This window comes from Paenarthrobacter sp. TE4293 (genome assembly GCF_050435325.1).
Classification (GTDB): Bacteria; Actinomycetota; Actinomycetes; order Actinomycetales; family Micrococcaceae; genus Arthrobacter; species Arthrobacter nitroguajacolicus_C.
On sequence record NZ_JBNJRY010000008.1, the window covers coordinates 169052 to 224314 of the forward strand.

Below are 55263 nucleotides of genomic sequence, written 5' to 3' on the forward strand. Positions count from 1 at the left end.
GACTGGATTGCTCACTGTGAAGTCAAGGGATTCCCACGAAACGGGCAACTTGTAAGGTCCCGTGAAGTTCCGGGAGTAAGTCCATGTCTCCGAGCCGTAGGTTAGACGCACCTGTTGGAGCTTGTGTGGTCCGTCGAAGAACGCATCTCCAGTGACTGTCACCGAACCGGTTGCGTCCAAAGTTCCGGCGGCCGGCGTTCCGGACCACTCGACGTCGTGTTTTGTCACCAACGACTCGTCCGAATAGGTGAAAACCACTCTTTGAGCCCGCTGCGACAGGGTGAAGTTGATCTGCACTTTGGCTCCTGGAACTACGGAGGCCGGAGACAGACGCTTGATCGACGTAAATTGCGGCACTGGCTCCTCGGCTGCGGCCGCCGGAGCAGCCGTCAGTGCAGCTGTGGGTGCAAGCATGGCTGCTGACATCGTCAATCCCATCAGCAGGGCAAGTAGCCGACGAACTGTGCGCTTTCGTCCAGGCATGGCTGCTTTGGTTGTGATCAATTGGTCCCCCGGGGATGTGAAGTGAATACCAGCATGATGTTGATGCCTAGAAGACAGCAGTGAATGCGTTCCAGCCCCAGCCAATGGTGGCCTGACGCTTCAAGGCGATGTGGCCTAAACCATAGAACATGGTCAATCGCCCATCCGGGTGAATCCCGTACACCTCCGGGACCCCATCGCTGTCAAAATCCCCAGGTGCTCCGATGCGGCTGAAAGTCTCCCAGCCGTGGCCCGCATAGGCACTGAAGGCATTTGGAGTCCAACTGTTGTCGTAGAAGTATCCGTTTCCGGATCCGCCGTAGGCCCTGAGCTCTCCGCGGCTGTCACGGGCAAAAATTGACCGTGACGCCGGTGAGACGAAAGTATCAAATTCGCCCCAGCCGCCGCTCAGCACGTGCGGAGTTAGGAAGCCGCCGCGACCGTTCCCGGGATAGAAGACCATGGTATTGGACGAGTCCCTCGCAATAAGGTCCGCGGTGCCATCGCCGTTGAAGTCGCCCGGCGCCACGATGTCCTTCATGGAACCCCAGCCCTGACCGATCTGGAACGAGCGCAGCCAACCACCCTGGCCGTTGCCTTGGTAGAGGTAGAGCCGCCCTGCTCCATCGCGGGCAATGACGTCCACGTTCCCATCCCCGTCGAAGTCGCCCGGTGAAAGAAGGGAGTTGAACCCGTTCCAGCCCTGACCTATTTTCTGCGCCGTCAGCCAGCCACCTTGTCCATTGCTGGGGTACAGCCAGAGATTCCCGCCACCATCCCTGGCGAAGATGTCCCCTGTGCCGTCCCCGTTAAAACCCTTTCCCCGTGTTTTGTTGGCGAGTGTGCCAACCAGGTCCACCACCGACGTGCCTGTTGAGCCAGCGTCGAACCTCGCCGTGACTCCGGCTGTGATGATGGTGCCCTTGTCGGCAAGGCTCGGTCGGTAATCGCGGGACGTTGCGCCAGGAATTGGGGTGCCGTTGCGCTTCCAGACATAGGTGTAGCTCGCTTGCCCTCCGACAGGGTCCACGCTGGCGGGGCCATGGTCCAGCCAAAGATGGCCTCCCACGGACGCATCACCGTTGATGTGCAGGTTCAATATCGAGACGCTTCGGGGCATCGGCCCGAAAGCGTGGGTCGCGGCAGTCGTAGGCAGGTAGCCCGGGGCCCGTACTAACATCTTCGCCCAGATCATGTTTGCGGGGTCGGAATACATATTGGACTGGTATTGATCTTCGATTTCGTAATCGATGGGCGAACCGTTCCGATACCACTGAAAGTTCGAAAAGGTTGGTTCTGCCGGCCATGTTCCACGCTGGATACTGAGGACGGTATTGGGAACCAGCTCCCCGGAAATACTCGGCGCCACCGTTGGGACCAGCTTCTGCAGCACTTTGGCAGGGTTGCTCACCGCAAAGTCGCCCGTAGCAAGTCCTGCCCGCACAGCGGTTCCCAACGGAACAGGCGACGTCCGTTCCAGCGTGCCATCGCGGAGGTAGGAGTCCTTGGCCAGCCCATCGAAGTAGGAAACCTCCACGCGCTCCAGCGTGTACTTACCGGATGCCTGGGCAGCAGTGACCGCTCCGGTAGCGGTGACGGTCTGCGGGCCCGGGGCGGGGTTGCCTGCCCAGACCAACTCGAAAGTAGTCACCTCGGAGGCGTCACGGTAAACCAGCCTGACATTCTGAGCCAGTTGGGAGAGCTTCACCTGCACGCTGGCCGTCTGGCCCGGCGCAACGGTGGCCTTTGTCGGAACCAACGAGACAGGAACAGGTGCCACATAGGTCAGCGACGGGTTCTTGACCTTGAAGTCCTGTGCTGCTGGATCACCGAAGGGGGAGGTTCCTGTGCCAGGTGGGTACACGCTTCCGCCGCGGTAATAGACCTGGGAGGCACCGGCAAGGCTAATCACTTGCACGTAGCTGACTTCCATCGCGCCGTTTGGCCAGGAAGAAGCCGAGGCAACGCCCGCCACGGTCCCGGCCTTGGCCCCCGCGGGAGCGGCCCACGCCAACGTGTGTGTCCCGGCGGCACTTCGCAATGAAACTTCAACCCGCTTGACCGCCACGGAAGTCGTGAAGTTGAACGTGACTGGCGCGCCGGCGTCGACCGTTGCAGGTGAGACCCGCACGAAAGTCGAGAGGACCGGCGCGGCGGCTACCGCGGGTGAAACGGGCGTCAACACCACAGCCGCCACAACAACGGCAAGCGTCATCAGAAGCGCGCGAACCACCGCGGATGCAGCACGAAAGCGCAGAGCAGGATGAGACCCCAAGATTCCCCCAAATGGTGCAGACCAGAGCGGCCTGTCGAGGCCAATTGAGATGAGAATACAGCCCGTCCTCCGCGAGGACAGCTATTGGTATGGGATTATCTTTATTCGCCGGATTGTGTCGTGCGTCAAACCCAAAACTCAACCGAAATCGGCTTAGAACACTGCGGTGAACCCGCCCCAGCCCCAGCCAACCACGCCGGCGCCTTTCCATCCGCCGCTGCCATTGCCGTAGTACATGGTCAGCTGTCCGGCGGAGTCGATGGCCCACACGTCGTTATAGCCGTCACCGTTGAAATCTCCTGCGCCGCCGATGCGCGTCATGACATTCCAGCCAATACCGACGGCCCGGGAAGTCGTCCACCCGCCGCTGCCGTTGCCGCCGTAGAGCCGGAGGTTCCCGGCACTGTCGCGGCCCATGACGTCGGGGTTGCCGTCTCCGTCGAAGTCGCCGGGCGAAAAGACCTGGCTGAGGGCATCCCAGCCCTGGCCAACGGCGCCGGGGGAGCGGAAACCGCCGGCACCGTTACCGGGATAGAGCACCAGCGCACCCGCAGGAGTCTTGGCCAGGAGATCGTTGTTGCCATCCCCCGAGAAATCACCGGCCGCGACGACGGAGTCAAAGATGTCCCAGCCCCATCCGACTTCCCTGCGCGGCAGCCAGCCGCCGGTCCCGTTGCCCGGATAGAGGAACAGGGTGCCGGCATCATCCCGTGCCAGTACGTCGTTGAAGCCATCGCCGTTGAAATCGCCGGCGTTGAACACGAGATCAAAGCCGTCCCAGCCGTATCCGATCGTCTTCGCTGCTTGCCAGCGTCCGGCGCCGTCCGTCGGGTAGAGGAGCAGGTTCGCCGCTGTGTTCCGGGCGAACAGATCCAAGGAGGCACCGGCGTCGAAACCTGCTGTGTGGGCTTTGTTCCGCACCACCGTGCGGCTGAAGACCGTAAACGGCCGCGTTGCCGTGGCTGGATTGCCGGCCTGGACTACCGCACGGAAGCCGACGACGGCGCCACGGTCCGCGGCGGTCAGCGTATAGGTTTTGGTGGTGGCACCGTTGATCGGGGTACCGTTCCGCACCCATTCGTACTTGACGCTGACGGAGCCGCCGGCTGTTCCGGTGGAGACGCTGCCCTCGGTGAAAACCCCTGTGAGTTTCTCGCCCACCGTCAGCTTGCCTTGGAGCGTCGGAGCGGTCGCGGTGATGGGGGACGTGGGCGTGAGCGGCAGCGAGGACGCCGGCACAGCCCGGTATCCTGCCTTCGTGGCCGTGACCCTCACTGACAGCGTCTGGTCGAGATCGGCCTCAGCTACCCGGTAGTTGTTGACGGTCGCGCCGGGGATGGGCTGGCCGTTCCGCAGCCACTGATAAGCGAATCCGGTGGGCGGGTAGGTCCACGTGCCGTTGTCCGTGGTGAGCACTTGGTCGTAGCGGGCCACACCCGATACGACGGGGGGCTTGGTATTGGGATTGTCTATCAGCGGGAAGTTGGGGTTGTTGACGGAGAAGTCGACGGCGTCGAGGGCGCCGGGCCGTTGGGTCGGCGCTTCGAGGCCCTGGCTGAGGAAGAGGATATTACCGTCGCGGCCATAGCGGACGGATCCCTGCCCGGAGGGTAGGACGATGTTGACGCTCAGGAGTTTGTACCTCCCCGTTCGCTTGAACGCGCTGCCATTCACCGGCACTTTGGCTTGGGCGCTGTAGGGCCCCGGAGCTTGGCTGGCGGGTCCGTAAAGAATGGCCTGCTCCAACGTGTCCTCGTTGACGTAGGCGAAGCCCACTTCCTGGGCGGGACCGCTCAGTGTGAAAGAGAGGGAGATGGTATTGCCGGGGACCACTGTTGCGGGGGACGTCCGCGTCACCACGGTGGGCAGTGGCGCAGGTCCTGCCGCAGTGGCGCGGGGAGAAGGAACAGCGATGGTGAGGGCGGCGCATAAAAGGGCGGCCAGGAGGAGATGAAAACCCAGCCGCACCGGGCGTGCGGAAGAACGACGTGTCATGCTTTCCCCCATTCCTTAGAAGACCGCGTTGAATCCGCCCCAGCCCCAACCGATGGCACCTGCGCCATTCCAGCCGCCGTCGCCGTCACCGTAGTAGGCAAGCAGTTGGCCTGAGCCGTCCACTGCGTAGACGTCCACGTTGCCGTCAATGTCTCCAGCAGAGCCGATGGTGGACATGCCGCCCCAACCCTGGCCTACCACCGCCATACCTGCCCAACCGCCGGACCCATTGCCCTTGTACAGGCGCAAGGCTCCTGCGGTGTCTCTGGCCAGGACATCGACGTTGTGATCGCCGTTGAAATCGCCGGGCGTGACAATCTTGTTGACGACGTTCCAGCCGCTGCCCACCACGGAACGGGTGAGCCAGCCGCCGTTGCCGTTGCCGGGGTAGAGATAGAGGAGACCGCCGGCGTCGCGGGCCAGGAGGTCGTTGCTGCCGTCTCCGTTGAAGTCGCCGGGGGAAACGATCGACGTGAAGGCGTTCCAGCCGCTGCCCACCTGGCGTCCGGCGAGGAAGCCGCCATTGCCGGTGCCCGCGTAGAGGAAGAGGTTGCCGGCGGAATCCTTGGCCAGGATGTCATTGGCGCCATCACCGTTGAAGTCGCCGGGGGAGACGATGGTTCCGAAGCCGTTCCAGCCCGGTCCCACTGTCCTGGCCGCTTCCCAGGTGTTGTCTACACGCGGATACAGCATGAGGGTGCCGTCGGCGCGGCGGGCGAGCAGTTCATGGGCGCCGCGCCCGGTGAAGCCGTTCGCCCTGTTGGAAGCGGAAACCGGGGCAGTCTCATCGCTGGAGACTTCCAGCGGCTCGCAACCGTTCTGGCTGGCGACGACGTGGGCGGCGATGGTCGTGCCGCGATCTGATTCATCGAGCGTGTAGGTCCACCAGGCCGGGTGGTCCTGGGCTCGAACGCCGTCGCGGGTCCAATAGATCTGGTAGTCCGGACCTGCAGCAGCGCCGCAGCCACGGTAGGAAGCCGGATCGATCTCAAGGGTGAGCGTTGAGCCAACGAACGGTGCACCGTGAATTACCGGATCCGAGGGGTCCATGGTTGCCATGGCCGGTGCCGGCGCTAAGGCCAGTGCGGCCACGACAGCCGCTGCAATACCAGCCACCACTCGGCGCACACCTGACGTAGGGCGCTTTGGTGCGTTCATGATGTCCTCCCCAGACTTTATGCGGCTAATTCTACCGCGGCTGGGATTTCTCTAGAAGATCGCTGTGAAACCGCCCCAACCATTACCTGCGACGTCGGACCCCCGCCATCCGGTACGACCATTGCCGTAATAGATCACCAAGCGGCCCTGTTGATCGACGCCGTACACGTCGTTGAAGCCGTCGTTGTCGAAATCTCCGGCCGCGCCCGCTGCTTTCAACGCGTTCCATCCGACCCCGATCAGCCATGACCTGGTCCAACCGCCGGCTCCGTTGCCCCCGTAGAAGTACAGGTAGCCGCTGCGGTCCCGTGCCAGCACATCCACGTTGCCGTCACCGTTGAAGTCCCCAGGCGTCAGCAGCGCGTCCATCACCTGCCAGCCCTGCCCGACGACGGTCCTTGCCAACCAGCCTCCGGAACCGTTGCCCGGGTACAGGTAGAGGGTGCCGCCGGGATCGCGGGCAAGGACATCGTTGTGGCCGTCGCCGTTGAAGTCACCGGGCCCGACGATGGTGTCAAAGATGTTCCAGCCCTTGCCAATGGTCTGTGCCGGTTTCCATCCACCGGTTCCATCCCCTGCGTAGAGGTACAGGGTTCCAGCGGCATCCCGTGCGATGACATCGCCCTTGCCATCGCCGTTGAAGTCTCCGGGGGAGAAGGTCAGATTGAAAATGTTCCAGCCCCACCCCACAGTCCGGGCGGCGTCCCAGGCGTTGCCTTGACGGCGGTAGAGGTTCAACGCGCCGTCGCTGGCGCGGGCCAGCAGCTCGAAGCTCCGGCCGGTGAAGCCCGCCGCGCGGTTGGCCGCCCCCACGGGTTTGGTTTCGTTGCTGTGCAACGACTCCCCGCCGCAGGCTGTTTTGCTGGCAGTGACGTGGACGGCCATCCTGGCCCCGGTGTCGTCAGACTGCAGGGCGTAGGTCCGTGCCGTTTCGCCGGCCACCAGGAATCCGTCCCGGGTCCAGTAGATGGTGAAGTCCGGGCCCTTGCCGCCTCCGCAGCCGTAGAACGTGTACGGCCCGATGTCCGCAGACAGCTTCTGGCCGACGAACGCTTCTCCGCTGAGGACGGGGTCGGGTCCACTGCTTGTAGCGGCCGACGCCGGCAAGGGGCTCAGTGCCATGGCCGCCACAGCGGCGGTCAGCAGCGCCGCTGCCATCCGGCGTCGAAATGTCCCCATGTATACGTTCCTTCCGTGAGCAGCAAACCTGCATGCAGTGTATGTGCGCGGAACGCCAATGACAGGGAGCGCCGTGCGCTCTTCATGTCAGGCGGGCTCTCAGGAAACGGTCATTTAGCTCCCGTATCATTGATGCGATCGGCCAGCCACGGGTCTTTGACCCCAGCCGGCCGCTTCCTTGTCAGCCTGCCAAGAGATCGCCGGAAATGCCCGTATCAAACTCACTGGAACCGTACTCCCTTGACCTGACCACGGGGTTGCCCCGTATGGCTGCCGCGCCGACAACCCCGCGGCAGCAGCTGCGCTATGCCCGCATCCTGAAAACGGCGGCCGGCTTCGCCCAGCGGCAATTCGATACCTTGAGCCTCTCCGACGTCGCCGCCCGGGCAGACATCCCTCTCGGCACGCTGTACCGTTACTTCCCCTCCACCGCGCACCTGATGCTCGCCGTCTACAGGCAGCAGTTGAGGGAGCTCCGCGACGGTGTCCGTCGCCGGGAAGGCAAGGGGCACGCGTTGGCGGGTCTGATGATGGAGATCTTCCACCTGAGGGTCATGCAACCTGGCGTGGAGCACTGCCTCATTCGTCCTGCCGGGAAAGACGATGACACCGCGCAGCTGCTACGGGAGATTGATGCGCTGTCCGAGGAGGTGGTGGGCTCGCTGAGCAAGGACACCGGCAAGGATTCGGTGCGGGCAAGAATTCTGCTGCATTTGGTGAGCGGCCTTGTCCAGGCGGTTCGGTGCCGCCGCTTGTCGCTGTTCGAAGCGGAGAAAGACCTGAAGAAGGCCTGTTCTCTGCTGACTGGTGAGTAATGAACACGGGCGTTGGTCTAGACCGGTGCGGTCCATGAACGCGGTTTTTCGCATGACGTAGATCACATTTGGGACTGGTTGAACGTTTTACTCTCGAATCGTCTCTTTTGGTATTGAATCTTGTACCTCCCTGCACTCCCTAGGCTGGAAACACCGAAGCGGCTAGCAGCCCCTACCTGCAGAAGCAACGCCGGACCAGCCACCCTTGGTCCGCCAGCAGTTCTGTTCCTGCCCGAACCATGCCGTGGGTCCACGGCTAGCCTGAGGAGACAAAGACGTGTCCATCGAGACAATTGCTACAGACAACGACGCCCTGGTACTGACCGAAGAAGAGATCTTCGCAGCCCATGAAGGCGGCAAGCTGACCATTTCCAGCACCGTTCCACTGAACAACAAGCGGGACCTCTCCATCGCCTACACCCCGGGTGTAGCGCAGGTCAGCCGCGCGATCCACGCCGACCCCAAGCTGGCACGCACGCACACATGGGCCGAGCGCCTGGTTGTCGTCGTGAGCGACGGCACCGCCGTCCTGGGCCTGGGTAACATCGGGCCGAGCGCCTCCCTGCCTGTCATGGAGGGCAAGTCGGCTCTTTTCAAGTCCTTCGGGGACCTCGACTCCATCCCGCTGGTGCTCAACACCACTGACGTTGACGAAATCATCGAGACCCTGGTTCGTCTCCGTCCCAGCTTCGGCGCCGTCAACCTCGAGGACATTTCGGCCCCCCGCTGCTTCGAACTCGAAGAGCGCCTCATCGAAGCCCTCGATTGCCCGGTCATGCACGACGACCAGCACGGCACCGCCGTCGTTGTTCTCGCAGCCCTGACCAACGCCGCCAAGGTGACCAAGCGCGAACTCGCCGGCCTCAAGGTTGTCGTCTCCGGCGCCGGTGCCGCAGGCATCGCCATCGCCGAGATCCTCCTCGCCGTGGGCATCAAGGACGTCATCCTGCTCGACTCCAAGGGCGTGGTCAATGCCGACCGTGCAGACCTCGTGGCCGACCCCGGCAGTGTCAAGGCCCGCATGGCCCAGCGCACCAACCCCCGCGGCATCTCCGGCGGTCCGGGCGAAGGACTGACGGGTGCTGATGTCTTCGTGGGCGTCTCTTCCTCCAAGCTGGACGAAGAGCACCTGAAACTCATGAATGACCAGTCCATCGTGTTCGCGCTGTCCAACCCGGACCCGGAAGTCCTTCCCGAGGTTGCCCAGAAGTACGCAGCCGTTGTTGCCACCGGCCGCAGCGACTTCCCGAACCAGATCAACAACGTCCTGGCGTTCCCGGGCATCTTCCGCGGCGCACTCGATGCCAAGGCCCGCAGGATCACGCCCGCCATGAAGATCGCGGCTGCCAACGCCATCGCTGAGCTGGCCGCAGAGGACCTCTCGGCCGATTACATCGTGCCGAGCCCGTTGGATGCCCGCGTGGCACCGGCCGTCACCGCGGCAGTTGCGGCTGCCGTAGCCGAGTAGCGGCAAGCTACGAAAGACCGACGACGGCGACGCCTCCCGTGCTGGGGAGCGTCGCCGTCGTTCTCCTTTTAAGGACGCCGCGGCTCAGGATCCCGCTACCCGCTGGATGGCGGAAGCGAGGGAGCGCAACTGGGGCTTGCGGTCGAGGTCGCCGGTGCGGGTAGCCAGGTACACAGTGTTAAGGGGCGCGAACCCGGGTGTGTGCAGGATGGTGAGGGCCCCGGAGGTGAGGTCGTCTTCCACCAGGTACCGCGGCAAGGCGGACATTCCCGCGCCGGCCATGACGGCAGCGCGAACGCCGCGAAGATCGGGGACGATGCAGATGGTCCGGAGATCATCCGGGCGTCGATCGAAGACGGTCCTCCAGTACCGCCGAACGATGGGCAGGTTCTCGGCGTAGGCCACTACCGGGATGCCGGACAACTCCACGTCGGCCGGTGCGGCGCCGGTGATGCGTTCGTTCCAAGCCGGCGCGGCCACCAGGACGAATTCCTCGTCGAAGAGCGGAATGCCGCTGACGCCCTGCACCCTCGGCCTGACGGCGCTTACCACGATGTCCAAATCGCCGGACCGCAAGTCCTCAAGCAAGTCGTCCACCAAACCAAACCTGATCCGCAGCCCGGTCCCTATGGTTTCAATGAGCTCCGGGGTATGGGGCAGAAGCCTGGCCGTGATGAACTCCGCCGGACCACCGACGTGGATTGACTCGTGAACGCCGGACAGGGAAGACATAAAGGCTAGGTCGTCCAGTGCATCAATGTGCGGGCCGACATCGCGGGCAAGGCCGTCAGCCCTGGGTGTCGGGGTGACGCCCGACGGGTTCCGTTCAAAGAGGCGCATGCCCAGGGTCTGCTCCAGGGAATGAACATGGGTGGATGCCGTGGGCTGTGAAATGCCGAGCATTCTTGCGCCCTCGGTCAGGGACCCCACGCGGTAAACCGTGAGGAACGTGCGCAGGTGCTCCAGGTTGTGAGTGGCCATCGGTGCAATCTTCGCATGGGGAGGTCCAAGGATTTCCAATGGGGGCCACAGCTTTTTCCATGCAGGACCGGATGGTGGCTGGGGCAGTATCGGGGGACTACCCGACGAAAGGAAACCTCATGTCCAGCATTCTTATGGTCGTATCAGCCGCCGATTCCCTCGAACTTGCCGATGGTACCCAGCACCCCACGGGCGTCTGGGCCGAGGAACTGGTGGTGGCCCATCAGGCCCTCAAAACCTCCGGTGCCGAGATCACCATCGCCAGCCCGGGTGGAAAGAAGCCCACTGTGGACCCCGGTTCATTGAACCCGGACATCGTGGGGGACGCGGAGAAGGTCCAGGAGTTCAAGCAGTACCTTGCGGACATCGAGGGCGAACTTGAGGCACCCGAGTCTTTGGATTCAGTGAACGTAGCCGACTTTGATGCCGTGGTTCTCCCCGGTGGCCATGGACCGATGGCAGACCTGGCCACGGACGCCGATCTGGGTGCCCTGCTGATTCAGGCCAATGACTCCGGCACGATCATCGCTCCCTTCTGCCACGGACCGGCCGGCCTGCTCAGTGCCACCGCCCCGGACGGGAGCTTTGCCTTCGCCGGCCGCCGGCTGACGGTGTTCACGGATGAAGAAGAACTGACGGGCGGCACAGGTGAGAACACTCCGTGGCTGGTGGCCACCACCCTTGCAGAGCGCGGCGCCGTAGTGAAGTCCGGCCCGGCGTGGGGCAGTTACGTGGTCCGCGACCGCAACCTCATCAGCGGCCAAAACCCGCAGTCCAGCGAAGCCGTGGCAGCTGCCGTTGTCGCGGCGCTCGCCGAGTAGGCACCGCTTACGGTGACCCACGACCACCACGAGGTGGACCCTTGCCGATGACAAACCGCACCTAGACTGAGGATCATGAACGCCGAACTCATCGTGACCATCCTGTGTGGCCTGGCCATTGCAGTGGGGGTGGCCGGAACCATCATTCCCGTCCTTCCAGGCAGCATCCTCATTGGCGCAAGCCTCTTGGCCTGGGCCATCTGGGGAGGTGCTGGTCCGCTCGGTTGGGTGATTTTCGCCGTCGGCATGCTGTTTGTGGTGGCCGGCATGGCCGCCAGCGCTGTGCTCACCGGACGCAAGCTGAAACAGCACGGTATCCCCAACCGGTCGGTACTGATTGGTGTGGTCCTGGGAGTCGTGGGCATGTTCGTGATTCCCGTGGTGGGGCTGTTTGTGGGGTTCGCCGTCGGGCTGCTTCTCAGCGAGGTGCAGCGAACGCGCGACTTCCGCACGGCCGTCCGTTCCAGCGGAGCTGCTCTCAAGGCCACCGGCATCGGGATCCTGGTGGAGTTCGGACTGGCGTGTGCCGCGGCAAGTACGTGGATCATCGGAGTGTGGATCAACGCCGTCAACGGCTAGGCCCCTCAGGACGGGCGTCCTTAAACAGCCAATTCGACGGCTCGCTGCGCATTCGACGGCTCAAACCGTCTATAGCGCAGCAAGCCGTCGAATCGGGTAAGCAATGCCCTACTTCAACACGATCGTCCTGTTCCCATTCAGGATGATCCGCCCCTCGCAGTGCCAGCGAACGGCGTTGCTGAGGGCCTTGCATTCGGTGTCCCGGCCGGCGGCTACGAGATCGTCCGGCCCGAACGTGTGGTCCACTTCCACTACCTGCTGGGCGATGATGGGACCTTCATCCAACTCGCCGTTCACGTAGTGGGCAGTGGCGCCCACAGTTTTCACCCCACGCGCGTACGCCTGGTGGTAGGGCTTGGCACCCTTGAAACTGGGCAGGAACGAATGGTGGATGTTGATCGCGCGCCCGTCCAGCTTGCGGGCGAGGTCGTCGCTGAGGACCTGCATATAGCGGGCCAGGACAATGAGTTCCACGTCCAGTTCATCGATGATCTTCAGCAAGCGGCCCTCGGCTGCCGGTTTGGTGGCTGCCGTGACAGGGATGTGGAAGAACGGGATCCCGTGCCACTCCGCCAAACCCTGGTGGTCGGTGTGGTTGGAAACGACGCCCACCACATCGATGGGGAGCTCTCCGATCCGTGCGCGGAACAGGAGGTCGTTCAGGCAGTGCCCGAACTTGGAGACCATGATCAGCACACGACGCTTGTAGCCCTGCTGCTCCAGCTGCCAGTTCATGCCGTACTTCTCGCCAACGGGAGAGAACGCAGAACGCAACTCATCAACAGTGGAGGCATCGCCGTCGGACGCGAAGTGGACCCGCATGAAGAAGTGGCCCTCGGCACGGTCGCCGAACTGCTTGTTGTCGATAATGTCGCAGCCGTGGTCCAGCAGGAAGCCGGAGACGGCGTGCACGATCCCGGGGCCCTCGGGGCAGTCCAGGGTGAGGACGTGTTCCACGGTCGTTTCCGAAGAAGAACCGGTAACAGTTTCAGTTTGGATGGCAGTCATGGCTAGCACTCCACTACGTTGACGGCGAGGCCCCCACGGGAGGTCTCCTTGTACTTGGATTTCATGTCGGCGCCGGTCTCGCGCATGGTCTTGATGGCTTTGTCCAGGGAAACTTTGTGGCTGCCATCGCCGTGCAGGGCAAGGCGGGCAGCGTTGATGGCTTTGACGCTGGCGATCGCGTTGCGTTCGATGCACGGGATCTGCACCAGGCCGCCCACGGGATCGCAGGTGAGGCCCAGGTTGTGTTCGATGCCCACTTCCGCGGCGTTTTCCACTTGTTCCGGCGTTCCGCCCAGGACTTCGCAGAGGCCGGCAGCGGCCATCGAACAGGCAGAACCGACCTCGCCTTGGCAGCCGACCTCGGCGCCGGAGATGGACGCGTTGATCTTGAACAGGATTCCGACGGCGGCCGCCGCCAGCAGGAAGCGCACGACACCGTCGTCGTTGGCTCCCGGAACAAACTTGGTGTAGTAGTGCAGCACCGCCGGGACGATTCCGGCAGCACCATTGGTAGGTGCGGTGACGATCCTGCCACCCGCGGCGTTCTCCTCGTTCACGGCCAGGGCGAACAGGTTCACCCATTCCATGGCGAGGAGTGGGTCGGCCGAGTTCGCACCTTTCAGGTCTGCGTTCGTTTCGGAAAGCTTCTTGAACAACGACGGCGCCCGTCGCCTGACCTTCAAACCTCCGGGCAGGATTCCCTCGGCTGAGCAGCCGTTGTCCACGCATTCCTGCATGACGGCCCAAATGCCCAGCAGTTTTTCCCGGAGCTCCTCTTCAGAGCGCCACACGAGCTCGTTGGCCAGCATGATGTCCGAGATCGACTTGCCCTCGCGCTCGCAGATGGCCAGCAACTCGTCCGCAGTGGTGAAGGGGTAGGGGAGGACGGTCTCGTCTGCGACAACCTTGTCGGCACCGGAGACGTCTCCATCCACGACGAAGCCGCCACCGATGGAGTAGTAACTGCGTTCCCGTAGCACGCTGCCCGTGTGGTCCAAGGCTCGGAACGTCATGCCATTGGGGTGGGCCGGCAGCGACTTGCGGCGGTGGAGGACCACGTCCTCGTCCCAGTTGAAGTCCACCCGGTGGTTTCCGCCCAGGCGCAGTTCGGCATCAAGTGCCGCGGCCGCCACCTGGTCATCGGCCGTGTGGGTGTTCACAGTTTCGGGAGAGTGGCCTTGCAGCCCCAGCACCACGGCCTTGTCTGAGCCGTGGCCCCGGCCGGTGGCGCCCAGGGAGCCGAAGAGCTCAGCCTGGACGCGCACCGTAGCCGGAAGCTGGCCGGACGATTCAAGACCGTCCGTGAACTGCTTTGCCGCGCGCATCGGGCCCACCGTGTGGGAAGACGACGGCCCGATGCCAACAGAAAACAGATCAAGCACGCTCAGTGCCATCAGGGGACCTCAGGGGAGGCGTATTCCCGCATGGCGTCGAGGAGCCAGCGACCCAGGAAGTCGGCAAAGGAGGCCCGGGGAAAGATCCGGTAGCTGTCCTCCGAGGTCTTCCAGAGCATGACGGGGATGTGTGCGAGCTCCGTGGAGACCGCCGTGCCGGCTTTGAAAACGCGCGGGTGCAGGTCCAACGAGCAGGTCTTTTCCAGCACGGCGCGGGCGTGGCTGCCGGAGAGCTCGAACGTGGTGCGGTTGGCGGACAAGTCCACCACCTGGCCCGCGTCGCTGCCCAGCGCTGTCGTCAGATCGCTGACCAGGGATCCGCCCAGGGAATCGTGGGCTTCCTCCGGTGCGACCACCAGGAACTCGGTGGGGCCGAGCCACAGCGTGTTCACGGAACCCTTGTCTGAAACGGCGGCGCCCGTTACCTCACCGCACGTGGCAGGCAAGCCGCCGGTTACGGACGCAACCCGGGCACCGGCGTCGGACGTTCTGTTAACCCGGACGCCCACCATGGCCTGGTAGGGAATTTCGGTGAGTGTCACCGTTCCCGGCACGGAGCCGGAGGTGAAGGCGTCAGCCAGGTGCTCGGCCGGGCTGCGGCGGGCACCCCGGACGCGGTCGACGTGTGCGGTTTCTGCTGGTGTTGCTGTTTCAGCCATCTTTGCGGGTCCCTTCAGCATCGAAAAGTACGGTTTCGCCAACAACCACGTCCACCAGTTGGTCTCCCAGTGAGGCCACCAGGGTCTCGCCGATGCGGTTGCGGCCGTTGTGAATGAGTGCCAGGGCGAAGGAACGGCCCAGCGCGGCGCTGTGGTAACTGGAGGTCACGAAGCCCTCCATGGGGACGGGTCCGTTGGCCGGATTGACCGGGATGCCCTTTTCCACGAGCTGCGTGCCTTCCGGCAAGCGCAGCGAGTGGTCCACGGGAAGGACACTGACCAGGTGCTTGCGGTCCTCGCGGCTGGCGTCTTCCCGGAGGTAGGAACGCTTGCCGATGAAGTCCTTGGCCTTGGAAACGATCCAGTCCATGCCCGCGTCCTGCGGGGTGACCGTGCCGTCGGTGTCCTGCCCGACGATCGGGTAGCCCTTCTCGGCGCGGAGCACGTGCATGGTTTCCGTGCCGTAGGGGGTGATGTTGAACTCGGCACCTGCGGCGGCAACGGCTTCCCAGGTGTTGAGGCCGTACCAGGAAGGGACGTTGATTTCGTAGGCCAGCTCGCCGGAGAAGGAGATGCGGCAAACGCGTGCCTGCACTCCGGAGGCGAGCGTGGTCTCGCGGAAGGTCATGAACGGGAAGGCTTCAGCGTCCAGTCCGCCGTTTTCGGCGAGCTGGGGTGCGACCTTTGCGATCACGGCGCGGGACTTCGGCCCGACGACGGCGATGGTGCTCCACTGTTCGGTCACTGAGGTGAAGACCACATCGAGGTCCGGCCACTCCGTCTGGTGCCACTCTTCCAGCCAGTCCAACACCTTGGCAGCGCCGCCGGTGGTGGTGGTCATGAAGTAGCGGTCATCGTCCAGGCGCAGGGTCACGCCGTCGTCGAAGATCATGCCGTCGAGGGTGCACATGACGCCGTAGCGGGCGGATCCCGGAGCAAGCTTCTTGAACGCGTTGGTGTACACCCGGTTCAGGAATTCGCCCGCGTCCTTGCCTCGGATTTCGATCTTGCCCAGCGTGGTGGCGTCCATGAAGCCCACGGAATCGCGGACGGCTGCGCATTCACGCAGGACCGCGGTGTCCATGTCTTCTCCGGCCTGCGGGTAGTACCAGGGCCGCTTCCACTGTCCAACGTCTTCGAACAGTGCGCCCTGGGCAACGTGCCACGGGTGGATGGAGGTGACGCGGGCGGGGTCGAACAACTCACCACGCTGGCGACCGGCCAGGGCCGCAAAGGCCACCGGAGTGAACGGGGCACGGTAAGCGGTGGTTCCAATCTCGCCGACGCCGGGGATGCTTTCAGCGCCACCGAACTTCAGCGCCGCGGCAATGACGCCGATTGCGTTGACGCCCGATGTCTTGCCCTGGTCGTTGGCCGTGCTGATGGAGGTGTACCGCTTGACGTGTTCCACGGAGCGCATGCCCGCCCCGGTGGAGCGGAGGACGTCGGCCACGGACTGGTCGCGCTGGAAGTCGACGAAGTGGTGGTGCCACTCGCCGGGCTCGCCGCTCTGCCCGGGGACCAGCCAGAGCTGGCGGCTCGGAGCGCTCGCCACGGGAGCCTGCAGTTCTACCGGCGTGGTCGCGGACTCGAAGCCGGCAGCGATGGATGCTGCAGCTCCCGCCGAGATGCCCTCGGCCAGGCAGTCCTTGAGTTCGTAGCTGCCGCGGCCTGCGCCGGCAACCTGCTGGTCGCGGACGGGCTTGACGGGAATGAACGCTGCGAGCTCGTCGTCCCAACGCAGCTTGCCTTGGCGCTGGCTGTGGAGGTGGACCACCGGGCTCCAGCCACCGGAAACTGCCAGCAGATCGGCAGCCAGCTGTTCGACTCCTGAGGTGAGTTCGCCGTCGTCGTTAATGCTGCGGACGGTGACGCCATTCAGGCGGCCGGCCTCATCCGCGGACGTGTCTGCCACGGCGCTGCCGATGAGGACCCGGATACCGGACTCGACGGCGGCAGCGGCCTTGGCGCTGATCTGCGGACGGGCGTCGACGACGGCGGCAACCGCCACGCCTGCTGCCTTCAGGTCCGCGGCAAGTGCGTAAGCGGAGTCGTTGGTGGTGCTGATGACGACGCGGGAACCGGCTGCGACTGCATAGCGGTTCAGGTAGGTGCGGGCGGCCGAGGCGAGCATGATGCCTGGGCGGTCGTTGTTCTCGAACACCAACGGACGTTCGTGGGCGCCGGGAGCCAGGACAACCTGCTTGGCACGGATGTGCCAAATACGCTGGCGCGAGACACCCGATGCTGCCGGAACGCTGAGGTGGTCCGTGCGGTTCTGGGCTGCGATGAAGTAATTGGAGTCGTAGGAACCGAAGGCAGTGGTGCGGTTCAGGACCGTGCATTCAGCCGCGGAAACCAGTTCGGCTTCGACGTCTGCGACCCACTCGAGGGCCGGCTGGCCTTCGATCTGCTCGGCGAGCTCCGGCGCGGTGGAGCCGGAGAGCAACGAACCGCCGAGTTCGGGCTGGTCGTCGATCAGGATGACGCGGGCACCGGTGCGGACGGCTTCGCGGGCGGCAGCCAAACCGGCGATACCGCCGCCGACCACCAGGACGTCGGTGTGGACGTACTTCTTGTCGTACTCGGCCTTGTCCTCGTTGGCATCTAGCTTGCCCAAGCCGGAAAGGAGCTCAATGTTCATGCCATCCACCAGCGAAACCGCGGTGGCGGGAAGCATGGACTCGGCAACATGCCCTCGGAAGCGGGGGGCGATCTTGACCAGGGCGTTGGACTCTTCCACGCCGGCGGCCATGATGCCGCGGGGGCGGTCCTCATAGAGCGAGTTACCGGCGTTGATGTGGCCGTTCGCCAGCAACGCCGAAGCGATGGTGTCGCCCGGGTGGCCGGTGAATTCCTGGCCGTCCACGGTGAAGCGCCAAGAGATGCTGCGATCGATGCGTCCGCCGGTGGCGAGACGTGCGTTCTTGCTGGTCACTTCCAGACTCCTTCCGAGGAGGTGGGGGCGGTGGCGCCGGTGGTTGCGGCTCCGGGGGCGAGGCCTGGTTCGCCGGCCTGGCCGAAGTCACCGGCTTGGGTGAACTCGCCTGGCTGGTTCGGTTGGCTGTTGGGGCTGGTTCCGGCCGCCGCGCTGGCAGCGCTTGCCTGGAGGTCCGGGCGGGGCTGACCCATCGCGTAGATGGAGTGGATGTCATAACTCACGGTGTCGCGGAGCATGTTGAACCACTGCCGGCAGCCGGTGCTGTGGACCCAACGCTCAGCGAAGGTGCCCTTGGTGTTCTCTCGGTAGAACAGGTATTCAGCCCATTCGCGGTCCGTGAGGTCGTTCGGGTTCTCCGGGTAGGCGATGTGGGCCTGGCCGCCGTAGTGGAATTCGGTTTCGTCGCGTGGCCCGCAGTTGGGGCATGAAATGAGGAGCATGTCTTTCCTGTCCTGTGCTGGCTAGTGGGCTACGGCTGCGGCGCCGTGTTCGTCGATCAGGGCGCCGGTCTCGAAGCGTTCCAGTGCAAACGGCTTGTTCAGCTCGTGCGGAGCGCCGGTAGCAATGGTGTGCGCGAAGGTCAGGCCCGCCGCGGGAGTGCCCTTGAAGCCGCCGGTTCCCCAACCACAGTTGACGAACATGTTCTCCACGGGGCTCAGTCCCACGATCGGCGAGGCGTCCAGTGTGGTGTCCACAATGCCGCCCCAGGTCCGGAGCACGTGTGCCCGGGCGAAGATCGGGAAGAGCTCAACAGCTGCTGCCATCTGCTCCTCAATCACGTGGAAGGAACCGCGCTGGCCGTAGCCGTTGTAGGAGTCGACGCCGGCGCCCATCACCAGTTCGCCCTTGTGGGCCTGGGAGACGTAGACGTGGACGTGGTTGGACATGACGACTGTGGGGTGGACCGGCTCGTGCAGTTCGGACACCAGTGCCTGGAGCGGGTGCGACTGGATCGGCAGGCGGAAGCCGGCCATCTCGGCCAGGACCGAGCTGTGGCCGGCGGCGCAGAGGCCCACTTTTTCGGTGTTGATGGTTCCGCGGGTGGTCTGGACTCCAGTGACGCGGTTGCCGTCCTTGATGAAGCCGGTGACTTCGCAGTTCTGGATGATGTCAACGCCGAGTTCATCGCACTTGCGTGCGAAGGCCCACGCCACGTGGTCGTGCTTGGCGATGCCTGCGCGTGGCTGGTACGTAGCGCCCATGACGGGGTAGCGGATGTTGTCGCTGATGTTCAGGATGGGGCACAGTTCCTTGACCTGCTGCGGGTCCAGCCATTCGGCGTCGACACCGTTGAGGCGGTTGGCGCCCACGCGGCGAACGCTTTCGCGGACATCGCCCAGGGTGTGGGCGAGGTTCATGACGCCGCGCTGGCTGAACAGGAAGTCGTACTCAAGCTCCTCCGGGAGGATTTCCCAGAGCTTGAGGGCGTGCTCATAAATGGCCGCGCTCTCATCCCAGAGGTAGTTGGAGCGGATGATGGTGGTGTTGCGGGCCATGTTGCCACCGGCCAGCCAGCCCTTTTCCAGGATGGCGATGTTGGTCATGCCGTGGTTCTTGGCCAGGAAGTACGCGGTGGCCAGGCCGTGCCCGCCGCCGCCCACGATCACGGCGTCATAGCTCTTCTTCGGATCCGGGTTGCGCCAGAGGAAGTCCGGGTGCTCGGGGAGGTGGTCTGCACTCACTTGGCTGCTCCAATCAGTTCTGCTGCGGGCTCGGTTGCGGCGCCATTGCCAGTTCCGAGGTGCGGGTAAAGGGGGAACTTTTCCGCGAGTGCTGTGACGCGGTTGCGAAGTTCGACGGCGGTGGCCTCGTCCAGGGAGACGTCACCTTCGGTGCCTGTCTCTGAGCCCGTGGCTTTGGTGCCGCTGTTCGCTGCGGCGATCAACGCCGTCGCGATGATGTCCGAGACTTCGGTGAAGTCCTCAGCTTTGAAGCCGCGGGCGGCGAGGGCGGGAGTGCCGATGCGCAGGCCCGAGGAAACCATCGGCGGGCGGGGATCGAAGGGAACGGCGTTGCGGTTGACCGTGATGCCGATGCGGTGCAGCGTGTCTTCTGCCTGCTGGCCGTTAAGGACGGAGTGGCGAAGGTCGGCGAGGACCAGGTGGACGTCGGTTCCACCGCTGACCACGGAAATGCCGGCCGCGGCTACGTCGTCCTGCAGGAGGCGAGCGGCCAGTATCTTGGAACCCTCCAGCACGCGGACCTGGCGTTCCTGGAACTCCGGCTCGGCGGCCATCTTGAAAGCCACAGCCTTGGCTGCGATGACGTGCTCCAGCGGGCCGCCCTGCTGGCCGGGGAAGACAGCGGAGTTCACTTTCTTGGCGATGTCGGCGTCGTTGGTCAGGATCACGCCACCACGTGGGCCGCCAAGGGTCTTGTGGGTGGTGCTGGTGACGATGTGGGCGTGCGGGACCGGGCTGGGGTGCAAGCCGGCCGCGACCAGACCGGCGAAGTGGGCCATGTCCACCATGAGGTAGGCGCCCACCAGGTCCGCGATGCGGCGGAACTCAGCGAAGTCCAACTGCCGGGAGTACGCGGACCAGCCGGCGACGATCAGCTGCGGCTTGCTCTCGAGAGCGAGGCGCTCGACTTCGGCCATGTCTACGGTGTGGGTGTCCTCGCGGACGCCGTACGGCACAACCTTGTAGAGCTTGCCGGAGAAGTTGATGCGCATACCGTGGGTCAGGTGGCCGCCGTGGGCGAGGTTCAACCCCATGATCGTATCGCCAGGGGTGATCAGTGCGTGCATCGCCGAAGCGTTGGCCTGGGCGCCGGAGTGGGGCTGGACATTGGCGTATTCTGCGCCAAACAGGGCCTTCAAACGGTCGATGGCCAGCTGTTCGATCACATCAACGTGTTCGCAGCCGCCGTAGTAGCGCTTGCCCGGGTAGCCCTCAGCGTACTTGTTGGTCAGCACCGAGCCCTGGGCTTCCATGACGGCCGTGGGGGCGAAGTTCTCAGAGGCGATCATTTCCAGCGTGGACTGCTGGCGGATGAGTTCCTGGGCGATCGCCTGATCAACCTCCGGGTCCGCCTGTGCGAGCGGGCGGATCAGCGGTTCAACCATGGTGTTCTCCTTCGACGAATTGTCTAGTGGCCGACTGTTAGTCAACTGATATATTAGATCTATTGCCATAGTATGTTGGAGATCACATAGTCGTCAACAGGTCTTCGGTAACTCATCCAACAGACTGGTAAGACGACAACGGGGAGAGAGCCATGAACGCAGCTTTGGAAGCACTGGAATCACCTCCGCAGGGCACCTCCCTGGCGGAGAATGCCTACCTCCTGCTGCGCGACAGGCTCATCATGCTGGATATCAAACCCGGCGACCCCATCAACGACGGCCAGATCGCCGCCGAACTCGGCATTGGACGCACCCCTGTCCGGGAAGCCATCAAGAGACTCGAAAGCGACCATCTGGTGGTCTCCTATCCCCGACGCGGGACGTTCGCCACCGGCGTGGACATCACGCAGCTCGCGGAGGTCTCCGAGATCCGTGAGCTGTTGGAGCCGTTGGCCTCCCGTAAGGCCGCGCGCATGGCCAGTCCTGCGATGCGCTCGGAGCTCCGGGCCGTCGCAGCCGCAATCCGTGATCTTGAAGGCCAGGATGCCTCCTCCCAGGAACTCATGCGGTACGACATCCAGGTCCACCGGCTCATCTACAAGGCTTCGTCCAACGCGCACCTCGAAGACGTCCTGATCCGATACGACAACCTTGCCACCCGCATCTGGTGCCACATGCTCGAGAAGATGCCCTCCGTCTCCGGCCACATCTCCGAACACACCGATCTCCTCACGGCCATCGCCGACGGCGACGAAGACCGCGCCGCCGAGCTCGCCCTGCACCACGTGGTCAGCTTCGAAGAGACCATCCGCAAGGTGCTCTAGGCTTCGCTTTCTGGGTCCGTGGGCCTGACCCGAGCCCAGCCGCCTTCCGGCGTGGGCCTGACCCGAGGCCGGCCGCCTTCCGGCGTGGGCCTGACCCGAGCCCGGCCGCCTTCCGGCGTGGGCCTGGCCCCAGCCCGGCCGCCTTCCGGCGTGGGCCTGACCCCAGCCCGGCCGCCTTCCGGCGGCGGGGCCATCCTCTGCGCGCTCGCTCGTTCCTCGCTTAGACGCGCGCTGCCGGATGACCCCGCCCCCTCCCGACGCTCTCTCACCTTTCGCTGGTATTGGGCGGATGCTCTCTCACCTTTGGCGGGTTTGGGGCGGATGCTCTCTCACCTTTGGCGGTTGCGGGATGGCGGGGAAGGGCGCGTGGCACGAAAACGGCGGCCGTCCCCTCAAAGGGAGCGGTCGCCGTCGTTGTTCACATGAGTCGCGTGAAGGCTTACATCTTCCTCCGCGCTGTGGTCTCGTCCATGGCATCCCTGCCGAGCCAGGCGCCCAAACCGATCATGGCAACGCCGAGGATCAGGTGCAGCCAGTTGTCAGCCGTGTTGAACGGGACAAAGTTGGCGCCTGTTCCCTGGTTGATGACCAGGCCGTAGATCCAAAGAACGATGTACACGGCGCCGCCGCCCAGGAGGAACAGGCGGGCCATGCGTGCGTTCCTTGCCATGGCCAAGCCGGCCACGCCAAACAGCAGGTGAACGATGTTGTGGAGCACGGACACTTGGAAGACTCCAAGCAGCATGGCGCCGGATTCATGTCCCGCAAAGGTCATGGCGCCGTAATTGGTGGTGATTCCCGGGATGAAGCCCAGGACACCAACCAGCAGAAAAACAATGCCAACGCCCATGGCGGTGTTGCGAAGCGTCAACCCCATCATGTGGTGGTGTTCGGCGGGGTGCGAAGCGGTGGTCATCAAGTCCTCCCTTTCACGCGGTTAACCGGCTCTTCTCATGGAGAGCCGACCTGCGGCAAGGGGTGTCGCAAAAACCTTGCCGACGCCGCCATAATACTCCTGAAATGCCTCCGATAGCAGGGGATGTGCCCAGTTCAGCGGCGGTTAGCATGGGTCTATGAGCCAAGCTCCCCACGGACGTGTGCACACGATCTTCCATGACACCCGGGATGTGACGCCTTTCCGCGAGGGCTACGTCCGGACACCTGTACGCGGACTGGCCGACGGCATGAACGACGTGCTTTCCGGTGTCCTGAACGGCAGGGACCACGCGAAGCTGTCCGTGGTGGGAAACGTCCCCCGGCTGAAGATGCTCTCTCCCAAGACGGCCAAGGCGATGCATGAAGCCGTCTTCACGTCGACGGAGCCGGATCGCCTGCTTGCTTTTGGCCGCATGAATCCGGGGTGGGCGGGCTTGTGCCATGTGATGGCGGGACTGCTCGCGTACAAACACGGCGGGTATTTGAGGGCTTCCGAGCTGTTGCAGCGCGGTTTAACAACAAGGATCGACGACGACGCCAGCCAGTTCTCGGCTATCTACCTTGGGCAGGTGGTCACCCGGGTTGAGGTGGCCGAACGCATTGAGGTTCCGGTTTTGTTCAGCGAGGAATCGGTGTTCTTGGCGCTCGCTCATTGCCTCCGCGAGATGGGAATGACTGAATCGGCGTTGGAGGCAGTGGCGGGCTTGCCGCCGTCGTTGCCTTCTGCCTTGGCGCGCTGCACGGCGGCGTATTCGTTGGAGCGGCACCGCGACGTGGTGCTCTGGACTGAAGGCTTGTTGAACACGGACGATCTCTCCGCGGCCCTGTTGCTGATCCGGGCGCGTTCCCAGTGGGCTCGGGGCGATTTCGACTCCGCGCAGGTTGCGTTGAAGGAAGTCCTCCGGCGTCGGAAGACCAGCCTGGCCTTGAAGAATGATGCCCTGACCGACCGGGCCCTCCTGGCACTGGACCAAGGGCGCCGGACCCTGACTCCGCGTTCCAAGCGCCCCGCCCCGCCTGCGGAGCTGGAGACCCTGGAAGTCATCCGCAAGGACGCTGAGATGCGCAGACTGTGGGAGAACGACTTCCGGCAGTTGGGCGGCGAGTAGAAAGCCATTGCACCTTCCGTGGCAGGAGCGTATTCTCTTAATCAACCAAACGGTTGATCAATGGTTTGGTTGATTAGCGAGGTTGAGGCGGCAATGGAACAAGATGCTTTGGACAGGGCCTTTATGGCCTTGGCGGATCCGATACGGCGGGCCATGGTGGCCCGGCTTTCACGGGGTGACGCCACTGTTAACGAGCTCGCGGAACCATTCGCCATCACCAAGCAAGCCGTGTCCAAGCACATCCAGGTCCTGGAGCATGCAGGCCTGGTAACCCGCTCCCGGGACGCTCAGCGCAGGCCGGTCCATCTGGATGCGGCGGCTCTGGAGCGGCTGACCGCCTGGATTGACCGGTACCGGCTGATCGCCGAATCCCGGTTCCGGCAGCTTGACGAGCTGCTCGGCGCAGGCCCATCTGAGCATGAACCGTCATAAGCACCAGCGAAGAAGAAAGAGGAACTGAAATGAGCAATCCGACAACAATCACCACCAACGATGGCGTCCCGTTCGTTGACACGGTCCGCGAATTCGATGCCCCGGTCAGTGCGGTCTTCAAAGCCCATGTTGACCCGGACCTCCTGGCCAAATGGTTGGGACCGCGCAGCACGGTGACAAAGATTATCGAGTACAACGCCACTACTGGCGGCAGCTGGCGGTACGAATCCGGGGACGACAGTGGAATGTACGGATTCCGCGGCGTCTTCCACACCGTTGAGGCCGATGCGCTGATCATCCAGACCGTTGAGTTCGAGGGCGCCCCCAACCAGGTGGTCATCAGCACCACGACCTTCGAGGAAGTCGACGGCAGGACCCGGATGGCGGCCCACGAGGTCTACCCCTCGGTCGAAGCACGCGACATGGCCTTGGCCACCGGCATGGATTACGGCGTGATCGAAGGGTATGAGCGCCTGGATGAGTTGCTTGCTGCCTAGCTTTCCGTTGGCACAAGCTGAGGCAGCAACGGAAGGAGTTGCTCCGACAACAGCACTGTCCCCAGTCCGATCATGATGATCCCGCTGACCAGGGTCACGACCCGCGCGGCTCCCGGCCGGGAAGCCAGCAGCTTTCGCGACGTCAACGCCACGCCGGTGTAGACCATCCCGGCCAGCACCACGAAGGTCAGGCCCAGCAGGCCGGACTGGACCGGTACCGGCAGTGCTGCCTCGGGGCTGACGAACTGGGGAACCAGCGCTACGAAGAACAGCAGGCCCTTGGGGTTGATGCCGCTGGTTCCCATGCCCTGGAGGAACGTGCGGAGCTGGTTTCGGGACTGTACGACGCCGGCTTCCGCGCTGAAGCTCGCACCTCGCCATGAGCGGATGGTGGAGACGCCGAGCCACAACAAGTAGGCCGCGCCGGCGATGGTCAGCCACCCCAGAAGTCCCGGCACGCCGGCCAGTAGAGCCGCCAATCCCGCCGCCATCAGCACGGTATGGATGACGTACCCACTGCAAAGACCTGCGACGGCGGGCACGAAACTGCGTTGGCGGAGGCCGGCCGATATCGAGTACGCCCAGTCGACGCCGGGGGTGCATGCCAGGCTGACGGCCACCAGCATGAAGGCGAGGAACAGCTGCGGATTCACGATCTCTCCAGAGGTAGTTGGTAGGAAAACTCTAGGGAAAATCGGCCGGGAAGTGTTCCCATTTTTAGCCCGAAAACCGTGGTTTTAGGTAAGATAATTGCGTGATCGACGGAATTGACAGAAGTATTTTGCGCCACCTCAGAGAGGACGGACGAATGACTGCCACGGCACTGGCGTCGAAGGTGGGTTTGACGGTAGCCCCATGTCACCGGCGGCTCCGCGACTTGGAGTCATCAGGGGTCATTCGCGGGTATCGCGCCGACATCGATCCAGCCGCCGTGGGGCTGGGTTTTGAGGCTATTGTGTTTGTCACCCTCAAGCAGGTTGAACGCACGATTTTGGCGGAGTTTGAGGAGCGCGTCACGGCGAGCCCCAACATTGTCGAAGCCCAGCGTCTGTTTGGTTCCCCCGACTACCTGTTGAAGGTCATTGCCGCCGACCTGCCTGCCTACCAGCGCTTTTACGACGACGAACTCGCGGCTCTTCCCGCGGTGGAACGCCTGACGTCGACCCTGGTGATGAAGAACCTGAAGACCAATATCGGGCCGCCGGTTTAGGGCCCTACTCCGCGAGCAGCCCCGTAGTCCGGTACGGAATCACTTCGCGGAGGAACATGCTGGTGGACGTGCGCACGATTCCGGGGCAGAGGCGGATTTCCTCGGACACCCGGTAGAGGTCGTCCGGGCTCTTGGCCACCACCCTGATGATGAGGTCGGTATCACCGGCGGGCGCATGGCATTCGAGGACCTCGGGGATGTTCCGGAGGGCGGCGATGGCTTCGTTCAAATGGCTTTGATCCAGTTCGGCGCTGACCGCGGCGGCAACACCGCGTCCCAGCGCCGAGGGTACGACGCGGCTGCTGTTTGGGCGCAGGGCTCCGGCGGCCGTCATGCGCTCCAGGCGGGACTGCACAGTACCGCGGGCAAGGTGGAGCTTCTGCGCCAACACCATGATGGGCACCCGGGGATCGTCATCAAGGGCGGCGAGGATTCGGCGGTCCGTCGCGTCCAGTTCCTGCAAAATGACCACTTCCTGTCCAAGTTTTCTGAGCAGACTAGTCAGATCGACCATTCTTTCCACTGTCCGTTGCACCAACTGTACGTCTCCTGCTCAAATGGTGACAACGAAGCAGGGCAAGGCTACCGCCGGACCCCGCAGGCACCAGGCACCCGGAACACCACCCGGATCCCTGCACAGGTTTCCCGCAAGGAAGCAGCCGCTGATTGACTCTTGTTCACAGCATTGTCATTCTGCACTCGCCCGTTCGTGCGGGCAGCACAGCAAGAGCCCCTGAGCCACCGGATCGTTGCGGTAGCTGAGGGGCTCTTGTGTTGTCCGAACGACGGGCGCACACCAGCCCCCGCGCACCAGCCGCACATTAGCCCCCATGGTCCCGTCACAGCCGCATAGGCTTGGACCATGACTCCAGCTGGCCGCTTCGCCCCGAGCCCCTCCGGTGAACTGCATGTCGGCAATCTTCGCACGGCCATCCTCGCCTGGCTCTTCGCGAAGTCCAGCGGCAGGGACTTCCTGCTGCGCGTCGAGGACCTGGATCGGGCACGTTCCGGCGCGGAAGCGGAGCAGCTCCGCGATCTGCAGGCCATAGGCGTTGGTTGGGACGCCGCCGTCGTCCGCCAGACGGAGCGCGCAGCGCTGTACGACGAGGCGATCGGCCGCCTTTCCGCGGACGGCCGCACCTATGAATGCTTCTGTACCCGGCGGGAAATCCAGGAAGCACCTTCGGCGCCGCATGCGCCGCAGGGCGCATACCCAGGGACGTGCCGGCGGTTGTCCCGCGCTGAACGCGAGATCCGGCGGGCATCACGTCCGGCCTCGATCCGCCTGCGAACGGACGTTACCGAGTGGGCTGTTGAGGACCAGTTGCATGGGACATATGCAGGGGTGGTGGACGACTTCGTGCTGCGTCGAAATGACGGAGTCACGGCCTACAATCTGGCAGTCGTGGTAGATGACGCCGCCCAGGGAATCGACCAGGTGGTACGCGGCGACGACCTCCTTTCCTCCACGCCCCGGCAGGCCTATCTGGCGACGCTGCTTGGCCTGCCGGTCCCCGAATTTGCCCACGTTCCGCTGGTGGTCAACCACGACGGCGCCCGGCTGGCAAAGCGTGACGGTGCGGTCACGCTGGGCGACCTCGCCGCCGTCGGAATTCCTGTCGAGCGGGTCCGTGACCTCATCCTTGAATCCTTGGGCTTGCCCGCCGGAACCGTGGAGAACGCCTTGCCCCACTTCGACCCCCGAACCCTCCCCAGGGAGCCTTGGGTGTGGATAACGCCCCGGGGCTGAAGGTTCCACCGCATAGGCTGTCTGGATGCATGCACAGGTGATCGCCCCAGGCTTTGAATCCGTCGCCGAGCTTTTCGGCCGTTTCCTCGAGCAGGATCCGGAGTACTCGGCGCAGCTCGCGGCCTATCATCGCGGCGTCAAAGTGCTGGACCTCAGCGGTGGGCCACACATCCGCCCGGACTCGGTGACGGGCGTCTTCTCCTGCTCCAAAGGCATGGCCGGACTGGTCATGGCCTTGTTGGTTCAAGACGGCACCCTGGACCTTGATGCGGAGGTCACCAAGTATTGGCCTGAGTTCGGGGTGGCAGGGAAAGCCTCCATCACCGTTGCCCAGCTCTTGTCCCATCAGGCCGGGCTCCTGGGTGTCGAAGGCGGGCTGACGCTCGAGGAAGTCAACGCTTCCGAGCTCGCAGCAGCGAAGCTCGCCGCGCTCCCACCACTGTGGAAGCCCGGTGCGGCGTTCGGATATCACGCGCTGACCATCGGCATCTTCATGGAGGAACTGTGCCGGCGCATCACCGGGGCCACCTTGCAGGAAGTCTTCGAACAAAGGATACGGACGGTGACCGGAGCCCACTTCTATCTGGGTCTGCCCGAGGCCGAAGAGGGCCGCTTCGCACCGTTCCGTTGGGCCGCTGATCCTTCGTGGCCGTGGGTGGATCCCGCCAGCCACTTCGGGCTGGCAGCCAACTCTGCGGTGGGCGACATCCTGGACCTGCCGAACATCCGGGCCGTGCGGGCCGCCGGGTTGAGCTCCGCAGCCGGGGTAGCGAGCGCCGAGGGCATGGCCCGGATCTACGCGGCCGCGCTGACGGGCCTCGCCGGCGACACTGCGGGTTCAGCCGCAGGCGGCCAGGCCGCCGTCGCGCCTTTCCTGACGGAAGAGACCATCCGGAAAGTGACGGCCGAGCAGGTGTTCGGTGTCGATCGCGTCTTCGGGGAAACCGGCTGCTTCGCCACAGTTTTCATGAAGTCGCACAGCCGGATGCCGTTCGGCAGCTACCGTGCGTTCGGGCACGACGGTGCCAGTGCGTCCCTGGGGTTCGCGGACCCCGTGTATGAACTCGGCTTTGGGTACGTGCCCCAGCAGGCCGAGCCTGGGGGAGTGGGGTGCCGGAACTTCCAACTGAGCTCGGCCGTGCGGGAAGTGATCGCCGGACTTGCAGGCTAGGTGAACGGCGCTGGCTGCCGGGAGCCCCGAGGGCCTAACTGGCCGGGAGGCCGGCCCCAGCGGGCTTAGCTGGCCTGGGCAGCCGGAACGCCGGCAGTCATTCCCGCCCACAACGTGTCGGTGGTCGCAATCACTACGTCTTCCACGGTGGCCCCGTCCAAGTGCTTCCCGGCGGCAAGAAGCGCGGCGCCATGGAGGCTCACGAAACATACCATGGCCAGCGTTTGGGGATCGCCGGCGGCGATGATGCCGGCCTCCTGCGCTTCGATGATCATGGCCTGGGCAACCAGGATCCCCTGTTCACCGGTGCTTCGAAGTTCGGTGCTGGAATCGGGGTGGTGCTTGGTGGAGTACATCACGGTCAGGAGGGCCGGATGCGCAACGGCGAAGTCGACGTAGGCTTTGCCCACACTGACGAACCGGTCCCGGAGGTCGCCATCGGACGCAGAGGCGGCACGGATGAGGCCGTTCATCGACTCGAAGCCGGCCAGTGCCAAGGCGTCGATGAGCGCCTGTTTGTCGCGGAAGTGTTTTGCCGGCGCGCCATGGCTGACGTTGACGTCGCGGGCCAGTTGCCGCAGGGAAAGTCCATCCACGCCGACTTCTTCGATGGTTTCCATGGCGCGCTCCAGGAGCGCTTCCCGGAGTTTGCCGTGGTGGTAGGGCTGGGCGGTCATAGGACAAGTCTAAGGCAATGTAGTCATTGACAACAAAGTAGGCACTGCCTACCATGTTGTCAGCGACTACTTTATTTCACACCTACTGAACGGATGCGCCATGACCATGACTTATACCGGCACCACCGCCCTGATTACCGGTGCAAGTTCCGGACTTGGCGCTGAGTTCGCCGGCCGGTTCGCGGCCCGCGGTTCCAACCTGGTCCTGGTCGCCAGGCGGGTGGACCGTCTGGAGGAGTTGGCCCAGGAATTGCGCTCCAAACATGGAGTCACCGTGACCGTACTCCCTATGGACCTGGGCCGCGCCGGCGTCGGCCGTGAACTCTTTGATGAGCTGTCCGGCCGGGGAATCACCGTGGACACGCTGATCAACAACGCGGGCTTCGGCACCCATGCGCCCCTGATCGAGGAAGACCCTGACGTCATAGCCGCCGAGATCTCCCTCAATGTTGCAGCTTTGGTGGATATCACCCGCGCCTTCCTCCCGGACATGCTCACCTCCGGCAAGGGTGCGCTGGTCAACGTCGCCAGTACAGCTGCCTTCCAGCCCATCCCGGGCATGGCTGTCTACGGCGCCACCAAGGCCTTCGTCCTGAGCTTCACGGAAGCCGTTGCGCACGAGACCAAGGATTCCGGGCTCGCTGTGCTGGCCCTCTGCCCTGGAGCTACGCGGACCGAGTTCTTCGACGTCCTGGGAAGCCAGTCAGCAGCCGTCGGCCGGATGCAGACCTCGGCGCAGGTGGTGGGAACAGCCATCAAGGCTCTGGATCGGAAGGGAACTCCCGGCAGTGTCGTGTCCGGGTGGGCCAACCGCGTAGCGGCCGGATTCGCGCAGCGGCTGCCCCGGGCCGTCACTGTGGCCATCGCCGCGCGCGCAGTTCAGGATTGGTAAGCAGGACAGCTCCTGCCTTCCCGGGCTGTCTTCCCGGTCCCGCAACACCGGATAGCCTGAACATGGGACCGATCCCCGTTGGTCCCGTGTTCAACCCGGAGGCCAGCATGACCGAACCACGCTTTACCGTAGAGACAGCCCAGGTCCTGGCGGAGGTGGCTCACAACCGCCAGAAGGACAAGCTCAAGCGCCCTTACCGGGAGCATGTCCTCGCCGTGGGCGATGCCCTGGCCGACTTTGACGAGGACATCCAGATTGCCGGGTATCTGCATGACATCGCCGAGGACACACCCATCACCAGGCAGGCGCTGCTGGACATGGGGGTCTCGGAGCGGGCGCTCGCCATTATCGAACGCGTGACGCGCCGCTTCCACGACGATCCGGAAGATTACGACGCCGGCATCCGTTACGTTGCGGAGGACCACGACGCCACGTTGGTGAAGATCGCGGACAACGCCCACAACTCCCTCCCCGAGCGGGTCCGTGCCCTCGCCGAAAAGTGGCCGGACAAGCCACCGGTAACCCGCTATGCCGATGCCCGCCCGGTGCTGTACACAGCCGTTCCACGGGAGGAAGTCCTGATGATCCTGGAACGGATCAACCCCTCCTTGATCGCAGAGTTGGACGAGATCGTCCCCGAGTAGCCCCAGCCCCCGTTGTGAGGCCCGCTCTGCATGCCTGAGGGGGGATTTGGGGTGCAGAGCAGGCCCCGCAACGCGAGCTTGATGGGTTGTGAGGCCCGCTCTACATGCCTGAGGGGGAATTTGGGGTGCAGACCAGGCCCCGCAACGCGAGCTTTTAGCCCTGGATCTTAGCCTGCGGCTGTTTCCAGCCGTCGGAGGGCAGCCGCCCGGCCCTTGTGCCCGCGCCGTTCGTCGTACGCGATGGACAAACCCAGGACCAGCATCATCTCCAGCATGCAGAGGGGAACTGATGCGCCCGCGGCCGCCATGGCAATACTTCCGCCGAGGGCAAGGACCACTAGGGCGGAGCTCCAGATCAGTTCCCGGTCCGGGCCAAGCATGATGGCGTAGAGAGTGGTCAACGAAACCTTGAACAGGATGATGGGGACGGCGATGGATGCCACCGCGGCAGCGGCGGGAATGTGGGCTTCGTGGTCGATGAAGTACGCAGCGACGTGAAGCCCTGCGCCCGTCGCGGCAATGGCTGCGAAGACGGGCATGTGCCCGTAGCCAAACACCCAGGAGCGGTGGCGCTGGAAGTGGAGCGCCGGCCCTGAAGGCAGGATGAAGTAGATCCACCACATGGCGAAGGCCAACCCGGTTCCGCTGAGGCCCACGAGTGCGGCATCCAGCGTCCATCCGTGCAAGGCCACAATCGCGCGGAGGGTCTCAATGGCGCCGATCAGGCATTCACCCAACGCAATGATGGCGAGCAGCCCGTATCGCTCGGCGATGTGGTGCGCGTGCCAGGGGGTTCGGATGGTGCGTTCCGCGAAGTATGGAGCTGCCATCTCCAGAATGAACAGTGGCGTTGCCATGAGGAAGGTGGTGAGGACGTTTGCGTCGATCAGGAGCACTGCCACCCAGCCGATTTGTACGACGGCAACGTACTTTGCGTAGCGCAAACACGTCTCGCGGCGTTCGGGATCCTGGCGTGCAGCGCGCAGCCACTGGAAGATCAGGGCAACCCGCATGATGATGTAGCCGAGCACCATGGCGACGTTGTCTACGTGCTTGCCCTCGATGATGGAGTGGAAAACGGGCTCGATGCCCATGGCCAGGATGAGGACGCCCACCATTTGCACCATGGTGACGACGCGGAACACCCAGTCGTCGGTGTCGTAGGCGCTGGCGAACCACGTGAAGTTGATCCAGGCCCAGATCACGGCAAACATGGCGAAGGAGAAGGCCAGCAGGCCCGGCCAGAAGTGCGCTTCCGCCACGGCATGGGCGAACTGGTTGCCGGCAACGCCGAACGCAATCACAAAGGTCAGGTCGAAGAACAGCTCAAGCGGAGTGGCTGCCCGGTGTTTCTCATGGGGATCGCGGCCGCCCATCCTGGAGAGCGCATGGCGAAGGGGATTCGTGGACATGGCTCAAAGATTACCGTTGCCGGTGTCTCTCCGCCGTGACCGCCGGAATGCGTCGAAACCGCCGGAAAGTTCCGGCGAACCCGCACCGTTCCGGCGATCTCGCTGAAGGGGACCCTACACGCGTCCCAGCACGTCGATGTCCTCCAGGAAGTCCTGGTGCACTTCGGGGCTGACGGTGGTCCGGGTGTCGGCGATCGCGTCCAGGTAATCCTGGGTGACCGGACCTTTACGTCCGTTGGACGCAAGACCGGACCCGCCGTCGTCGTACACGGCTTTTTCCAAAGCACGCTGGGAGGCGCTGCGGGCAGCGAACTCTATGTCCGCGGGTGAGAAGCCCTCCGTCCGTTCCACCAACTGCGCGATGTCCACCGAGTCCACCACGGTGGCGGGAATGAAACGCTGCCACATGGCCTCGCGGGCGTGGACGTCCGGCAGCCCGATGGGGATCACGTAGTCGAACCTGCCGTGGCGGAGGAACGCGGTGTCCAGGGCGCGGATGAAGTTGGTGGCACAGACCAGCAGCCGCCCGGGCTGTTCACGGAAAGCCGGAATGATCTTGAGGAGCTCGTTGGTGACGCCCTGCAATGGCGACGGCGGATCACCGGCACGCTGCGAGGCGATCTCCTCCACCTCGTCGATGAACACTACGGCGTGCTCCAGCTCGGCGATCTCCAGGAACGTCTCGCGCAGTGCGCCGGCCAGCCCCTTGGGATCAGCGGCAAGCCGGGAGGGGAAGACCTCTACGAAGGGCCATTCAAGCCGGGACGCAATGGCCTTGGCAAAGGTGGTTTTCCCGGTGCCCGGAGGTCCGAACAACACCACGGCACGCGGGGGCACCACGCCGTATTCGTCGGCGAGGTCAGCCTCGGCCAAGGGCAGGACCAGCCGGCGTTCCAGCAGCTCCTTTTCGCGGCGCATGCCGGCCACGTTCGCCCAGAGGTCCCGCGCCAGGATGCGCCCGCCGAGCAGGCTCAACGGCTCCAGCTCCTGCCGCTGGACGGGGATGGTGCGCTCGAAATAGCGAAGGTTCTTCTTGACCACGAAACCGCGGCCCAGGAAGGCTTCCACCCGGGTTTCCGTTTCGGGCATGAGGGCGGACAGCTTGTTGAGGCCGTGCGGTGCCATGCGGTTTTCGACGGCGGACAGCAGCGAAGTGCCGATGCCGCGACCACGGAATTCCGTCAGCGTGGCCAGGAACACCACCCAGCCTTGGTCATGCGCGGCGCGCCCGACGGCGGCCCCTACCACCTGGTCGCCCTGCACCGCCACCACCGCGTGGTCCTTTTCGCACGAAGCCAGGACCTCCGACAACGCGTACACCGGCTCAACGCCATCAGCTTTGAGTGACTCCCAGAGGTGCAGGATGCCGTCGAGGTCGGACGAGTGGAAGTCCCTGATGCGCCAGTTGCTCATGGCCGTGTCTCCTTGATGGATCGCCGTTGATTCCTTGAGGTTGAGCATAGGCGAACCATCGGGGCCGAACGTTGCGGGCCCGTTGCGTTACGAAACCTCCTACTGGGCCGGACGCAGACGCAGTCCCTGCATGCCGCCGTCGACCGCCAGTGAGGTGCCCGACGTCGAGCCTGACAGTGGGCTCGCGAGGTACGCCACGGCCCCCGCCACCTCGACGGGATCGACCATGCGCCCGTGCGGCTGGCGGGCGTTGAGTGCGGCGCGCTCGCCGGCGGGGTCGGCCGCGGAATCGAGCAACCTGCCCACCCAGGGAGTGTCCACGGTGCCGGGATTGACGCAGTTGACGCGGATGCCCTCGCGGACGTGGTCTGCTGCCATGGCGAGCGTCAAGGACAGGACGGCGCCCTTGGACGCGGAGTACAGTGCGCGCTGCGGCAACCCCGCCGTCGCTGCGATGGAGCACGTGTTCACGATCGCGGCGGCCGGGGACTCGCGGAGGTACGGCAGCGCGGCGCGGCTGACGCGGGCGATTCCGACGACATTGACGTTCAGCACGCGCAGCCACTCGTCGTCGTCGTTGGCGGCGATGTCGCCCTGGGCGCCGATCCCCGCGTTGTTGATCACGATGTCCAGGCCTCCGAACTCGGCGACAACAGCGTCGACGGCGGCACGCACCGAGGCGTCGTCGGCCACGTTGCACTGCACACCGAAGTGCTGGCTGGTTTCCGGGGTGAGGTCCAGGACCGCGACCTGCGCACCCCCGGCGGCGAGGCGGTCCGCGATGGCCGCCCCGATGCCGGAGGCGCCGCCGGTCACGAGAGCTGCGAGCCCTTCGAAGTCGCGGCCCACTAAGGAGGTCATCAGGCGTTGCTGTGGGCGGGGACGGATGCGCCGGACCGGGAACCGGCCTCGGCCCGGAAGTACTCCTGGCGCTGGCGCCCCAGGCCTTCGATGTCCAACTCCAGGACGTCCCCCGGCTGGATAAAGGGGAAGCGGCCGGAAAGTGCCACGCCCTCGGGGGTCCCGGTGATGACCACATCGCCCGGTTCCAGCACCATGTACTGGCTGAGGTGGTGCACGATGGAGGCCGGATCAAAGATCATGTCCGAGGTACTCGAGTCCTGGCGTGATTCGCCGTTGACCAGGGTCTGGAGGCGCAGGTTGCCGGTATTGATGTCCGACGCGGGAACAAGCCATGGGCCCAAGGGAGTGGATCCCGGGAGCGACTTGCCCTTGGTCCATTGCCCCGCTGCGCCGGGAATCTGGTAGTCACGCTCGGAGAGATCGTTGGCCACTGCGTAGCCGGCAATGCACGCTTCGGCTTCCGAAACGGAGGAAAGGTATGACGCTTCCCGGCCGATCACGATGGCCAGTTCCACTTCCCAGTCGTACTTTTCCGACGACGGCGGGATGGGGGCGGCGTCGAACGGGCCGGCGATGGTGTTGCTTGGCTTGAGGAACACCACGGGAACCTCAGGCGGCGTCGCACCGGATTCGGCGGCGTGGGCGGCGTAGTTGAGGCCGATGGCCACCACGGCGCCGGGGCGGGCGATGGGCGCTCCGAGGCGAAGGCCATCCGCGGATATTTCGGGAAGTTCCCTGTTGTTCAGGGCGGTTCGGGTCCGTTCGATGCCGTCGGAGGCGAGGAAACCGCCGTCGATGTCGTTGGTGAGGGCCGCGAGGCTGTAGTACTTCTCGCTGCCGTCGGTGTCCTGGGCGATGACGGCCGGTTGTTCGTTTCCGGCCGTACCCAGCCTGGCGAATTTCAAGGTCATTGCTTCCTCCGTGTTCGGGACTAACATCCGAGCTCTAGTGTGGTGTTATCCCTCATAATACGGAAATGTGACCCATTGACAAGGCAGACATCGGATGTTTAGGCTCGGTGAAGAATCGTTACGCACGTCAGGAGCCGCATGAGCACCATCACCGCAGTGGAGACCTTTGATATCCGCTTCCCGACCTCCCTTGAGCTGGACGGCTCGGACGCCATGAATCCGGACCCGGACTACTCGGCTGCGTACCTGATCATCCGCACGGACGCCGGCGACGGGCACGAGGGCCACGGTTTTGTCTTCACTATTGGCCGGGGCAACGAAGTGGAAACTGCGGCGATCAACGCCCTGCGGGACCACCTCGTGGGCCGGGACGTCGAAGGGCTCCTCAACGACATGGGAGCCACGTGGAAACTGCTGGCCCACGATTCCCAACTCCGCTGGCTTGGTCCCGAGAAGGGCGTCATGCACATGGCGATCGGAGCGGTGGTCAATGCCCTCTGGGACCTCAAAGCCAAACGCGCCGGGCTGCCCTTATGGGAGTTGCTTGCTGGAATGACGCCGGAGGAACTTGTTGCCCTGGTGGACTTCCGCTACCTCACCGACGCCCTCACCCCGGGGGAGGCACTGGACATCCTTCGCGCTGCCGAACCCGGCAGGGAAGCGCGAAAGGCTGCACTTCGCGCCGAGGGTTACCCCGCGTACACCACGACGCCGGGTTGGCTGGGATACAGCGACGCGAAACTGACGCGGCTGGCCAAGGAAGCCGTGGCTGACGGATTCGTGCAGATCAAGCTTAAGGTCGGTGCCTCGTTGGAGGACGATATCCGCCGCGTACGGACGGCCCGCGAAGCCGTGGGACCGGACATCAAGATCGCCGTGGATGCCAACCAGCGCTGGGATGTCCAGGAGGCCATCGAGTGGATGGCCCACCTTGCCCCGTATGACATCGCCTGGATCGAGGAGCCCACCAGCCCTGACGACATCCTGGGCCATGCCGCCATCGCCCGCAGGGTCGCCCCGATTCCAGTGGCCACCGGGGAACACGTCCAGAACCGGGTGGTGTTCAAGCAAATGCTGCAAGCCGGCTCGTTGCAGGTCCTGCAGATCGACGCGGCCCGCGTGGCAGGGGTGAACGAGAACATTGCCATCCTCCTGCTCGCAGCGAAGTTCGGCGTGCGGGTTTGCCCCCACGCCGGTGGTGTTGGCCTCTGCGAAGCCGTGCAGCACCTGTCCATGGTGGACTTTATTGCCGTGTCCGGAACCAAGGACGACAGGACCATCGAGTTTGTCGACCACCTGCATGAACACTTCATCACTCCCGTGGACGTCCACGACGGCGCGTACTGGCCGCCGTCGTCCCCTGGAGCCGGAGCGGAAATGCTCCGTGAAACACTGGCCTCGTACAGCTTCCCGAACGGCCCCGTATGGAAGGAATCCCGTTGATCCAGCACGCACCTTGGTTCGAAGAGGCACGCTTTGGCATGTTCGTGCACTGGGGCATCTACTCGCTGCCTGCCCGCCATGAGTGGGTGATGAACCATGAGCAAACCACCGCGGAGGAGTACGCCAAGTATTTCCGACGCTTTGATCCGGACCTCTACGATCCCCGGCAGTGGGCCCGTGCCGCCCGCCGGGCCGGGATGAAGTACGTGGTCCTCACCACCAAGCACCACGACGGCTTTTGCCTCTGGGATTCTGCCCTGACTGATTACAAGGCGACCAACACCCCTGCCGGCCGGGACTTGATCGCCCCGTATGTGGAAGCCCTCCGGGCCGAGGGGCTGAAGGTTGGTTTCTATCACTCCCTCATCGACTGGCACCACCCCGACTTCACCATTGACGGCGTACACCCGCAACGCAACGCCGCCGACGTCGACAGTTTGAACGCCGGGCGCGACATGGCCCGGTACCGCGATTACCTGCATGGCCAGGTGCGTGAGCTCCTGAGCAACTACGGCACCATCGATTACCTGTTCTTCGACTTTTCCTACACAGGTGGACACGAAGTGGAGTATTGGGGCGGCAAGGGGCGCAAGGACTGGGACTCCGAAGCACTGCTTGCCATGGTGCGGGAACTGCAGCCCGGCATCATCGTCAACGACCGGCTGGACATCCCGGGAGACTTTGTCACGCCGGAGCAGTACCAGCCCGCGGGTCCCATGATGTTCGACGGCGAACCGGTCACCTGGGAAGCCTGCCAGACCCTCAACGGCAGTTGGGGCTACGACCGTGACAACCTGAACTACAAGTCCGTGGACCTGCTCATCCGCATGCTGGTGGACGGGGTGTCCAAAGGCGGGAACCTGCTGCTCAACGTCGGCCCAACCGGCAGGGGGAGCATCGATCCGCGGGCGCTGGCCTCCCTTGAAGGCATCGGTGAGTGGATGAAGCTGCACGCTCGCGCCATCTACGGGGCCGGGGCTTCGCGGTTCACGGCTCCGCCGGATGCCCGCTACACCCAGCGCGGGGACAGGCTCTACGTCCACCTCTTCGCATGGCCGTTCGAATACGTCCACCTCCCCAACCTCGCCGGCAAGGTGGAGTATGCCCAGCTCCTGAACGACGCCTCCGAGGTTTTCCTCAAAGAGGTGGATCCCCGGCAGCAGGCCATGAACATGACACCGGGAGGCCAGCCGCCGGGGACCCTCACCATCAAGCTCCCCGTCCAGAAACCCGATGTGGCCGTGCCGGTGCTGGAGCTGTTCTTGAAGCCGTCGGCTGCCGGGGCGGGATCCGACCATGGCTGAGAGCATCGCGCTCCACACAAAGCTCAAGCCGGGAACCGAAGAGGCCTACGCCGAAGCCCACGCGCACATTCCGCCTGAACTGGTTGCTGCGCTGAAAGCAGCCGGTGTCAACAACTGGCGGATCTGGCGCAGCGGGCTTGACCTCTTCCACGTAGTGGACGTCGACGACTACCAAGCCATGCGGCACGCGCTCGCCGATCATCCCGCCAACGTTCCATGGCAGGCACGCATGGCCGGACTTTTGGAAGTCCAGGACGATTACTCCGGGGAGGATGCGGGTATCCAGAAGGTATGGGAGCTGCCATGACTGCTGAATCACGGACACCACTCCACCTGGGCAAGCTCGGCTTCGGCGGAGCCGGCATCGGGAACCTCTACCGCGCCATCCCGGACGGGGAGGCGCTCGCCGCCGTCCTGGCCGCGTGGGACGCCGGTATCCGCTATTTCGATACGGCCCCCCACTATGGGCTGGGACTTTCGGAACAACGGCTGGGAGCCGTCCTCCGGGACAAGCCCCGGGACGAGTTCGTCATTTCCACCAAGGTCGGCCGCCTGCTGGAACCGGATGCCGGTGGCGGCCAGGACCCCGAGGGCTTCGACGTTCCAGCAACCAGCAGGCGCGTCTGGGACTTTTCCGAGAAGGGCATCCGCCGGAGCATCGAGGACTCTTTGGAACGGCTCGGAGTGGACCACGTGGACATCGCCTACCTCCACGATCCGGACGTGCACGATCTCCAGGCCGGAATATCCCAAGGGCTGCCGGCCCTTGAAAAGCTGCGGTCCGAAGGAGTGGTCACGGCTATTGGCGTGGGTATCAACTCGGCTGAGGCTGCGTTGGAATGCGTCGAGGCCGCCGATCTGGACCTGGTGATGCTCGCCGGACGGTACACCCTGCTTGAGCAGCCCGGCGTTCCGCTGCTTGAGCGATGCGTGGAGCGCCGCACCGGCGTCGTCAGTGTTGGCGCTTTCAACTCCGGTTTGCTGGCCCGGCCGGAGGTTCCCGACGACGCCCACTACAACTACGAACGCGCACCTCAAGCACTGGTGGAGCGGGCTCGTCACCTTGCGGCTGTCTGCCGCGACTTTGGCGTGGAACTTCCGACGGCGGCACTCCAGTTCCCGTTGCGGCATCCGGCCGTGGTGAACGTGACAGTCGGGGCCAGGGCCCCCGAACAAGTCGCGACGAACGCGGCCCGCATGAAGGAGACTGTGCCCGACGGGTTGTGGGACGCGTTGGAGGCAGCCGGGCGTGATTGATTCGCACCTGCATCTGTGGACGGTGGACACTTTCGTCACCGGGGGAGTGCGACCCTATTCGTGGCTCGGCCCGCAGCACGGTGCGCTGTTCCGCAGCTTCGGCGAGGACGAAGCCCGCGAGACCCTGGAGGCAGCGGGTGTCCGGGGAGCGGTGCTGGTTCAAGCCGACGACACCGTTGCGGACACGGAGGCCATGCTGGGTGTGGCGGCGCGGAACCCCTGGGTGCTTGGCGTGGTGGGGTGGATCCGGCTGGAATCACCCGCCGAAGCCGCAGAACAGCTGGCCCGCTTCGCGGCCCAAGCAGTGTTCAAGGGTGTACGGCATTTGGTCCATGATGATCCCCGGTCCGACTTCCTGGACCTCCCGGCTGTTCGTGAGTCGTTGGCGGGGGTGGCCCGCCTCGGATTGGCGTTCGATGTTCCGGACGCGTTTCCCCGGCATCTGGGTGCTGTGGTTCGGCTGGCCCGGGACCTCCCGGAGCTGACCGTGGTGCTGGACCACCTCGGGAAACCGCCACTGGCCGAGTCCCTCGCGATGGACTCGTGGCGCGCGGATTTCCGCTCCCTTGGCCGCGAGCCGAACACCGTGGCCAAGCTGTCCGGACTTCACCTGCCGGGGGTTGAGTACACGCCGGAGACGTTGCGGCCGCTGTTTGAATCGGCCGTGGAGGCGTTCGGCCCGGAGCGTTTGATGATCGGCGGGGACTGGCCGGTCAGTACCTTGGGGGCACCGTACGGCCGGACCCTGGATGTGCTGCTGGAGTTGGTGTCTTCTTTGAGCCCGTCCGAGCAGGATGCCGTGCTGGAAGGAACTGCGATCCGGACCTACGGCCTGGCTCCGCTTGCGAACAGCTAGAGCGCCTGCCGCAGCCAGTTCTCCACGCCGCTGATGTGCACGGTGACCAGTGCACGCACCAGCTCGGCATCGCCACGTTCCAGGGCATCAGCAATGGCGTGGTGCTCAGCAAGGGTATGGGCTACCGCTTTTTCCTGTGTCAGTCCACGCCAGATGCGCGCCCGGACCGTGCTGCTGGACAGGGCTTCCAGGAGGCTGCCGAGGTAGTCGTTCCCGGCGGCCTCGGTGATGATGCTGTGGAACTCGAGGTCGTGGGCCACGAGCTCCTCCACGTCCGTGTTCTCATCGATGCCGTCCATGGTGCTGCGGAGGGCAAGCAGCCTGTCCGGCGTAATTTTGGCCGCCGCCAATTGCGCCGTGGCTGGTTCCAGGATTCGTCGGACCTCAAAGAGCTCAAGGATGGACCGGTCCTGATGCAGATCCACGACGAAGGCCACGGCTTCGTTCAGCAGCTTGGCGTCAAGGCTGGTCACGTAGGTTCCATCGCCGCGGCGGACGTCCAGCACGCGGATCAGTTCGAGGGCCTTAACCGCTTCGCGCAGTGAACTCCGTGAAAGACCAAGCCTCTCACTGAGTTCCTTTTCCGGCGGAAGTCGATCGCCGGCCTTGAGTTCCCCGCGGATCAGCATGTCTTTGATCTTGCTGATCGCCTCGTCTGTGACAGCCATGGACCAATAGTAGCCACGAATGATCCGATGTCTGTGTCCGCCGCGGCCCCACCCAGTACGCCTCGCTGGGGACGTTAAACAACGACGGCGGCACCTGGGTTCCGATTGGCACGGAACCGGCGGTGCCGCCGTCGTGAGTCAGCGGTTGTTACTTGTCGCCGCCAGGCAGCGGACGGTTGGCGATCACCGGCGCGCTGCCCGTGTAGCCATCCCGCGTGGCGGCAAGTTCATGGATCTGCTTCCGGCACAGGAACCAGCCCCAGATCATGAGCCCGCACGCTACGGCGGTGACCAGCATGGTCAGCGGAGATTCGATGAACACCATGATCAGGACGCCCGTGAGGAAGATCAGGGAAAGCCAGCCCGTGTAGGGTGCGCCGAACAGGCGGAAGGACGGCCGTTTCACCCAGCCCTTGTCCGACCAGCGCTTGAGCTGCATCTGGCACAGGACGATGGTGGCCCACGTAACGATGATGCCCACGGAAGCTACGTTCAGGACGATCTCGAAGGCGTCGGAAGGAACGAGGTAGTTCAGCGGTACGCCGAGCAGGGAGACGCCGGCAGTGATGGCGATGCCGCCGTACGGGACACCTGCCTTGTTCATGCGCTGCGCGAACTTCGGGGCGGAACCCGCCACGGACATGGAGCGCAGGATGCGGCCGGTGGAGTAGAGGCCGGCGTTGAGCGATGACAAGGCCGCGGTGAGGACCACCAGGTTCATGATGACGTCCACGCCCTCAACACCGATGGATCCAAAGAACGTCACGAACGGGCTGACACCCTTTTCGTACGAGGTGTAGGGGAGGAGCAGTGCCAGCAGGATGACCGAGCCAACGTAGAAGACCGCGATGCGGAAGACCACCGAGTTGATGGCCTTGGGCATGATCTTCTCAGGGTTGGGGGTTTCGCCGGCAGCCGTGCCGACGAGTTCGATCGAGGCGTAGGCAAACAGCACACCTTGCATCAGGATGATCATCGGCAGGATGCCGTTCGGGAAGACGCCGCCGTTGTCCGAGATGAGGCTGAAGCCAACTTCCTGGCCATCCACCGGGGTGCCGAAGATGACGAAGTAGGTTCCCACCAGGAGGAAGGCCACCAGGGCGGCCACCTTGATCAACGCGAACCAGAATTCCATTTCGCCGAAGACCTTCACGGAGACCAGGTTCAGGCTCAGCACCACCACCAGGGCAATGAGCGCCCATGCCCACTGCGGTACGGCGCCCATCCAGGGAACGTATTTGCCGAAGAAGTTCATGTAGAGCGCGGCCGCCGTGATGTCCACAATGGTGGTGGTAGCCCAGTTGATCCAGTAGAACCAGCCCGAGACGAAGGCTGCCTTCTCGCCGTAGAACTCACGGGCATAGGAGACGAACGACCCCGACGACGGGCGGTGCAGAACCAGTTCACCCAGTGCGCGGAGGATCAGGAAGGCGAAGAAGCCGCAGACTGCGTACGCAATGACAAGGGACGGGCCGGCCGCATTGAGCCGGCCACCGGCGCCCAGGAAAAGGCCGGTACCGATGGCGCCGCCGATCGCGATCATCTGGATCTGGCGGGGCTTGAGGTCCTTGTGATAGCCGGCGTCCTCCTTGTGGAGGGCTTTTTCGCTGGCATGCGATTGGGCCGGGACCGTGTGGTCCGTGATGGGATTGGTCATTGGAATCCTTAGGAGTGTCCTGTTGGGGGTGTCCTGGGCGCGTCCGGTTGGAAATCCGGGCACACGGAACAGCGCCTCGTGGAGGGATGCCTCATCGGCGGGACGGCTGACGGAAGCCGTGGGCTTACTGGCCGGTTTCGGCCTATTTGCTGAGATTTGCCAGACGCTCAGGGCTGAGCAGTTCCTCGAGTTGGGCGGCGGTCAGAAGACCATGTTCCAGAACGAGTTCTGCCACACCCTTGCCTGTAGCCAGCGCCTCTTGGGCGATAGCGGTGGCGGAGGCGTAACCGATATGGGGGTTCAATGCCGTGACGAGACCGATCGACTGCTCCACGGTAAGCCGTAGCCGTTCGGTGTTTGCGGTAATGCCCCGGACGCAGCGTGCCGTAAGGGTGCGGCACGCTGCTTCCAGGTGGGAGATGCTCTTGTGCAGGCTGTGCACAATGATCGGTTCGAAGGCGTTCAGCTGAAGCTGGCCCGCCTCCGCGGCCATGGTGACGGTGACATCGTTGCCGATGACTTCATACGCCACCTGGCTGACCACTTCCGGGATCACCGGATTGATCTTGCCGGGCATGATCGACGAACCGGACTGAACGGCCGGAAGGTTGATCTCGCCCAATCCCGCACGCGGTCCGGAGGACAGCAGGCGGAGGTCGTTGCAAATCTTGGAGAGCTTCACTGCCACGCGCTTCAGGACGCCGGACAAGTGCACGAAGGCGCCCACGTCCTGGGTGGCCTCGATCAGGTCCGCGGCCGTGAGCAGGGGGAGCCCGGTGATTTCGGCCAGGTGGCGGCAGGCAGCTTCGGCGTAGCCGGCCGGAGCATTCAAGCCCGTGCCGATGGCTGTGGCGCCGAGGTTGATCTCGTGGATCAACATGTGGGACTCGTCCAGCCGCGCCCGGTCCTCACCGATGGTCACTGCGTAACCGCCGAATTCCTGGCCCAGCGTCATGGGGACGGCGTCCTGAAGCTGGGTGCGGCCCATCTTGACGACAGTCCGGAATTCCCGGCCCTTCTCGGCGAACGCCAGCTCGAGTTCTTCAAGTGCCAGGAGGAGTTCTTTGACGGAGAAGATCGTGGCGAGGTTCACCGCCGTCGGGTAGACGTCGTTGGTGGACTGGCTCAGGTTCACGTGGTCGTTCGGGTGCAGCTTGGAGTAGTCGCCCTTGGGGTGGCCCAGGATTTCCAGTGCACGGTTGGCGATCACTTCGTTGGCGTTCATGTTGGAACTGGTTCCTGCGCCGCCCTGGATCACGTCCACCATGAACTGCTCGTGAAGCATGCCGTCCAGGATGTCCTGGCAGGCTTGCTCAATCGCCTGGGCCCTTTCGGCGTCCAGGAGGCCAAGCTCGTGGTTGGTGCGGGCTGCGGCCTGCTTCACGGCGGCCAAACCCCTGACCAGGTGCTTGTTGGTGGAGAGCGGCTGCCCGGTGATCGGGAAGTTCTCGATGGCGCGCAGGGTGTGGACGCCCCAGTAGGCATCCGCGGGTACATCGCGGTCGCCCAAGAGGTCGTGTTCGGAACGGAGGGGGATCGCCTGATCGACGGTGGTCATAGCTGTCCTTGGTTTAGTTGCTGAAAATGTGGGCTGCACGGAGTTCGCCGACCGGGAGGCCGCCGCCCAGCACGGGTGGGCTCTGAAGCGTGTCCAAGCTGCCGCCGTCGACACCCAGCCGGCGAAGAACCTCAACGGTGACGGGCATGCGGGCGCGATCGCCGCCGTCGGAAATCTTGACTGCCAAACCCGTGCCGTCCTGGAGGCCGACCAGCTGGAGGCCTTCAAAACCGTCCTTCGCGAGGAGGCCGGGGACGGCGCGCATGAGGGCGGTGACGTCGCGGCCCTCGCCGGCCACCATCTCCGGGAAGCGACGCATGGCGTGGGCGACTTTGCCTTCGTCAGTGCTCTCATCGGCGGCGGCGAGACGGCCGTAGGCCCTGGCCATGCCATGCAAAGAGTGCGCGAAAAGCGGAGTTCCGCAGCCGTCAGTACTGACCGCAGCTGCGTCCTCGCCCGTGAGGTCCGTGATGGTGTCGCGAACCAGGACCTGCAACGGATGCTCGGGGTGCAGGTATCCCTCCACCGGCCAGCCGTTGATGACGCACACGGCCGTCATGGACGCGTGCTTTCCGGAACAGTTCTGCGCGATGTGGGTAGGGCCGTTGCCGGCGCGGAGCCATTCTTCGCGCTCAAGGACGCCGTACGGCAGGTCCGTGCTGTTGGCCAGTGCCTCCCCGGTCAGGCCGTGCAGCTTCAGGATTTCAGCGGCGCCGTTTTGGTGCATGTGCGCGCCGGAGTGGCTGGCCGCAGTGAGGGCCAAGAGGTTTTGGGGGATGTCCAGCCCGGCTTTGAGCAGCGCCACGGCCTGCAGCGGCTTCAGGCTCGAGCGCGGGTACATCGGGGCGTCAGGTTGGCCGGCTTCGAGCGCGGTGCTGCCGTCTTCTTTGAGGGCGATCAAGGAGCCGTAGTGGATGCTCTCCACGAGGCCGTCGCGGGTCACCTCAACGAGCGGTACATGGTTGGGCGCTTTGAGGTTGAGTGCCGCGGCCTGGTGGGCCGGTGCTGCAGGGACGGGCATGGTGATGTTGTCCTTGGGGTGGGTCATTTGCTGAGGATCGTGTCCAGTGCAACGCTGACGGCCTGGAGGTGGGCGGCCATCGCTTTGCTTGCGGCTTCAGAGTCGCCGGCCTCGATTGCGTCGAGGACGGCGACATGTTCCTCGTCCGAACGGTGTTGCCGGTCTGCGACGAGGTTCAGGGTTTCGGACTGGTGGGCCAACGCCTCGCGGATATCCGAGACGACGCTGGCGAACACCCGGTTTCCGCTGGCACGGGCCACGGCTGAGTGGAAGCTGGCGTCGAGGTTGACCCAGGCTTCGGGATCGTTTTCGTTGAGCATTTCCTGGACGATGTCCTTGAGGTGCTCGAGCTCTTCGTCGGTCCTTCGTTGGGCAGCGAGGCCCGCAGCCGGGATTTCGATGTGGGGACGTGCTTCGTTAAGGTCACGCGCACTGTACTGACCCAAGGTAAGGTCATTAGCAACCTTGTTGGCCACAACGAACGTGCCCTTGCCTGTCTTGGTCACGGTGAGGCCCAGGGTGTTGCAGGATCTCAGCGCTTCCCTGATGACGGACCGGCTCACGCCGTATTGGCCCGCCAACGTGGCTTCCGAGCTCAGCTTGGTGCCGATATCGAACTGTCCGCCCTCGATGGCTCGCCTGAGGGCCGCGAAGACCGCTTCAGCTGCGGAAATGCGGGAGATGGGCATATGCCCACCCTGGGGTCCTTGCTGTCCGGCTGTCCGGCTGTCTGACAGGTTCACGCTTTGAATATGGCACGGGTCACAAGGGGCTGTCAACGCTGAAAGAACCGCTTCAGGGTTTGGCGTCTTTCGGCTCCCTGCTGCGGATCCCGCACAATGGACCATGCTCTTCACCAAAAAGTCCCTCATGCAGGACGGCTTCTCGGGATTCCGGCCGCTCGACGAGCTCGACCCCATGAGAATTCCCCAAGGACCCGGTATCTTTGCGATCCTTCGTCCCGCGGATTTCGACCCCGTATTCCTCAGCAAGAGCACCGCCGGGACGTTCAAGAAGAAGGACCCCTCCCTCAAGCGGGAAGCGTTGGATGCCGAGTGGGTTCCGGACGCTGCGGTGGTGTACCTGGGCAAGGCAAGTGCAGGCAGCCAAGGCAACCGCGGGCTCCGCAAGCAGATCCAGGAGTTCATGGACTACGGGCGTGGGCGACCCACTGTTATTTGGGACGCCCGGCTCATCTGGCAACTGCGCGACGCCATGGACCTCATCGTCGCGTGGAGGGAACTCCCCGCGTCCGAGGTCAATGCGGCAGAAGCCGCCTACCACGCTGACTTCATTTCGGTTTTCGGGCGCCTTCCGTTCGCCAACCTGGTCCAGGCCCGCTCCAGGAAGTAAGGCCCGACGACGGCACTTGCGTTCCGCCGTCGGCCTCCCGCTCGCTGTGCGTTCGGCGCATAATGGCAACCATGACGGCCAGCAACCCCTCTGGAAGCAAACCGCATGGACCTCGCATCACAGTCGAGGTGCCCGTTCTCCGTGTTGGCACCGGAGCCTCCGATTATGAGGGGGTGGCTCGGTTCGTCGACTCGCTCCGGAACCCTTCGGGCTTGCACATGACACTGCTGCACGTGGGGATTCTTGACGACCTGGCCCAGGATATCGTCGCCTGGACCAAGGGAACGGCGAGGTCGGAGGAAGTCCTGCCTGAAGTTGCCAGTTGGTTGACCGAGCTTCCTGTTCTGGCCGGGTTCCTCGGAAAGTCCGAGCGACTGATTCCGTTGGGTGGCGGACGCATCATGGGCCTGGAAGTGGATGTTCCCCAGGAAGTCCACGACTACCAGGCGCTCCTGGTGCAGGGCTTGCACCTTTTGCTGGACGAGTTGGGCCTCGACAACATCGACGACTTCATCCTGAGCTCGCCAGCCCTCGGTTACAGGTCGCCACGGTGGGTTCCCCACATTGCCGTCGGGAAAGCCCGCACGCGGCACGAACCCGTAGTGGAAATCGCTCCCGTTGCCATCGAGTTTGGCGATTCCCGCATCCGGAACGGGAAGGCTCTGCCTCTACCCTGACGTTGCTGCGTCACGCTATCCGAGCTTTTGACACGCAGGACGACGCTCTTCCGCGGCCTTTGGCGGAAGGGCAATCAGTGGTCCCTCTAAAGGTTGCACGGCCTGACGCGAGGGAAGTTCTACGAACGGTAAAATTGGATGTGTCTCCCGTTTTCTACCTGAGGACTACCATGCAACCCCGCACTTTGTTTCGCACCGTCGCTTTTGCCGAGGCAGTGACATGGACGCTGTTGCTGATCGGGTTGTTCCTTAAGTACGTCACCCGCACCACCGATGTGGGAGTGAGCATCGCTGGCGGCATCCACGGCTTCGTGTTCCTTTGCTATGCCGCGACTGCCGTTTTCACCTGGATCAACCAGAAGTGGACCACACGTACTGGTCTTCTGGCCATCGTCTCTGCGGTCATCCCCTACGCCACCATCCCCATGGAGAAATCCCTCGATCGCCGGGGTCTTCTCGCCGGTGGATGGCGCCTGGCTGCTGGTGGTGATGCGCCGCGAGGTGGCTTCGAGAAGGCCCAAGCCTGGGTTCTGCGGAATCCGATCCTCGCCGTTGTTGTCACTTTGGTTGCCGTGGGCGCAGTGTTCAGCTTCCTGCTGTTTATGGGCCCTCCCGGAACCTGGTTCTCCTAACCCGCTGTATTGCCCGGCGGCTTACTTTGTCGTTGCTCCGGGGCAGCCCCAGGAGTTGGGGTTTTGCTGGCAGGTGTCGGCGACGAGTGCTCTTTGTGTTTTCCAGACGTGGAGGGTTTTGGCTGGTGTGGTGAGGTCGAGTGTTCCGTTGATGGGTAGGGGTGGGCCGTTGTTGACGGAGTAGGTGCCGGTGAAGCTGGTGGTGAGGGTGGTTTGGTAGTTGCCGGTTTCGGTGTAGCTGTGGCTGGTGCGGGTGGTGTTGCTGAGCCAGTCGCTCTCGGGGATGGGGTACCCGGCTGCTGGTGTGGGTCCGAGGCTGGTGCCGTCTCCGAAGGTGTAGGTGTAGCTGGCGGGGGTTGCGGTGAGGTGGACTGTTTCGCCGAGGATGGTGAGGTCGAAGGCTTGTTCTGTTGTGGTGGCGTAGAAGTTGGTGGGCCCGCCTTTGAGGGTGTGGGGGAACGGTTGGGCTTCGAGGGTTCCTGGGTTGACGGGGAGCTGGCGGAAGTCGTTCAGAATCCTGGCCGCGATGTTGGCCAGGACATTCTCGGGTTCGGCGTCGTAGAGGCAGGTGGGGCCACTGACGGCGGGGTAGTCCGTCCATACCGGGTTGGTGATTGACTTCGGTGCCTGCCGCCAGATAACGGGTGTGCCTTCTTCTCCGTCGGGTGTCTTGGCTGGACATTTCATGGTCAGACAGCCTTTGTCCGGTGTGTCCGTTCCGCCAGACCGGCAGTGAACATCGGCCATGTACTGATTCGGATCGTCGGCTGCGGGGGAAGCCGTGTTCGTGGAAGGCACTCCGGTGACTGGGTCGATGGTGAAGTGACCGCTCAATTCCATCCCCGTTTCGCCCCTGTTAGCCCGGATGCCCGGTTCGTCAGCTGCCATGGAGAAGGGCAGCCCGACAAGTACGAGTAGTGGCGTGCACGTGAGGAGAGAGAGCGCAGTTTTCGTAAGGAATCGCATCTTCAGCCCAGAATCAGGCCGTTGTCGATAACTTGCCAACTTCCATCTCTGAAGGCGGCTTTGACAGCCTCGGCCGTGTTCGAGGCCTCTGATGGCTGCTGTCTGATTCTCCCTTCCGCGTCAAAGTATTCAATTTCGTCTTGGATGACTTGGACCTTAGCCACTTGGAATTCGGCTCCGATCTGCCAGAGGACCTCGATGGAAGGGATATCTATCTTCCCGCCCACCAGCCAACTGTCGTTTGCATAGTTGGCAACAATGGCTCTTTTGTACGCGGCACCGGATTCTGTGGTCGTGTCTGTAGACGCCATCCACGCCTTCAGGTCACCGGTTTCTGTCGCATAGGAATAGGTCGCGTACCAGTACCCAATAAACGCCTCCAGCCCAGCCTTCGAGTTCTCCTTCGCCAACTCGGGCATCACGGGAACCGGCACATTCTCGGCCTTCCCCTTCGCGTCCGCTGGCTTGTACCCGGCCGACGCTGACGGAGTAGCCGAAGCCGCCGGAACCAACGCGCTTGAGGCGGGCGACGCCGTCGTCGAGCTCTGTTCGGAGGATGGTGCGCTGGGTGTGGAGCCGCCCCGGCAACCGCTTAGAAGCACTGCAGCAGCGAGGCCGATGACCACCATCCGCGCATGAAGAGACGGAAAAGTGGCATATGAATCGCGTGACATGACAGGCTCCCCAGCAGCTGTTTGGCGGTGTGCCGGTCAGTCTAAGCAGCGGGCTGGGAAAGTTTCATGTCAGAAAGAGCGACCTGTGGATAAGTGCCGGCTGCGGCCTGCGAGAGCCATCTACCCGCGCAGTTTCTCCATATCCCTACGGTCCTTCTTGGTGGGCCGGCCGGCGCCGCGGTCGCGCTGGGGAAGGCCGAGCTTGGGGGCGACGGGGCGTGGGGGAGTGTGGTCGGTAAAGCAGTGCGAAGCGGCTTCGGCTCCGACGCGCTTGGCGATGAGGCGCCGGACTTCGAGGATCCGTTCCCAGCCTGATTCCCGGACCCGGATGGTGTCGCCAATGATCACGCTTTGCGACGCTTTGACAGGGTTCCCATTGATGCGGATATGTCCGGCCCGGCAGGCGGCCGTGGCGGCGGAGCGGGTTTTGTAGGCGCGGATCGCCCACAACCACGCGTCGACGCGGACGTTCGCTGGGGAGGAAGACGGGATACTCATGATTGGAACGAGTCTAACCGGGGTCCGCCTGCCCCGCGAGAACCTTGGAAAGCGGCGAGATCGCAGGGAAAGATCCAGCGATTACGCAGCGTTCCAGCGTTCTCGGCGGGAGGGGGCTCGGCGGCGGCCGGTGCACGGCGGTGCTCGGCGGGGCGGGGCGAGCTACCGCACCGTCACCTCAACCCGCTGCGCCATGTTGTTCCCGATGCCCTGGTAGTTCCACACCTGGTCGGTGGGCTGCAGCGCGCCCGACGTATCCATCGCCCGGCACCGCAGCACATGCTCCCCGGGGCTCGCGACCCACACCATGGACCACGACCGCCACGCAAAGTCCCCCAAAGGCGCGTCGAGATGCGCCGGCATCCACTCGCCGTCGATCCCTACTTCCACACGCTCCACCTCACCATGCCCGGACCATGCGCGGCCGTGCAGCATGACGGGTCCGGCGTCCACGATGCGGCGTCGGGTGAAGAAGTCCGGAATCCCGGGAGGAACCATCAGCGAGCGAACCCTGATGTGCGTCACGGGCAGGCCCGGACCGTCGGGACCTTGCAGGTAGTGGTACGCGACCGCCTGCTGGAACCCCATGAATCTTGAGGTTACGGCTTCAATCGACGTCAACCACTTCACGCTCGCCATGCCGTACCAACCCGGGACCAGCAGCCGGAGGGGGAATCCGTGCTGGATCGGCAGCGGATTGCCGTTCATGGCATAAACCAGCATGACTTCGGGATGCATCGCTTCCGCAATAGAAAGGCTGCGCGCGTACGGCTCTTCGACGCCGCCCTGGACACCGGCGTCGGCACCGGTAAAGACAAGTTCGACGGCGTCACTCGCCAAACCTGCCTCCTCCAGCAGGGGTGCCAAGGGAGTTCCGGTCCACTCGGCAGTACCCACTGCGCCGAGGACCCACGGCTGACTGAGGGGGCGAGGCTCCAAAAGGGACCGGCCGTTCCCCGCACATTCCATGGTCACTGGCACGGTGACCGCGGGTCTGGCCTTGATGTCCTCGAGGCTCAGTTCGAGGCTGTGATCCACAGCTCCGCCCAGCCGCAACGTCCAGGTTTCCGCGGAAACGTGTGGGATGTCGAAATGGATGAGCAGGTAGTGAAGGCCCGCCGGCGTGATGTCGTCGTGCAGCGCCTCCAGCGGCATGGAATGGTTCCGGCCGGCGAGTTGCAGTTCTTCGTGGGTCAGGGGACCTTCGGTGGGTTGCCCGGGGGTGGCGGCTTTCGCGGCTCTTTGCTTGACGGGGTGCTTGGACATGGGACGGCGGCGTTCTACTGGAAGCTAACGCTGCGGAGTGCCGCAGCACTTACGACAAGGATCACGCCGCGGCCGAACCTGCGTCAATAGCTCGTTGTGAGGCCCGCTCTGCGCACAAAAGGAAGCCCAAAGCGTGTAGAGCGGGCCTCACAACGGAAGGCGGCTACCGGCGTCGTAGTTCCGGGTACTCAAGGTGCGGGGCAACTGTGCCGGCGTCGCGCTCGAGGAAGTTCACGGCCGGTGCGACGATGTCGTCGATTTCATCCAAAACGGCCTCGCTCAGGACCACATCGGCGGCCTTCAAATAGTCCGTCAGGTGTTCTTCGGTGCGCGGCCCAATGACCACGCTGGTCACTGCCGGGTGGTTCAAGGCGAACGAGACGGCAAGTTGGATGAGGGTGAGCCCATGCCGGGCCGCGAGCTGGGCCAAAGCGTCGGCAGCGTGCAGCTTGCCCTGGTTGAACGGTGCGTTCACGTCGAAGCGGCCGGGAAGAGCGGAGAAGCGTGAGCTTTCCGGCTGCCCCGCGCCAACGCGGTAACCGCCGGCCAGCCAGCCCCCGTCGAGCGGTCCGTAACTCAGAACCCCGACGCCGTACTGCTGGGTGATGGGGAAAACGTCGCGTTCGTTGGCACGCACCAGAAGCGAGTACGGCACCTGGTCGACCACAGGCGGAGTCAGGTGGTTGGTGTTCGCAATCCACTGGGCCTCCACCAGCTGGGCGGGACTGAACACGGACGTGCCGTAGTACAGGATCTTGCCCTGGCGGATGAGGTCGTTCAGGGCCGTGATGGTCTCCAGCAGATCAGTGTTGTAGTCCGGGCGGTGTGCCTGGTAGAGGTCGATCCTGTCCGTGTTCAGGCGCCGCAAGCTGTCCTCCACAGCCCTGACAATCCACCGGCGGGAGTTCCCTGCGTGCGCCGGGTTGGAGCCCATCTGGCCGTGGAACTTGGTGGCAAGGAAGACGTCGTCGCGCCGACTGTGGATGGCCTGGCCAACCACAGTTTCGGCTTCGCCCTGGGAGTAGATGTCTGCGGTATCCACGCTGGTGATCCCGGCGTCGAGCGCTGCTTTGATGATGCGGATGCTCTCGGCGGGACCCGTGGGCGCGGCGCCGGTGCCGAAGTTCAGGGTGCCCAGCGTGAGGGGGCTGATCAGGGCGCCAGTGCGTCCAAGCGTTCGTAGCTCGTTGAGGCTCATGTCGGCTTCCTGTGGTGGGACAGTGCTGGTGTCCATGCCTGGGTCTGTGGCCGTGGACGGGATGTTCAATCGAGGCTACACACGGCCGCCGGGGGCATAAACGCAAGCGGTAGAACTTCTTCGTTTTTCTTCTTGCGAGGTAATGGTAGAGGCCTTACTTCGCGACATTTCTTGACATGCGGCAACACAAATGTCTTTCGGATCAACAAATATTGCCGTTCCCCGAAGCAGGTGAATTATGGGAAAGGAACTCAAGCAACGCACGAAGGGGACAGCGGAATGACACAGACCACAGTGGAAGAAACGGCGGCCATCAAGGCAGCATTTGCGCAGTTCCCATCCGGAGTCGCGGCTTTCAGCGCGATGGTGGACTTCACGCCGGAAGCGTTGGTGGCGTCGTCCTTCACGGTCGGCGTTTCACTGGAACCGCCGCTGGTGATGTTCGCCGTGCAGAACTCCTCCACCACCTGGCCTAAGCTTCGCCAGGCACAACGCCTGGGTGTCTCTGTCCTGGCCGAGGGGCAGGAAGGGGCAGCCCTCCAACTGGCTTCGAAGACCCGCGATCGCTTCGCCGGGCTGGACACCAGCGTGAGCGACTCCGGTGCTGTCCTGGTCGACGGCGCGGTGCTGGGCTTCGAATGCGAAGTAGTGTCGGAGACGCCAGCCGGTGACCACGCGATCGTCGTCCTGGAGGTCAAAGCGACCACCATCAACCTCGAATCCAAGCCACTGATCTACCACGGCGCCACCTTCCGGCAGCTGGCCGCCTAGGACCCTAGGAGTTGCGGCTGACGCTGCTCATGGACCCTTTGCGGATCGGGCTCGGAGACTTTCCATTCTTGGAAGTGTTCGGGCCCGATTTCTTTACCCCGTTGCCGGAGCTGCCTGAGGAGCCGCCATTCCCGGAGTTGCTGGATCCCGGGGTGGACGGTCTCGGGCCGGGGCCGCCGGCACTCGGCGGCCTTGGCGAAACGTCAGGGGATGTCGGCCCGGGAGTTTTGCCAGGGGACGACGACGTGGGCTCGCCGAGGTCGCGGACGGTCACCTTGATGGCCGGAGGCTGCCCGGCCTGCGCGCGGGCTGCCGCGCGACGGTCCGCCTCAGCCACGGCATCAGCCCAGTCCTTCGCCAGGACGGGCGGTTCCTTGGTAGCTGCCACAAGGATTGGGTGATGTGCGGCTTGGTTTTCGACGACGGACTTGACCTCCGCCGGTTTGGGAAGGTTGCGGGGGTCTACCTTGGCTTTCCACGCGCCGTCCTTGACCGCGGCAGACGCACCGGAGAGCCGCCGTCGAACGTCTCCAAGGAGGTCGCGCCTGGGCGCGGCGGGCACGGATGGCTCCGCAGGTTTTGCTGTTGCTCCAACGGACGGTGCGGCGGCTGCCTGCGCAGCCGGTGCAGCGGGTTTTGCGGCGCGCATCGGCGCAACGGGTTTTGCGGCGGCAGCCGGTGCAGCCGGCGCGGCGGGTGTGGGAGGCACGGGAGCCTGCACCTGTGCGGTGGACCCCGTTTCAAAGTAGGCCAGATCCTCGAGAGGAGACTCAGCAGATGCCGGAGACCCGACGCCGCCGGTCGCCGGGACGGGGACGCGCGCCGGGCGCGGGGGGAGCTGGACGATCGGGGTGGTTTCCTTCTTCGGGAAAATTCCGACCATCGCCAGGAGGACAATCGACAGCAGTCGCCCGACTCCGGCTACCACCAGAGTGATGATGATGATCAACCCGAGACCCAGGAACATCAGGACTGCAAGTCCCAGCGTCCCCAAATACGTCAGGTTGATGGCGAGTGTTGTCGGATCCTCCACGTAGCCTCCCCTGGCTGTCGTTTTGTGATGCGCGCATTGCCCACCCAGCTTGCGTATCTAGCCTAAGGTCCAGCACCGACGGAATCACGCGCCGCCGCCCACTCTGGCGGGGTTGTTTCAAAGCTGTTATATGGCATGGGAAAATATGTTGCCCAGCTCTCATTTAACGCCTCAGATTGGGACCTTGTGACCCCTGACTTTGCCAGACTCCGCAACGGTGCGTGCCCCTGCCTTTCCGGGGAGCAGTACGACGATTGCTGCGGCCGCTCCCACCGCGGCGATGCCGACGCGCCAACCGCGGAGCAACTCATGCGTTCCCGCTATTCGGCCTTCGTTGTCCTGGATCCCGGGTACCTCCTGCGCACCTGGCATGCTTCGACCAGGCCGGAGTCCATGGACCTTGATCCGGACATGCAGTGGCGCAGGCTGGATATTGTGGACACGAGCAACGGCGGCCCCCTGGACACGACCGGCACTGTTGAATTCGCCGCGCACTACAGGCTCGACGGCGACCGCGGCGTCCAGCGCGAATTCAGCCGTTTCGTTCGGGAAGGCAGACGGTGGTTCTACGTGGACGGGGACGTCCGCTAGGCGCGCTCCCGCCCACGCGCTACCGGTAGTTCCGGTGCAGGTTCTCCTTGGTGGACGCGCCCGGCGAAGCATCACCGATCCACGGCCCTGTTCCCTCAGACTGGTCCAGGACCCCGGCCTCCAGCCAGGCGTAATCACCGGCGAGGACTTTATGCGAAAGTCCGCGATCGCCGTCGTCAGTATTCCTCCACAGTTGGTCGAAGTATTCGTCCACCCGAATGCGGGCCTGTTCGCAGAATGCCTCTGCCAGTTCAAAGGCGGCGGCACCCTGTTCG

Annotated in this window: 56 protein-coding genes (2 of these 56 only partly in view); 23 read left to right on the forward strand and 33 right to left on the reverse strand. The window is 64.0% G+C overall.

What is annotated here, in order from left to right; translation table 11 throughout:
• The 5 genes from QF015_RS16985 to QF015_RS17005 form a co-directional block, all read right to left on the reverse strand.
• Nucleotides 1–426, reverse strand: partial view of an FG-GAP-like repeat-containing protein gene (locus tag QF015_RS16985; RefSeq protein WP_429390243.1) — the start only. It extends 1350 nt beyond the left edge of the window; 426 of the gene's 1776 nt are visible here — the first part of the coding sequence; the start codon lies at nucleotides 424–426; its stop codon lies off the left edge, out of view.
• 124 nt (nucleotides 427–550) lie between these two features.
• Nucleotides 551–2698 carry an FG-GAP-like repeat-containing protein gene (locus tag QF015_RS16990; RefSeq protein ID WP_429390244.1) on the reverse strand — a complete coding sequence of 716 codons (2148 nt, stop codon included), beginning with the start codon at nucleotides 2696–2698 and terminating at the stop codon, nucleotides 551–553.
• 213 nt (nucleotides 2699–2911) lie between these two features.
• Complete coding sequence (locus tag QF015_RS16995; RefSeq protein WP_429390245.1) at nucleotides 2912–4753, reverse strand: FG-GAP-like repeat-containing protein; 1842 nt, start codon at nucleotides 4751–4753, stop codon at nucleotides 2912–2914.
• 15 nt (nucleotides 4754–4768) lie between these two features.
• The gene (locus QF015_RS17000) at nucleotides 4769–5911 is read right to left on the reverse strand and encodes an FG-GAP repeat domain-containing protein (protein WP_429390246.1); all 1143 of its coding nucleotides are present in this window, start codon (nucleotides 5909–5911) and stop codon (nucleotides 4769–4771) included.
• A gap of 51 nt (nucleotides 5912–5962) precedes the next feature.
• Nucleotides 5963–7090, reverse strand: coding sequence for an FG-GAP repeat domain-containing protein (locus QF015_RS17005; protein WP_429390247.1), 1128 nt, complete (start codon nucleotides 7088–7090; stop codon nucleotides 5963–5965).
• 206 nt (nucleotides 7091–7296) lie between these two features.
• Between QF015_RS17005 and QF015_RS17010 the strand changes: the two genes are divergently transcribed.
• Both QF015_RS17010 and QF015_RS17015 read left to right on the forward strand, forming a co-directional pair.
• Nucleotides 7297–7905, forward strand: coding sequence for a TetR/AcrR family transcriptional regulator (locus QF015_RS17010; protein WP_310207288.1), 609 nt, complete (start codon nucleotides 7297–7299; stop codon nucleotides 7903–7905).
• Nucleotides 7906–8182: 277 nt separating this feature from the next.
• Nucleotides 8183–9373, forward strand: a complete 1191-nt coding sequence (locus tag QF015_RS17015) for an NAD(P)-dependent malic enzyme (protein WP_429390248.1) — start codon at nucleotides 8183–8185, stop codon at nucleotides 9371–9373.
• 84 nt (nucleotides 9374–9457) lie between these two features.
• Here the strand turns inward: QF015_RS17015 and QF015_RS17020 are convergent, their stop codons facing one another.
• Nucleotides 9458–10354: a LysR family transcriptional regulator gene (locus QF015_RS17020; protein WP_310207282.1), complete on the reverse strand. Its 897-nt coding sequence runs from the start codon at nucleotides 10352–10354 to the stop codon at nucleotides 9458–9460.
• Between the two features lie 119 nt (nucleotides 10355–10473).
• Between QF015_RS17020 and QF015_RS17025 the strand changes: the two genes are divergently transcribed.
• Together QF015_RS17025 and QF015_RS17030 are read left to right on the forward strand one after the other, a co-directional pair.
• Nucleotides 10474–11175, forward strand: coding sequence for a type 1 glutamine amidotransferase domain-containing protein (locus QF015_RS17025; RefSeq protein ID WP_429390249.1), 702 nt, complete (start codon nucleotides 10474–10476; stop codon nucleotides 11173–11175).
• A gap of 75 nt (nucleotides 11176–11250) precedes the next feature.
• Nucleotides 11251–11754 (forward strand): DUF456 domain-containing protein, encoded by a 504-nt coding sequence (locus QF015_RS17030; protein ID WP_310207276.1) that lies wholly within the window; start codon nucleotides 11251–11253, stop codon nucleotides 11752–11754.
• Between the two features lie 108 nt (nucleotides 11755–11862).
• Here QF015_RS17030 and purU read toward each other — a convergent pair whose 3' ends face one another.
• From purU to glyA, 7 genes are read right to left on the reverse strand one after another with little or no spacing between them, the layout of a single operon-like run.
• Entirely contained in the window at nucleotides 11863–12762 is a 900-nt protein-coding gene (purU, locus tag QF015_RS17035; RefSeq protein ID WP_310207273.1) for a formyltetrahydrofolate deformylase, read from the reverse strand.
• Between the two features lie 2 nt (nucleotides 12763–12764).
• A complete protein-coding gene (locus QF015_RS17040) occupies nucleotides 12765–14156 on the reverse strand; it encodes an L-serine ammonia-lyase (protein WP_429390250.1) in 1392 nt (463 codons plus the stop codon).
• Entirely contained in the window at nucleotides 14156–14815 is a 660-nt protein-coding gene (locus QF015_RS17045; protein ID WP_310207267.1) for a sarcosine oxidase subunit gamma, read from the reverse strand. Before QF015_RS17045 ends, QF015_RS17040 begins: the two co-directional genes overlap by 1 nt.
• The gene (locus tag QF015_RS17050) at nucleotides 14808–17753 is read right to left on the reverse strand and encodes a sarcosine oxidase subunit alpha family protein (protein WP_429390251.1); all 2946 of its coding nucleotides are present in this window, start codon (nucleotides 17751–17753) and stop codon (nucleotides 14808–14810) included. The genes QF015_RS17045 and QF015_RS17050 overlap by 8 nt, the downstream gene beginning before the upstream one ends.
• On the reverse strand, nucleotides 17750–18196 hold the full coding sequence (locus tag QF015_RS17055; RefSeq protein ID WP_310207261.1) for a sarcosine oxidase subunit delta: 447 nt from the start codon (nucleotides 18194–18196) through the stop codon (nucleotides 17750–17752). Before QF015_RS17055 ends, QF015_RS17050 begins: the two co-directional genes overlap by 4 nt.
• Before the next feature lie 21 nt (nucleotides 18197–18217).
• Nucleotides 18218–19438, reverse strand: coding sequence for a sarcosine oxidase subunit beta family protein (locus tag QF015_RS17060; protein ID WP_310207258.1), 1221 nt, complete (start codon nucleotides 19436–19438; stop codon nucleotides 18218–18220).
• Nucleotides 19435–20823 carry a serine hydroxymethyltransferase gene (glyA, locus tag QF015_RS17065; protein WP_429390252.1) on the reverse strand — a complete coding sequence of 463 codons (1389 nt, stop codon included), beginning with the start codon at nucleotides 20821–20823 and terminating at the stop codon, nucleotides 19435–19437. Before glyA ends, QF015_RS17060 begins: the two co-directional genes overlap by 4 nt.
• Nucleotides 20824–20975: 152 nt before the next feature.
• Between glyA and QF015_RS17070 the strand changes: the two genes are divergently transcribed.
• Nucleotides 20976–21647: a GntR family transcriptional regulator gene (locus tag QF015_RS17070; RefSeq protein WP_310207252.1), complete on the forward strand. Its 672-nt coding sequence runs from the start codon at nucleotides 20976–20978 to the stop codon at nucleotides 21645–21647.
• Between the two features lie 439 nt (nucleotides 21648–22086).
• Here the strand turns inward: QF015_RS17070 and QF015_RS17075 are convergent, their stop codons facing one another.
• Nucleotides 22087–22563: a DUF4383 domain-containing protein gene (locus tag QF015_RS17075; RefSeq protein ID WP_310207249.1), complete on the reverse strand. Its 477-nt coding sequence runs from the start codon at nucleotides 22561–22563 to the stop codon at nucleotides 22087–22089.
• 157 nt (nucleotides 22564–22720) lie between these two features.
• Between QF015_RS17075 and QF015_RS17080 the strand changes: the two genes are divergently transcribed.
• The 3 genes from QF015_RS17080 to QF015_RS17090 all read left to right on the forward strand — a co-directional run bounded on the left by QF015_RS17080 (nucleotide 22721) and on the right by QF015_RS17090 (nucleotide 24621).
• Nucleotides 22721–23692, forward strand: coding sequence for a hypothetical protein (locus QF015_RS17080; RefSeq protein ID WP_429390253.1), 972 nt, complete (start codon nucleotides 22721–22723; stop codon nucleotides 23690–23692).
• Between the two features lie 93 nt (nucleotides 23693–23785).
• Nucleotides 23786–24124 carry a metalloregulator ArsR/SmtB family transcription factor gene (locus QF015_RS17085; RefSeq protein WP_310208570.1) on the forward strand — a complete coding sequence of 113 codons (339 nt, stop codon included), beginning with the start codon at nucleotides 23786–23788 and terminating at the stop codon, nucleotides 24122–24124.
• Between the two features lie 29 nt (nucleotides 24125–24153).
• Complete coding sequence (locus QF015_RS17090) at nucleotides 24154–24621, forward strand: SRPBCC family protein (protein ID WP_429390254.1); 468 nt, start codon at nucleotides 24154–24156, stop codon at nucleotides 24619–24621.
• Here QF015_RS17090 and QF015_RS17095 read toward each other — a convergent pair.
• Nucleotides 24618–25274: a LysE family translocator gene (locus QF015_RS17095; protein WP_429390255.1), complete on the reverse strand. Its 657-nt coding sequence runs from the start codon at nucleotides 25272–25274 to the stop codon at nucleotides 24618–24620. The genes QF015_RS17090 and QF015_RS17095 overlap by 4 nt on opposite strands.
• Before the next feature lie 101 nt (nucleotides 25275–25375).
• Here QF015_RS17095 and QF015_RS17100 point away from each other — a divergent pair, with 101 nt between their 5' ends.
• Nucleotides 25376–25831 carry an Lrp/AsnC family transcriptional regulator gene (locus tag QF015_RS17100; RefSeq protein ID WP_429390256.1) on the forward strand — a complete coding sequence of 152 codons (456 nt, stop codon included), beginning with the start codon at nucleotides 25376–25378 and terminating at the stop codon, nucleotides 25829–25831.
• Nucleotides 25832–25835: 4 nt separating this feature from the next.
• Here QF015_RS17100 and QF015_RS17105 read toward each other — a convergent pair whose 3' ends face one another.
• Entirely contained in the window at nucleotides 25836–26345 is a 510-nt protein-coding gene (locus tag QF015_RS17105) for an Lrp/AsnC family transcriptional regulator (protein ID WP_310207236.1), read from the reverse strand.
• A gap of 348 nt (nucleotides 26346–26693) precedes the next feature.
• Here QF015_RS17105 and gluQRS point away from each other — a divergent pair, with 348 nt between their 5' ends.
• Together gluQRS and QF015_RS17115 are read left to right on the forward strand one after the other, a co-directional pair.
• A complete protein-coding gene (gluQRS, locus tag QF015_RS17110; protein ID WP_310207233.1) occupies nucleotides 26694–27581 on the forward strand; it encodes a tRNA glutamyl-Q(34) synthetase GluQRS in 888 nt (295 codons plus the stop codon).
• A gap of 25 nt (nucleotides 27582–27606) precedes the next feature.
• Nucleotides 27607–28752: a serine hydrolase domain-containing protein gene (locus QF015_RS17115; protein ID WP_429390257.1), complete on the forward strand. Its 1146-nt coding sequence runs from the start codon at nucleotides 27607–27609 to the stop codon at nucleotides 28750–28752.
• 65 nt (nucleotides 28753–28817) lie between these two features.
• Here QF015_RS17115 and QF015_RS17120 read toward each other — a convergent pair whose 3' ends face one another.
• Nucleotides 28818–29429 (reverse strand): TetR/AcrR family transcriptional regulator, encoded by a 612-nt coding sequence (locus QF015_RS17120; RefSeq protein ID WP_429390258.1) that lies wholly within the window; start codon nucleotides 29427–29429, stop codon nucleotides 28818–28820.
• 100 nt (nucleotides 29430–29529) lie between these two features.
• On the opposite strand from QF015_RS17120, the gene QF015_RS17125 reads away from it, so the two are divergent.
• The gene (locus QF015_RS17125; RefSeq protein WP_310207224.1) at nucleotides 29530–30321 is read left to right on the forward strand and encodes an SDR family NAD(P)-dependent oxidoreductase; all 792 of its coding nucleotides are present in this window, start codon (nucleotides 29530–29532) and stop codon (nucleotides 30319–30321) included.
• Between the two features lie 107 nt (nucleotides 30322–30428).
• Nucleotides 30429–30965 (forward strand): HD domain-containing protein, encoded by a 537-nt coding sequence (locus QF015_RS17130; RefSeq protein WP_429390259.1) that lies wholly within the window; start codon nucleotides 30429–30431, stop codon nucleotides 30963–30965.
• A gap of 167 nt (nucleotides 30966–31132) precedes the next feature.
• On the opposite strand, the gene QF015_RS17135 is transcribed toward QF015_RS17130, so the two are convergent.
• The 4 genes from QF015_RS17135 to QF015_RS17150 form a co-directional block, all read right to left on the reverse strand.
• On the reverse strand, nucleotides 31133–32377 hold the full coding sequence (locus QF015_RS17135; protein WP_310207219.1) for a low temperature requirement protein A: 1245 nt from the start codon (nucleotides 32375–32377) through the stop codon (nucleotides 31133–31135).
• 114 nt (nucleotides 32378–32491) lie between these two features.
• Nucleotides 32492–33790: an ATP-binding protein gene (locus QF015_RS17140; protein WP_429390260.1), complete on the reverse strand. Its 1299-nt coding sequence runs from the start codon at nucleotides 33788–33790 to the stop codon at nucleotides 32492–32494.
• Nucleotides 33791–33889: 99 nt separating this feature from the next.
• A complete protein-coding gene (locus tag QF015_RS17145) occupies nucleotides 33890–34651 on the reverse strand; it encodes an SDR family NAD(P)-dependent oxidoreductase (protein WP_429390261.1) in 762 nt (253 codons plus the stop codon).
• On the reverse strand, nucleotides 34651–35565 hold the full coding sequence (locus tag QF015_RS17150) for a fumarylacetoacetate hydrolase family protein (protein ID WP_429390262.1): 915 nt from the start codon (nucleotides 35563–35565) through the stop codon (nucleotides 34651–34653). The genes QF015_RS17145 and QF015_RS17150 overlap by 1 nt, the downstream gene beginning before the upstream one ends.
• Nucleotides 35566–35703: 138 nt before the next feature.
• Between QF015_RS17150 and QF015_RS17155 the strand changes: the two genes are divergently transcribed.
• From QF015_RS17155 to QF015_RS17175, 5 genes are read left to right on the forward strand one after another with little or no spacing between them, the layout of a single operon-like run.
• Nucleotides 35704–37008 carry an L-fuconate dehydratase gene (locus QF015_RS17155; protein WP_429390263.1) on the forward strand — a complete coding sequence of 435 codons (1305 nt, stop codon included), beginning with the start codon at nucleotides 35704–35706 and terminating at the stop codon, nucleotides 37006–37008.
• Nucleotides 37005–38312 carry an alpha-L-fucosidase gene (locus tag QF015_RS17160; protein ID WP_429390264.1) on the forward strand — a complete coding sequence of 436 codons (1308 nt, stop codon included), beginning with the start codon at nucleotides 37005–37007 and terminating at the stop codon, nucleotides 38310–38312. Before QF015_RS17155 ends, QF015_RS17160 begins: the two co-directional genes overlap by 4 nt.
• Complete coding sequence (locus QF015_RS17165) at nucleotides 38305–38619, forward strand: L-rhamnose mutarotase (protein ID WP_429390265.1); 315 nt, start codon at nucleotides 38305–38307, stop codon at nucleotides 38617–38619. Before QF015_RS17160 ends, QF015_RS17165 begins: the two co-directional genes overlap by 8 nt.
• On the forward strand, nucleotides 38616–39569 hold the full coding sequence (locus QF015_RS17170) for an aldo/keto reductase (RefSeq protein ID WP_429390266.1): 954 nt from the start codon (nucleotides 38616–38618) through the stop codon (nucleotides 39567–39569). The genes QF015_RS17165 and QF015_RS17170 overlap by 4 nt, the downstream gene beginning before the upstream one ends.
• Nucleotides 39562–40425 carry an amidohydrolase family protein gene (locus tag QF015_RS17175; RefSeq protein ID WP_429390267.1) on the forward strand — a complete coding sequence of 288 codons (864 nt, stop codon included), beginning with the start codon at nucleotides 39562–39564 and terminating at the stop codon, nucleotides 40423–40425. The genes QF015_RS17170 and QF015_RS17175 overlap by 8 nt, the downstream gene beginning before the upstream one ends.
• Here QF015_RS17175 and QF015_RS17180 read toward each other — a convergent pair.
• The 5 genes from QF015_RS17180 to QF015_RS17200 form a co-directional block, all read right to left on the reverse strand.
• Nucleotides 40422–41093, reverse strand: a complete 672-nt coding sequence (locus QF015_RS17180) for a FadR/GntR family transcriptional regulator (RefSeq protein WP_310207194.1) — start codon at nucleotides 41091–41093, stop codon at nucleotides 40422–40424. The two genes, QF015_RS17175 and QF015_RS17180, sit on opposite strands and share 4 nt — an antisense overlap.
• Before the next feature lie 148 nt (nucleotides 41094–41241).
• Nucleotides 41242–42750 carry an amino acid permease gene (locus QF015_RS17185; protein WP_310207191.1) on the reverse strand — a complete coding sequence of 503 codons (1509 nt, stop codon included), beginning with the start codon at nucleotides 42748–42750 and terminating at the stop codon, nucleotides 41242–41244.
• Nucleotides 42751–42892: 142 nt separating this feature from the next.
• The gene (aspA, locus tag QF015_RS17190; RefSeq protein WP_310207188.1) at nucleotides 42893–44308 is read right to left on the reverse strand and encodes an aspartate ammonia-lyase; all 1416 of its coding nucleotides are present in this window, start codon (nucleotides 44306–44308) and stop codon (nucleotides 42893–42895) included.
• Nucleotides 44309–44321: 13 nt separating this feature from the next.
• Nucleotides 44322–45356 (reverse strand): asparaginase, encoded by a 1035-nt coding sequence (locus tag QF015_RS17195; RefSeq protein ID WP_429390268.1) that lies wholly within the window; start codon nucleotides 45354–45356, stop codon nucleotides 44322–44324.
• A complete protein-coding gene (locus QF015_RS17200) occupies nucleotides 45353–46072 on the reverse strand; it encodes a FadR/GntR family transcriptional regulator (RefSeq protein WP_310207185.1) in 720 nt (239 codons plus the stop codon). Before QF015_RS17200 ends, QF015_RS17195 begins: the two co-directional genes overlap by 4 nt.
• A gap of 103 nt (nucleotides 46073–46175) precedes the next feature.
• On the opposite strand from QF015_RS17200, the gene QF015_RS17205 reads away from it, so the two are divergent.
• The 3 genes from QF015_RS17205 to QF015_RS17215 all read left to right on the forward strand — a co-directional run bounded on the left by QF015_RS17205 (nucleotide 46176) and on the right by QF015_RS17215 (nucleotide 47991).
• Nucleotides 46176–46682 carry a hypothetical protein gene (locus tag QF015_RS17205; protein WP_429390269.1) on the forward strand — a complete coding sequence of 169 codons (507 nt, stop codon included), beginning with the start codon at nucleotides 46176–46178 and terminating at the stop codon, nucleotides 46680–46682.
• A 218-nt stretch (nucleotides 46683–46900) separates the two neighbouring features.
• Entirely contained in the window at nucleotides 46901–47359 is a 459-nt protein-coding gene (locus QF015_RS17210) for a hypothetical protein (protein ID WP_310207179.1), read from the forward strand.
• Nucleotides 47360–47529: 170 nt separating this feature from the next.
• Complete coding sequence (locus QF015_RS17215) at nucleotides 47530–47991, forward strand: DUF3817 domain-containing protein (RefSeq protein ID WP_429390270.1); 462 nt, start codon at nucleotides 47530–47532, stop codon at nucleotides 47989–47991.
• Between the two features lie 21 nt (nucleotides 47992–48012).
• Here QF015_RS17215 and QF015_RS17220 read toward each other — a convergent pair whose 3' ends face one another.
• The 5 genes from QF015_RS17220 to QF015_RS17240 form a co-directional block, all read right to left on the reverse strand.
• Nucleotides 48013–48678 carry a hypothetical protein gene (locus QF015_RS17220; protein WP_429390271.1) on the reverse strand — a complete coding sequence of 222 codons (666 nt, stop codon included), beginning with the start codon at nucleotides 48676–48678 and terminating at the stop codon, nucleotides 48013–48015.
• A 281-nt stretch (nucleotides 48679–48959) separates the two neighbouring features.
• Nucleotides 48960–49631: a DUF6318 family protein gene (locus QF015_RS17225; RefSeq protein WP_429390272.1), complete on the reverse strand. Its 672-nt coding sequence runs from the start codon at nucleotides 49629–49631 to the stop codon at nucleotides 48960–48962.
• 120 nt (nucleotides 49632–49751) lie between these two features.
• Entirely contained in the window at nucleotides 49752–50129 is a 378-nt protein-coding gene (locus tag QF015_RS17230; RefSeq protein ID WP_018779945.1) for an RNA-binding S4 domain-containing protein, read from the reverse strand.
• A 162-nt stretch (nucleotides 50130–50291) separates the two neighbouring features.
• The gene (locus QF015_RS17235; protein ID WP_429390273.1) at nucleotides 50292–51395 is read right to left on the reverse strand and encodes a sulfite oxidase; all 1104 of its coding nucleotides are present in this window, start codon (nucleotides 51393–51395) and stop codon (nucleotides 50292–50294) included.
• Nucleotides 51396–51558: 163 nt separating this feature from the next.
• A complete protein-coding gene (locus tag QF015_RS17240; RefSeq protein WP_429390288.1) occupies nucleotides 51559–52593 on the reverse strand; it encodes an aldo/keto reductase in 1035 nt (344 codons plus the stop codon).
• A gap of 279 nt (nucleotides 52594–52872) precedes the next feature.
• Here QF015_RS17240 and QF015_RS17245 point away from each other — a divergent pair, with 279 nt between their 5' ends.
• On the forward strand, nucleotides 52873–53364 hold the full coding sequence (locus QF015_RS17245; protein ID WP_310207159.1) for a flavin reductase family protein: 492 nt from the start codon (nucleotides 52873–52875) through the stop codon (nucleotides 53362–53364).
• 4 nt (nucleotides 53365–53368) lie between these two features.
• Here QF015_RS17245 and QF015_RS17250 read toward each other — a convergent pair whose 3' ends face one another.
• Complete coding sequence (locus QF015_RS17250) at nucleotides 53369–54397, reverse strand: hypothetical protein (RefSeq protein ID WP_429390274.1); 1029 nt, start codon at nucleotides 54395–54397, stop codon at nucleotides 53369–53371.
• Nucleotides 54398–54532: 135 nt separating this feature from the next.
• Between QF015_RS17250 and QF015_RS17255 the strand changes: the two genes are divergently transcribed.
• Nucleotides 54533–54988 (forward strand): YchJ family protein, encoded by a 456-nt coding sequence (locus QF015_RS17255; protein ID WP_429390275.1) that lies wholly within the window; start codon nucleotides 54533–54535, stop codon nucleotides 54986–54988.
• 19 nt (nucleotides 54989–55007) lie between these two features.
• On the opposite strand, the gene QF015_RS17260 is transcribed toward QF015_RS17255, so the two are convergent.
• Nucleotides 55008–55263 carry the final stretch of an acyl-CoA dehydrogenase family protein gene (locus QF015_RS17260; protein ID WP_429390276.1) on the reverse strand. It continues 1709 nt past the right edge of the window, so 256 of the gene's 1965 nt are visible here — the last part of the coding sequence; its start codon lies off the right edge, out of view; the stop codon is at nucleotides 55008–55010.

What these genes read in the sequence shown, in the direction of transcription:
- QF015_RS17045 (WP_310207267.1), bottom strand. Translation starts at nt 14,815, where the DNA reads ATGGCTGAAACAGCAACACCAGCAGAAACCGCACACGTCGACCGCGTC.
- QF015_RS17000 (WP_429390246.1), bottom strand. Translation starts at nt 5,911, where the DNA reads ATGAACGCACCAAAGCGCCCTACGTCAGGTGTGCGCCGAGTGGTGGCT.
- QF015_RS17105 (WP_310207236.1), bottom strand. Translation starts at nt 26,345, where the DNA reads ATGGTCGATCTGACTAGTCTGCTCAGAAAACTTGGACAGGAAGTGGTC.
- QF015_RS17140 (WP_429390260.1), bottom strand. Translation starts at nt 33,790, where the DNA reads ATGAGCAACTGGCGCATCAGGGACTTCCACTCGTCCGACCTCGACGGC.
- QF015_RS17225 (WP_429390272.1), bottom strand. Translation starts at nt 49,631, where the DNA reads ATGTCACGCGATTCATATGCCACTTTTCCGTCTCTTCATGCGCGGATG.
- QF015_RS17210 (WP_310207179.1), top strand. Translation starts at nt 46,901, where the DNA reads ATGACACTGCTGCACGTGGGGATTCTTGACGACCTGGCCCAGGATATC.
- QF015_RS17205 (WP_429390269.1), top strand. Translation starts at nt 46,176, where the DNA reads ATGCTCTTCACCAAAAAGTCCCTCATGCAGGACGGCTTCTCGGGATTC.
- QF015_RS17055 (WP_310207261.1), bottom strand. Translation starts at nt 18,196, where the DNA reads ATGCTCCTCATTTCATGCCCCAACTGCGGGCCACGCGACGAAACCGAA.
- gluQRS (WP_310207233.1), top strand. Translation starts at nt 26,694, where the DNA reads ATGACTCCAGCTGGCCGCTTCGCCCCGAGCCCCTCCGGTGAACTGCAT.
- QF015_RS17155 (WP_429390263.1), top strand. Translation starts at nt 35,704, where the DNA reads ATGAGCACCATCACCGCAGTGGAGACCTTTGATATCCGCTTCCCGACC.
- QF015_RS17020 (WP_310207282.1), bottom strand. Translation starts at nt 10,354, where the DNA reads ATGGCCACTCACAACCTGGAGCACCTGCGCACGTTCCTCACGGTTTAC.
- QF015_RS17145 (WP_429390261.1), bottom strand. Translation starts at nt 34,651, where the DNA reads ATGACCTCCTTAGTGGGCCGCGACTTCGAAGGGCTCGCAGCTCTCGTG.
- QF015_RS17120 (WP_429390258.1), bottom strand. Translation starts at nt 29,429, where the DNA reads ATGACCGCCCAGCCCTACCACCACGGCAAACTCCGGGAAGCGCTCCTG.
- QF015_RS17230 (WP_018779945.1), bottom strand. Translation starts at nt 50,129, where the DNA reads ATGAGTATCCCGTCTTCCTCCCCAGCGAACGTCCGCGTCGACGCGTGG.
- QF015_RS17125 (WP_310207224.1), top strand. Translation starts at nt 29,530, where the DNA reads ATGACCATGACTTATACCGGCACCACCGCCCTGATTACCGGTGCAAGT.
- QF015_RS17070 (WP_310207252.1), top strand. Translation starts at nt 20,976, where the DNA reads ATGAACGCAGCTTTGGAAGCACTGGAATCACCTCCGCAGGGCACCTCC.
- QF015_RS17130 (WP_429390259.1), top strand. Translation starts at nt 30,429, where the DNA reads ATGACCGAACCACGCTTTACCGTAGAGACAGCCCAGGTCCTGGCGGAG.
- QF015_RS17135 (WP_310207219.1), bottom strand. Translation starts at nt 32,377, where the DNA reads ATGTCCACGAATCCCCTTCGCCATGCGCTCTCCAGGATGGGCGGCCGC.
- QF015_RS17010 (WP_310207288.1), top strand. Translation starts at nt 7,297, where the DNA reads ATGCCCGTATCAAACTCACTGGAACCGTACTCCCTTGACCTGACCACG.
- QF015_RS17180 (WP_310207194.1), bottom strand. Translation starts at nt 41,093, where the DNA reads ATGGCTGTCACAGACGAGGCGATCAGCAAGATCAAAGACATGCTGATC.
- QF015_RS17005 (WP_429390247.1), bottom strand. Translation starts at nt 7,090, where the DNA reads ATGGGGACATTTCGACGCCGGATGGCAGCGGCGCTGCTGACCGCCGCT.
- QF015_RS17220 (WP_429390271.1), bottom strand. Translation starts at nt 48,678, where the DNA reads ATGAAATGTCCAGCCAAGACACCCGACGGAGAAGAAGGCACACCCGTT.
- QF015_RS17150 (WP_429390262.1), bottom strand. Translation starts at nt 35,565, where the DNA reads ATGACCTTGAAATTCGCCAGGCTGGGTACGGCCGGAAACGAACAACCG.
- QF015_RS17030 (WP_310207276.1), top strand. Translation starts at nt 11,251, where the DNA reads ATGAACGCCGAACTCATCGTGACCATCCTGTGTGGCCTGGCCATTGCA.
- QF015_RS17165 (WP_429390265.1), top strand. Translation starts at nt 38,305, where the DNA reads ATGGCTGAGAGCATCGCGCTCCACACAAAGCTCAAGCCGGGAACCGAA.
- QF015_RS17080 (WP_429390253.1), top strand. Translation starts at nt 22,721, where the DNA reads ATGAGCCAAGCTCCCCACGGACGTGTGCACACGATCTTCCATGACACC.
- QF015_RS17040 (WP_429390250.1), bottom strand. Translation starts at nt 14,156, where the DNA reads ATGGCACTGAGCGTGCTTGATCTGTTTTCTGTTGGCATCGGGCCGTCG.
- QF015_RS16995 (WP_429390245.1), bottom strand. Translation starts at nt 4,753, where the DNA reads ATGACACGTCGTTCTTCCGCACGCCCGGTGCGGCTGGGTTTTCATCTC.
- QF015_RS17085 (WP_310208570.1), top strand. Translation starts at nt 23,786, where the DNA reads ATGGAACAAGATGCTTTGGACAGGGCCTTTATGGCCTTGGCGGATCCG.
- QF015_RS17115 (WP_429390257.1), top strand. Translation starts at nt 27,607, where the DNA reads ATGCATGCACAGGTGATCGCCCCAGGCTTTGAATCCGTCGCCGAGCTT.
- QF015_RS17240 (WP_429390288.1), bottom strand. Translation starts at nt 52,593, where the DNA reads ATGAGCCTCAACGAGCTACGAACGCTTGGACGCACTGGCGCCCTGATC.
- QF015_RS17195 (WP_429390268.1), bottom strand. Translation starts at nt 45,356, where the DNA reads ATGACCCACCCCAAGGACAACATCACCATGCCCGTCCCTGCAGCACCG.
- QF015_RS17185 (WP_310207191.1), bottom strand. Translation starts at nt 42,750, where the DNA reads ATGACCAATCCCATCACGGACCACACGGTCCCGGCCCAATCGCATGCC.
- QF015_RS17215 (WP_429390270.1), top strand. Translation starts at nt 47,530, where the DNA reads ATGCAACCCCGCACTTTGTTTCGCACCGTCGCTTTTGCCGAGGCAGTG.
- QF015_RS17245 (WP_310207159.1), top strand. Translation starts at nt 52,873, where the DNA reads ATGACACAGACCACAGTGGAAGAAACGGCGGCCATCAAGGCAGCATTT.
- QF015_RS16990 (WP_429390244.1), bottom strand. Translation starts at nt 2,698, where the DNA reads ATGACGCTTGCCGTTGTTGTGGCGGCTGTGGTGTTGACGCCCGTTTCA.
- QF015_RS17170 (WP_429390266.1), top strand. Translation starts at nt 38,616, where the DNA reads ATGACTGCTGAATCACGGACACCACTCCACCTGGGCAAGCTCGGCTTC.
- QF015_RS17075 (WP_310207249.1), bottom strand. Translation starts at nt 22,563, where the DNA reads ATGACCACCGCTTCGCACCCCGCCGAACACCACCACATGATGGGGTTG.
- QF015_RS17025 (WP_429390249.1), top strand. Translation starts at nt 10,474, where the DNA reads ATGTCCAGCATTCTTATGGTCGTATCAGCCGCCGATTCCCTCGAACTT.
- purU (WP_310207273.1), bottom strand. Translation starts at nt 12,762, where the DNA reads ATGACTGCCATCCAAACTGAAACTGTTACCGGTTCTTCTTCGGAAACG.
- QF015_RS17255 (WP_429390275.1), top strand. Translation starts at nt 54,533, where the DNA reads ATGGGAAAATATGTTGCCCAGCTCTCATTTAACGCCTCAGATTGGGAC.
- glyA (WP_429390252.1), bottom strand. Translation starts at nt 20,823, where the DNA reads ATGGTTGAACCGCTGATCCGCCCGCTCGCACAGGCGGACCCGGAGGTT.
- QF015_RS17090 (WP_429390254.1), top strand. Translation starts at nt 24,154, where the DNA reads ATGAGCAATCCGACAACAATCACCACCAACGATGGCGTCCCGTTCGTT.
- aspA (WP_310207188.1), bottom strand. Translation starts at nt 44,308, where the DNA reads ATGACCACCGTCGATCAGGCGATCCCCCTCCGTTCCGAACACGACCTC.
- QF015_RS17235 (WP_429390273.1), bottom strand. Translation starts at nt 51,395, where the DNA reads ATGTCCAAGCACCCCGTCAAGCAAAGAGCCGCGAAAGCCGCCACCCCC.